The sequence below is a fragment of the Candidatus Omnitrophota bacterium genome, assembly GCA_023227985.1.
GTDB lineage: Bacteria > Omnitrophota > Gorgyraeia > Gygaellales > Profunditerraquicolaceae > JALOCB01.
On sequence record JALOCB010000010.1, the window covers coordinates 1 to 56971 of the forward strand.

Sequence of the window (56971 nt, forward strand, 5' to 3'; positions counted from 1 at the left end):
AAAGGAGTACGGCAATGGCAAAAACTGATTCCCTGAAACAGATCGTAGCCAAGAAAAAAGAGCGCCTGGCACAGGCAAAGCTGGCATTGCCGGAGGAAGAGCTTAAATCCCGGATCGCCGGATTGCCTCCTGCGCGGCCGTTTTTGGAAGCGATAAATAAGAATAAGCAGATATCCTTGATCGCCGAAATAAAGAAACAATCCCCGTCAGCCGGGTTGATCCGGGAGGATTTTTCACCCTCCGCGATAGCCGCGGTATACAAGGATGCCGGATGTCAGGCGATATCGGTCTTGACCGAAGAGGACTTTTTTAGCGGCAATACCGCGTATATAAACGAAGTGAGAACCGCGGTGGATCTGCCGGTGTTGAGAAAGGATTTTATCTTCGAGCCTTATCAGGTTTACGAGTCCAGATCAGCCGGGGCGGACGCCATCCTTTTGATCGCCGATCTGTTATCCAAGGATAGTTTGTCGGAAATGATCGCGTTGGCTGATTCACTGGGCATGGATTGTTTGGTTGAATCCCACGAGGAAAAAGAATTGAAGAAGGTTTTGAGCCTTAAGATAACGCCGGCTGAACCGCAGGGCCAGCCGGACAAAATATTATTGCCGCGTTCCAAGGCAAGAAAAACGGTTTCTTTCGCGGTCGGGTTGAATAACCGAGACCTGCGTACCCTGGAAGTGGATCTCAAGTTAACTGAACGGCTGTATACCCTGATACCTAAAGACCGGGTAGTGGTGGTGGAAAGCGGGCTTAAAAGTTACCAGGATATATTGTTCCTTAAGATTTTAGGGGTCAACGCCGTACTGGTGGGAGAGGCGATTTTGAAATCCGCTGATATGAAATCAGCGATCCAGGATATAATGGGATGGTAAAGGTAAAGATCTGCGGGATAACCGATTTGAAGGATGGGTTGGCCGCGATAGAAGCGGGCTGCGATGCATTGGGTTTCGTCTTTTTTCGCAAAAGCAAACGTTATGTGACGGAGAAAAAGGCCAAGGCTATTATCGCCGGGCTTGGTGCGGATATTATTAAAGTCGGCGTATTCGTCAATGCCCGTGAGGATAGGATAAGGCGCATTGCCAGGTCGTGCCGGCTGGATATGCTCCAATTCCACGGCAATGAGGCCCCGCAGTTTTGCGCAAGGTTTAAGGGGCATAAGGTGATCAAGGCCTTTGGGGTTAAAGGCGAGATGGATTTCGCCGGGATTGAAAAATATAAAACATTCGCCAGGCTTTTTGATTCGATATCCGGTTCGCGTATGGGGGGGGGCGGGAAAAAATTCGATTGGCGCCATTTATCCGGGCAGGGACAGTTGAGCAAGAAGACTGTGTTTTTGTCCGGAGGCCTGGATGAGCGTAATGTCCGTAAGGCGATAAATATTGTCAGGCCGGAATGGGTGGATGTATCCAGCGCGGTGGAGAAAACCCCGGGCAGGAAAGATCCGGCAAAAATGCGCAGATTTATCAGAATGGCCAAAGGTTAAAAACGGAGGTCCGGATGCGTTTAAGCAAAAAAAATGTTTTGGTTTTTGTCCTGTTAAGTTTAGCTGCATATATGCAATCGCCTGTTTATGCCGCTGCCTTGTCCAAGAATTACGTAAGCGCGAGGTATTCGTACAGCATTAAATTTCCCGCGGATTACAAGATCAAAATATCAGGGAACAAGGTTATCTTTGTTTCTCCCGTCGAGGATAAGAAGCTGGCTTTTTCGCCGAGCGTAAATGTGGTGTCGAGCGAATTGGATAAGAATGATACGACCGATCTGGATGCCCTTTGCGAAAAGGCCAAAAATGGCATAATCAAAGGCTGGGGCAATGCCGAGTTCATTGAGCAAAAGAAAGAAAAACTGAACGGGTTCGAAGTCTACAGGTTTGTTTCTACCAGTAAGCAGCAAAAGGCCAACTTTAAATTAATGCAGGTACTTCTGTTAAATAATAAGAAGATCTATGTCTTGACATATACAGCGCTGGAAAGCCAGTATAACGGCCAACTTGGCGTGGCCCGGGCGATCATCGGCTCGTTCAAGATCACCAAATAAACGGCTTTTTTTTTGACACCAAGGGTTTACTTTGTTAAAATGAACATCTTAAAAAGGAGATCGTAACAAATGGCGCTTTCAGGATTGGATATCTACAAATTATTGCCTAAAACGAATTGTAAGGAATGCGGTTTTGCCACCTGCCTCGCTTTCGCCATGCAATTAGCCAAGAAGGCGGTCAGTATCGATAAATGCCCTTATGTGAACGCCCAGGTCAAGCAAAGCCTGGAGGCCGCCAGCTTACCTCCGATCAGGCCGGTTATAATCGGCGCGGGCAGCGGCAAGATAGAGGTGGGCAATGAGACCGTTATGTTCCGCCACGAGGAAAAATTCCGTAACCCCTGCGCGTTAGGCTTCATTATCGATGATGATCTTAAAGATAACGAGATCAAAGCGAAGTTAGCCAGGATCAACGGGTTAAAGTTCGAGCGCGTCGGCCAGGAGCTTTTGGTTAACCTGGTGGCGGTAAAACAGAAAAGCGACGCCAAAAGATTTGTCCAAGCGGTCAAGAATATTTACGCCGATACCGAACTGGCGCTGGTTTTGATGAGCGATGATCCGGCAGCTTTGAAGGATGCGCTGGCAATAGCCAAAGAGCGCCGTCCGCTTATTTACGCCGCGAGCGGTTCGAATTCCGCGGATCTGGGGAAATTAGCCGTTGAATTCAAGGTTCCTCTGGCGGTGAAGGCCAGGGATTTGGATGAGGCTTCAGCCTTGACCCAGGAAATGAATAAGCTGGGTGTCAATGACCTGATCATCGACGTCACATCCCCTGAAATAAAAGATAAGCTTAAGGACCTTACCCAGATCCGCAGGCTTGCGCTTAAGAAATCCAACCGCAGCCTGGGGTATCCTTCTTTGGCTGTTATCGAGGAGAAAGACCCTTACCAGGAGGTCATGGCCGCCGGGACTTTCATACTTAAATACGCTTCCATTGTCCTGATGCGCGGGATCGAGAATTGGCAGGTGCTTTCGCTTTTGACCTTGCGCCAGAATATTTATACCGATCCGCAGAAGCCTTTGCAGATCGAGCCGAAGGTCTATTCCATTGGCCAGGTGGGCCCGAAGTCCCCGGTATTAGTGACCACTAATTTTTCCCTGAGTTATTATACTGTCGTGGGCGAGGTTGAAGCCAGTAAAATACCTTCATATATAATCAGCGTGGACACTGAAGGGATGTCAGTGTTGACTGCCTGGGCCGCGGAGAAATTCACTCCGGAAAAAATAGCGGATTCGATCAATAAGTTCGCTGTGGCTGACCTGGTTGCGCAGAAAAAACTGATTATCCCGGGCTATGTGGCGGTGATGAGCGGCGACCTTGAGGATAAATCCGGCTGGGAGATCATTGTTGGGCCGAAAGAGGCGGCAGGTATCCCAACGTTCCTCAAAAACCTCAGTTCCTAGGCTCGTAGACGTTGTATGCAATTCTCTATGTACCAAAGGATTGTAAATAAATGTTTATTGCGTCAAAAAGCGAAAACATTTATTTGTAACTATATATAAGACAGGAAGTTGGATACAACGTCTACAGGTGGGTATGGAGAGATATAAGGTAACGTTTTACCCGGATAAAAAGAGCGTAGAGGTGGATAAGGACCGTACTATTCTGTCCGCCGCTATATCAGCCGGGATATATATCAATTCCAGCTGCGGCGGGGATGGGGTATGCGGCCGATGCAAGATTATCTTGAAAAGCGGTGATGTCCTTAGCCAGCCTACCGGCAGGATCAGCCAGGACGAAAAGAACGCGAACGTTTACCTGGCCTGTCTTAGCGCCATACAAAGCGATTGCGAGGTTGAGATCCCGCAGCAGTCCAGGCTGGAGATGGATAAATTATCCCAGCAGGACCTGGAATTAAGGCTCAAAGGATTATATCAGAAGGCTGAAGATATCCAGTTCATTGAGCCCGGTTTTATCGACAGCTCCGCGGGCCATTCGCCTTTGGCCACAAAAATATACCTGGAGTTGCCTGCTTCAAATATGGAGGATAACGCCGCGGATCTCGAGCGTATTTACCGCCAGATCCATAAGGCCGGCGGCATAGAGATCAACCGGACCAGCCTGGCGACAATACGGCAGTTAAGCGAATTACTGCGCGCTTCGGATTGGAAGGTCACGGTTACTGTCGCCCAGAGGAATAACGGCTTTGAGATAGTTTTTATCGAGCCCGGCGATACCTCGGGACGGAATTTCGGCCTGGTTTTTGATATCGGCACTACCACTATTTCCGGCCAACTGGTCGATCTGAATAAACGCAGGATCCTGGGGACCAAAGCCACGTATAACAAACAGGCGAGTTTCGGCGCTGACGTGATCACCAGGATTATTTATGCCCAGAAGCAGGAAGGCCTGGAAAAACTGCACCATGTGGTCATTGACTGCATGAACCAGATCATTCAGGGGCTTATTAAAGAGCATAACGTAGATCTTAACGATGTTACCTGCGTTTTCTGCGCCGGCAATACCACAATGATCCATTTGCTTTTAAGGATCGACCCGACTTATATCCGTAAACAGCCTTATGTGCCGGTCCTGAATTTCGTGCCGGTGCTCCGGGCGTCCGAGGCAGGTATAAAGATCAATCCGCACGGGTTACTCGGCTGCGTGCCCGGGATATCCAGTTATGTGGGCGGGGATGTCACTGCCGGGATCCTGGCCTGCGCAATGGATAAAAAGGACGAGTTGAGTATTCTGATCGACATCGGGACCAACGGCGAGATCGCTTTAGGCAATAAAGAATTTATGGCGGTCACCTCGGCCTCTGCCGGCCCGGCATTTGAAGGCTCGGGCGTGGGTTGCGGTATGCGTTCTTCCAGAGGCGCGATACACAAGGTAAAGATCACCAAAGACCTGACTGTGACTTACAGCTGCATAGCGGACTGTAAGCCTCGCGGGATCTGCGGATCGGGATATATCGACCTTATCGCGGAAATGCTCAAAGCCGGCGTCATGGATAAGAACGGAAAAATAAAAGCTATCAGCCATAAACGTATCCGTAAAGGCGAATTCGGCAGGGAATTCATCGTGGCGTTCCAAGAAGAATCGGATTCAGCCAGTGATATAGTGGTCAATGAAGCGGATATAGAGAACCTGAAAAGGGCCAAGGCGGCTATTTATTCCGCTACCAATATAATGCTCAAGCATATGTCGCTGGATTACGGGATGATCAAAAAGATCTATGTGGCCGGAGGCTTCGGCACTTCGCTGGATATAGATAACGCCATAAGCATCGGGCTTTTGCCGGACCTGGATAAGTCGGTTTTTTCCTTTGTGGGGAACAGCTCTTTGGCCGGATGCCGACAAGCGCTTTTGTCGGGGCAGGCAGTGGATAAGGTTAATGAGATCGCCAAAGCCGCGGTTTATTTCGAGTTGTCCGCAGAGCCGGGATATATGGATGAATATATGGCGGCGTTGTTCTTCCCGCATACCGACCTGGCGAAATTCCCTAACGTAAGGTTCAACTAAATGGGCCATACCATTGCAATCGCCGGCAAAGGCGGGACAGGAAAAACCACTATTTCCGGCCTGATTATCCGGCTGATCAAAGATAAAAAACTCGGCTCAGTCCTGGGCGTAGACGCCGACCCCAACAGCAATCTCGGCGAGGCGCTGGGGATGAAGCCGCAAGAGACTATCAGCGGCATACTTGACGCAGTGGCGGCCAGCCCGGATAAGATCCCGGCGGGGATGACCAAGGATAGGTTCATCGAATACCAGGTCCAGACGATCATTGAAGAGGGAGAAGGTTTTGACCTGTTGACCATGGGCAGGCCCGAAGGCCCGGGTTGCTACTGTTTTGTCAATAATGTCCTGAAGAATATTATGGCCAGGCTTCTGGCGGATTATAAATTTGTGGTTATCGACAATGAAGCGGGTCTGGAACATCTTTCGCGCAAGACCCAGGCCAGCCTTGACCGGCTTATAGTGGTTTCCGACCCGTCGTCGGCGGGCTTAAGGGCGGCTAAACGGATAAGCGATCTGACTCGGGAACTCAAGCTTAAGGTGAAGAGCAAATTACTGATCATTAACCGCCAGGACAAAGAGATAGATAAAAACCGGATAAAAGACCTGGGGCTGGAATATATAGGGGATGTCCCTGAAGACAAGGGGATTATGGATCTTAGCATAAAGAACGACCCGGTATTTAAACTGAAAAAGAACAGCCCGGCTTTAAGTGTTCTGACAGGGTTGCTTGATAAAATAATCTAAAAGGAGGAAGTTGAAGAAATGGCTATCGAATTAATGTTGGATAAATGGCAGGGCAAGATCAGCGAGGTGAGCATCGGCGCGACCAGGGCGGAAGGCGGAAGCCGAGGTCATGTCGTTAAAATAGGAGGGGAAGGGGCGTTGCCGTTCCTGGCGGACCAGGCCGGACTGCCGAATAAACCGCAGATCGCTTTTGAGATCTGGGATAGCGCGCCTTCTGACTGGCCGGATGAACTGGCGAAACAATACAGCGACGTATACTCAGACCCTTTGGCCTGGGCGGAAAAATGCGTCAAGGCGTATAAGGCTAAAATACTTTGCGTGAAGCTTCAAGCCGCGCATCCGGATTTCGGGAATAAAACCCCGGAGCAGGAAGCAGAATTCATCTCCGGGCTTTTAAAAAAGGTGGATGTGCCTCTGGTGATCCTGGGATGCGGGGATGACGATAAGGATAATTTGGTCCTGCCCGCGTGTTCCGAGGCGGCCAAGAACGAACGCTGCCTGATCGGCAGCGCTGTCCAGGACAACTATAAGACTTTGACCGCCGCTGCGCTGGCGGACGGGCACAATATCATCGCTGAATCGCCGATCGACATAAACATCGCCAAACAGTTGAATATCCTGATCTCCGATATCGGGCTTTCTCTGGACAGGATCGTGATCAATCCCACGATAGGCGCTTTGGGATACGGCCTGGAATACGCGTATTCAATAATGGAAAGGGCCAGGCTTTCCGGGCTTTCCGCGGACAAGATGATGGCTTTGCCTTTTATCTGCCTTGTCGGCCAGGAAGCCTGGAGGGCGAAAGAAGCCAGGGTAAGTACGCAGGAATTTCCGGCGTTCGGCCCGGAAAAAGAGCGCGGGGTGATCTGGGAGAGCCTTACCGCCACTGCTTTGATCCAGGCAGGCGCGGATCTTCTGGTTATGCGTCATCCTGAGGCGGTCAAAAAAGTGAACGAATACATTGAGCGGCTTTAAGCTGCACTATACCGGAGGATAAAATGTTCATAATCGGCGAACTTATTAACGGGATGTATCTTTCCATCGCCCGGGGGATAAAAGAGAAGGATAGGGCCGCTATCCAGCAATGCGCCTTGGCCCAGATAAAAGCCGGCGCCGATGCCCTGGATATAAACTGCGGGCCCGCTTCCAAGGAGCCGGTAAGCGATATCCAGTGGCTGGTAGAGACTGTTCAGGAAGTCACGGATAAGATGCTGGTGATCGATTCCAGCAAGCCCGCGGTTCTCGAGGCCGGATTAAAAACAGCCAAGAACAAGGCGATGATCAATTCCACTACCGCCGACCCGGAGAAGATGGATATACTTATACCTCTGGCCAAAAAATACAGCGCCAAGCTTATCGGCCTGGCGATGAATTCAAAAGGCATACCGCAGAATAAAGATCAGAGGCTGGAGTTGGCAGCCGGGATCGTGGCCGCTTGTTCGGAAGCGGATTTCCCGATCGAGGATCTTTATCTTGATCCTATTGTTATGCCGGTTAATGTCGGCCAGGCACAGATGCGCGACATACTGGAAGTCATCCGCGATTTCACGATTATATCCGAACCCAGCCCGAAAACAGTGGTGGGCTTAAGCAATGTTTCCCAGGGGACCAGCGTAAGAAGCCTGATCAACCGGACATTCCTGACTATGGCCATAGGATCCGGCCTGGACGCGGCGATACTTGATCCTTTGGACGATGAGCTGATGAATTCATTGATCACCGCTGAATTGATATTGAACAAACAGATATACTGCGAGTCATATCTGGACGCTTACAGGAAAAAATAAAATGCTGCCTGATAAAAGAGGATATTTTGGTGATTTTGGCGGGAAGTTCGCCCCTGAGGCGCTTGTTTTCGCTTTGGACGAACTTACTAAAGAGTATTTAAAGGTAAAGAACGCCCCGGATTTCAAATCCGAGCTTGCCTATTACCTTAAAGAATATGCCGGCCGGCCAACCCCGCTGTACCTGGCTAAAAACCTCAGCGAAGAGCTGGGGATAGCCAAGGTCTACCTGAAACGCGAAGACCTTTTGCATACCGGTGCGCATAAGATCAATAACACGCTGGGCCAGGTATTATTGGCCAAGCGCATGGGTAAGTCCAGGGTCATCGCCGAGACCGGCGCCGGCCAGCATGGCGTGGCCACCGCCACTGTAGCCGCGCTCTTCGGGCTTAAATGCGCCATATACATGGGTCAGGACGATATCAAGCGCCAGGAATTGAATGTTTACCGGATGAAGCTTTTGGGCGCGGAAGTCGTTTCCGTAGGCACCGGGTCGAAAACGCTCAAGGACGCCATTAACGAGGCATTCCGGGACTGGGTTACCAATGTAAAAGACACCTTCTATATATTCGGTACTGTCGCCGGGCCGCATCCGTATCCGATGATCGTCCGGGATTTCCAGTCTGTCCTGGGTAAAGAGGCGCGCAGGCAGGTCCTATCCCGGGGAAAAAGACTGCCTGATTATTTAGTTGCCTGCGTGGGCGGCGGAAGCAATGCCATGGGGCTTTTTTACCCGTTTTATAATGATCGTAAAGTTAAGTTCATCGGTGTGGAAGCGGCTGGCAGGGGATTGAGCAGCGGCCAGCACGCGGCTACTTTAGGCCGCGGAAAGGTCGGGGTATTGCACGGGGCCAAGTCGTATCTTTTGCAGGATAAAGCCGGGCAGATAACAGAAACGCATTCTATCTCCGCCGGCCTGGATTATCCGGGAGTAGGGCCGGAACACTCTTTTTTCAAGGAGACTAAAAGGGCGGAGTATGTTTCTGTGACCGACGATGAGGCCCTGGAAGGGTTTAAGCTCCTTTCCCGCAGCGAAGGCATAATCCCGGCTTTGGAATCTTCGCACGCGGTAGCTTATTTAAAAAATCTGGGCAAAAAGATAAATAAGAATTCCATTGTCATCGTTTCTATCTCAGGCAGGGGCGATAAGGATATGGGCATTGTTATCCCTTGTTTAAAACTATGAACAGGATCGACCTTAAATTCAGGGAATTGAAGAAAAAAGGCAGGAAGGCGTTCATTGCTTTCATTACCGCCGGTTATCCGGACCTGGCGACTACCTCTCGCCTTATATTGGAGATGGAAAAGGCGGGCGTGGATATCATTGAGCTGGGCATACCTTTCTCCGACCCGATGGCCGACGGAGCGGTGATCCAGGAAGCCTCGATGGATGCCTTGAAGAAAAAAACCGATCTGCGCTCCATTTTCAAAATGGTCAAGTCTGTCCGGATGAAAACGGAAATGCCGTTGTGCTTCATGACTTATTACAACCCGGTATTCTCTTTCGGCATCGATAATTTCGCCAGGCAGGCCAAGGTTTGCGGGGTGGACGGGTTGATCATCCCTGACCTGCCTCCGGAAGAAGGCAAGGAAATTATCGCAGCGGCAAGGAGAACCGGATTGGCCACGGTTTTCTTCGTTTCACCGACCACCGCGGATAAAAGGATGCGCAGGATATGCGATAGTTCGCAAGGGTTCATTTATTATGTTTGTTTGACCGGGGTTACCGGCGAGCGCAGGGAATTGCCGCGCGACCTTCGCGGCCATATAAAGAAAATAAAACGGTTTACCAAAAAGCCTGTATGTGTTGGTTTCGGGGTATCTACTTCCGGTCAGGTCAAAGAGGTGCAATCCCAGGCTGACGGGGTGATTGTGGGAAGCGCGATCATTAAGAAGATAAAGGAGAATGCCGGCAAAAAAGACTTGGTTTCAAAAATAGGCGGATTTGTCCGTAATTTAAAAGGATAGGATGAAAGAATATAACAGGGCGGTGTTGACCAACGGTGTCAGGGTAGTAAGCCGGCCTATGCCGGAAAAGAAGTCTGTGGCTTTAGGGATATGGGTGAATGTTGGTTCCAGGTGTGAGACCCCGGTCAATTCCGGGATCAGCCATTTCCTGGAACATATGGTTTTTAAGGGGACAGGCAAATATACCTGTCAGAAGATAAAAGAATCCATAGAAGGGGTGGGCGGATCTTTTAACGGCTTTACCTCGGAAGAGGTTACCTGTTATCTGGTTAAATTGCCCGCTGTTTACCTGGAGTTGGCCCTGGATATCCTGTCGGAGATGGTCGTTGATCCGATCATACCCCGCGATGAGCTTGAGCGCGAACGCACAGTGGTCCTGGAAGAGATAAAAATGTATAAAGACCAGCCGCAAAGCTATGTCCATGAACTGCTGGATAAGCTTTTATGGCCGGGTCATCCGTTAGGTATGAGCATCCTGGGGACTAAGGCGTCGGTCACTTCGCTTAGCCGAAGAGACCTTATTGAATATAAGAAGAGCCGTTATACCGCGGCAAATATCGTGGTCAGCGCCGCGGGCAGCCTGGACCATGATGAACTGGTTGAGAAAGCGGTGAAAAGATTTGCCGGGTTGAAAAGATCCGGGTTGAACGCCTGCGGAAAATTCAAAGGATCACTGAAACATCCGCAGGTCAGCCTGTGTTATAAGGAGACCGAACAAACACACCTCGCGGCGGGGTTCCGCGGCCTGAACAAGGAACATCCTTTAAGGTATGCCTTAAGCTTATTGAACGTGATCCTGGGAGGGAATTCCTCCAGCAGGCTGTTCAGCGAGATCCGGGAAAAAAGAGGCCTGGCTTATGAGATCGGCAGCGGGGCGAAATTCCTCAAGGATACCGGCGCGTTCATTGTGCACGCCGGGGTGGATAATAACAAGGTCAAGGATACGGTAGAGCTTATTTTCAGGGAATTGCGCAGGGCTATCCGGGAGAAGGCCGGGCTTGCGGAGCTTAAACGGGCCAAAGAGTTCCTTACCGGACAAATGCTTTTGTCCCTGGAGGATACTATGGACCAGATGTTCTGGATCGGAGAGCCTACTGTGAGCCTGGATAAGACATATTCCCCGGAGGAAATAATCGCCAAGGTCAGGCAGGTAAGCCTTGAAGATTTGCAGCAGGTTTGCCGCCTGCTTTTCCGGGAAGATAACACTCATATCGCCTTGATCGGTCCGGTCAAGGCAACAGAATCCGCGGTATCCGGATGGGCGAGGTTAAAATGAGCGTCTTGCTGCATTTGCCATTATTGCTCTTGCTTTTGGCCCTGGGGATCTTATCCGCTTTTTTCGCCATAGCCGAGACTTCGTTGATCGGCTTAAGCAAGATCCGCCTGCGCCATATGGTAGCCAAGAAAGTTAAGCGCAGCTTAAGCGTCCAGCGTCTTCTGTCCAATTCCGATAAATTCATAATTTCGATCCTGGTGGGCAATAATATAATCAATATCGCCATGTCCGCCATATTAACGGTGATCGCTGTTCAATTATTCGGGTATAAATGGGGGGCGGTGATCGCTACGCTCTTTACGGCGTTCGTTATCCTGATCTTCTGCGAGATAAGCCCGAAGGTCCTGGCTCTGAAACATACCGAGAGGACCGCTCTTTTAGTCGCCCCGGTAATGGAGTTCTTTGTCTGGCTGTTCGACCCAATCACCCGGGTATTCGTTTTTTTCAGCAATTTATGGTTGAAAATATTCCGGATCGCGCCGGTAAAAAGGTCACCGCTGATCACCGAGGAAGAGATCCGGCTGATGATCGAAGTGGGCAGGGATGAGGGCGTGCTTACCGATGAAGAGAAAAAGATGCTTCACCGCATCTTTGAGTTCGGGGATATTAAGATAAACGATGTGATGATCGCCAAGGATAAAATAGTGGCGATAAACCTTGATTCCAGCCCGGAGCAGGTTTTGGATATATTCGTCGAGGAGGGGCACGCCCGGTTGCCGGTCTATCGCGATTCGATAGATAACGTCGTGGGCATAATTTACGCCCGTGACCTCCTGTATATATTAAGGGATAAAGGCCTGTTCCTGTTGCCGGATGTGGTGCATTCGGCTTATTATGTCCTTGGGTCGGTCCGGATCAATGAATTGCTGCGGAAATTCCAATCCGAGAAGGTCCAGATCGCCATTGTGGTCGATGAGAATAAGAAAACCCTGGGGCTTGTTACCCTGGAAGACCTGATCGAAGAGATCGTCGGCGAGATCGATGAGCAGCATCCGGCTGTCGGGAGCCGATAAGGATCGCCCGGCCTGTTTGGCATTGACAGCCCGGCTTAACTGTGATAGACTTTTGACAATAAGCGCAGGATACCTGTTAACCTGTTTGGTGGCAAAACATGCACAGGTAGACATCAAAGGAGGAGTTGAAATGGCTGAAAAAGGATATTGCGTAAAATGCAAGGCGAGCAAAGAAATGATTAATGAGGAAAAAGTCACCATGAAGAACGGCCGACCGGCGGCAAAAGGCAAATGCCCTGATTGCGGCACAGGGATGTACAAAATATTAGGAAAAAAATAACAGTTTTCATAAAGTAAAGAGAGTTCAGGCCTTGCGCCTGGGAGGGGATTAACATAGATCCGAAATCGTTGGCGTTAAGGATTGCCCGTATTGCGAAGGATAAAAAAGCCCTGGACGTGGTCTGCCTAGATATGCGGAGTGTTTGCGGTTTTTGCGAATATTTCGTTATCGCCAGCGGGACCTCCTTGCGGCAGGCTAAGGCCTTAGCCGATGCTGTCCAGGAAGACCTAGACAAACAAAGAATAAAGACACTCTCGAAGGTCAGCGCGAATGAGGAATCCGGCTGGATAGTTTTGGATTATTCGTCGGTCGTGGCGCATATGTTCTACAAACCGAAGAGAGAGTTTTATTCTTTGGAACATCTCTGGTCGGACGCCAAAAAAGTAAGGATCCCCGGGGCCGCCGGGAAAAAAAATAAAAAGTAATCTCACCGTTTCAACCTGTCCATAAACCCCATGAAAAGCGGCATTCAAAAAGAGCTCATCGAGATAATCAAGAAGGCGCTTGGCGATTTAAAGCTGGATGTGTTTTTATCCGCCGGGCAGGAGCCGGAATTGGTCCTGGCTTCGGCGTTCGGCGACCTGTCCAGCAATATCGCCTTGAGACTGGCTTCCGCGGTCAAGAAGCCGCCTAAGGTTATTGCCGACGATATCGTCCGTGAAGCCCAAAAACACCTGCAGCAGGCTGATTTTAAGGGGTATGTCAGCCAGATCAGGGTGGAAGGCGCGGGTTTCATCAATTTTTACTTAAGCCCCGAATATTTCTATGAAGTGTTGTCGTCGATATCCGGGCAGAAATGGGATTATACGGATATTAAGTCCGGGGGCAATGGATTGCCGGTGATGATAGAATTCGTCAGCGCCAATCCCACCGGCGCCTTGTCTGTGGCGCATGCCAGACAGGCGGCAGTTGGGGACGCCCTGGCCAACATCTTTCTGTTCCTCGGATATAAGGCGCATAAAGAATATTACCTTAACGACGAAGGCAACCAGATAAATATACTGGGTGAATCCATCCGCGCAAGGCTTAAACAGTTGAATGGCGAAAAGGTCGATTTCCCGGAGAATTATTATCAGGGCGACTATATTACGGATATGGCCAGGCGGATCAAGGAAGAAAAACTGGATATCAAGGATTTCTCGGAATACGGGGCTGATGCCATATTGGACGTTATCCGTCAGGAGCTTAAGGATTTCCGCGTGGAATTCGACTGCTGGTACAGCCAGAAGGCCCTGACCAAAAGAGGGGATATCGAGAAGACCTTTGCGTTCCTGCGGGAAAAAGGATTTTTATACAAAAAAGAAGGCGCGGTCTGGTTCAGGTCCACGGATTTCGGCGATGACAAAGACCGGGTGGTCATTAAAAGCGACGGTTCTTATACTTACCTGGCCCCGGATATCGCCTATCACTGGAGCAAGTACCTGAGGGGATTTAAACTGCTGGTCAATCTTCTCGGCCCGGACCATCACGGTTATATCAGCCGATTGAAGGCCTCAGTGAGCGCGTTAGGTTATGAGCCGGACAGTCTTAATGTAGTAATAGTCCAACTGGCTTCGATATTCAGGGACGGCAAACCTGTGGAGATGTCCACTCGTAAAGGCCAGTATATCACTTTAAGGGAAGTCTTGGAGGAAGTGGGCTGCGACGCCTCGAGGTTTTTTTTCCTGATGCGCAAAACTTCCAGCCATCTCGCCTTTGACCTGGAAACAGCCAAGAAACAAACCCCGGAGAACCCGGTTTATTATGTCCAGTACGCGCACGCCCGGATAAGCAGCATACTTCGGCAGGCGGCTAAGGCTGTCCAGCCGGAGGGCGTTGATATGTCTTTCCTGAAAGAGAAAGAGGAACTGGACCTGATCCGCAAGCTTTGGCAGTTCCCTTATGTATTGAAAGTCTGCGCCAAGACATTTGATCCGTATATGCTTACCGTATACCTTCAGGAGGCAGCTGAGGGATTCCACCGTTTTTACGACCGGCACCGGGTTCTGGGGCAGGATGAAGGGTTGACCCGGGCAAGGCTCGCTTTGATCTCAGCGGTAAATGTCACTCTGGCCGCCGGATTGAAACTGGCCGGGGTTTCCGCCCCGGAGCAGATGTAAGCTATGTCCTCCCACAAAATACTTAATATTTCCATTCCCGATCCCAAACTGCAGGATAAACTAAGCAGTTCTCTGGGGATTTCCCGAATAACCAGCCAAATATTGATCAATAGAGGGATTAAAAGCCTGAAAGAAGCGGGGAATTTCCTGGATCCGCGTCTTGATCAGTTGTTAGACCCGTTTTCTTTCTCTGATATGCGGCTGGCGGTCAATTTGATCAAAAAGTCGGCCAGGAATAAGGACCGGGTATTGGTCCACGGCGATTATGATGTTGACGGGGTAACTTCGCTTGTTTTGTTAACGCAAACCCTGCGTAAACTGGGCCTGGAAGCCGAGCATTATATCCCTCACCGCATAAAAGAAGGATATGGCCTGGGCCGGAATATTATAAAGATATTAAAGGAAAAGAAGATAGGGCTTTTTATCACTGCGGATTGCGGGACTAACAGTGTGGAAATAATCGAAGAGATAAAAGGCCAGGGGATCGAGGTTATCATTACTGACCATCATGAGCCTTCGACAACCGCCTCTTACGGCTGGCCGGTGATCAATCCAAAGATCAGCGGGTCGGGATATAAATACCGGGATCTGGCGGGAGTGGGAGTGGCGTTCAAGCTTTGCCAGGCGCTGACCGGCAGTTTTTTGGAGGATGACCTGGACCTGGTTTGTCTGGGAACAATATGCGATTCCGTGCCTTTGACCGGAGAGAACCGGGTTATTTCCAAGCTCGGGCTGGAGAAGATAGCTGAAAGCGAAAGGCCGGGATTAAAAGCCCTTATCCAGGCTGCAGGTATAAATAACAAGAAAATGACCCAGGAATTCGTGGGTTTTATCCTGGGTCCGCGGATAAACGCCAGCGGCAGGATGGATACGGCTGAAACCGCGTTCGATCTGTTGATGTGCGATGACGAAATCAAGGCCGCGCACCTGGCTAAAACCCTGGATACGTATAACCGCCAGCGTCAGAAGGTAGAGAGCGAGATAATGGAAGAGGCGCAGGACCTGATCAATAAAGAAGTTAATTTCAAAGAGCATCAGGTAATGGTGGTGGCTAAAGAAGGATGGCATTTAGGGGTGTTGGGCGTTGTGGCTTCTAAGCTGGCGGACAGATTTTACAGGCCGGCCATACTTATATCGATAAACCAGGGATTATGCCGCGGTTCAGGCCGTTCCATCAAGAATTTCCATTTATTTGAAGGGCTTAACGATTCCAAGGAGTTATTGGATGGTTTCGGCGGGCACGAGCATGCCATAGGAATGGTCATCCAGCAGGATAATATCAGCCAATTCCGGGATAAGATCAATCTTTTTGCCAAAGATAAGCTGGTTTTCCAGGATCTGATCCCCAGCCTGGATGTTGATATGGAATTGGGGCTTGCCGATATTGGCAGGGAATTCATCCTTGAGTTGGGGAAACTGGAGCCGTTTGGAGAGGGCAATGCCCGTCCTTTATTCTATACCCGGGATCTTATGCTCAAAGGACAGCCTCGGTTATTCAATAAGAACACCATGAAATTCTGGGTAACCGACAATGACCTGACTTATTCTGCCATCGGTTTTGGCATGGGGCAGCTTAAGGGGGAATTGCTTAACGCGGGTAGTTTTGGCCTGGTTTACAGCCCGATGATCGATAACTGGCAGGGGCAGGAATCAATGATCCTTGATATAAAGGAAATATTCTTTAAAACACGTTAGGAACAGCGGGTAAAGGTTAAAAAAACCCCCTGGAATTGGATCCAGAGGGTTCTTTTTTTAGCGGGTAAAGATCAGGCTTTGACAATATTGCCTTTTTTAAGGCATTTTGTGCAGATATAGATCTTTTTGACATGTTTGCCCATTACTACTCGGACCTTCTGCAGATTAGGCAAAAACTTGCGTTTGGTGCTGCGGACGATCTTGCTTCCTGTGCCGCCCTTTTTCTTAGCTAACCCTTTTCTGACCACTGTTTTACCGACAAGGGGGCCTTTGCCGCAAATCGCGCATTCTTTGAACATTTTAGACTCCTTAAATTTGATCCGCCTTGGCGGAGAGAAGTTAACCCCGAGCGCCGGAAGCGCGAAGGGCCAATTATGTTATATATTCACGTAAATATCGCCAGCAGGAATTCAAGTATACCCGAAATAGGTCTTTTGTCAAGGCAAATCTGGCAGGCAATTAAAGGCACAAAAATAGTTGCATAATAATAAAATTATGGTATACTCATTAAACTAGCTTGTATCAATAAGGCTGTCAATGGTGCACAGCCCGATGCCTAACCGTATGAAAAGCCCTTTATTATACGCGTCGCCCTGATAAACTTGAAGGGTGGAGTTAGTGAAGAGGGGGCCAAGAAGGAGGAGTAAACTTGCCATCAGAACTAATCAAACAACTTTTGGAAGCAGGGGTTCATTTCGGTCATAAGACTTCCCGCTGGAATCCCAAGATGAAGAAATTCATTTTCGGGGAGCGCAGCGGCATCTACATTATTGACCTGGAAAAGACCGAGGAGTGCCTGAACAAGACGCGGGATTTCCTTTTGGATATCGCCGCCAAAGGAGAATTCGTCCTTTTTGTCGGCACGAAGAAGCAGGCGCAGGAAGTCGTCCTGCGCGAGGCTCAGCGCAGCGGGATGTATTATGTCACCGAACGCTGGCCGGGCGGGATGCTTACTAATTTCGCCACGATCAAAAAGAGCATCAACCGTCTTAAGGAAATAGAGACGATGAAAAAAGACGGCACTTTCGATAATCTCAAGAAAAAAGAAGTCGCTATGCTGGAGAAGGAATTAGCGAAGCTGAACAAGAACTTTTCCGGGATCGTTCCCATGGAGCGCATGCCCAAGGCAATATTCATAGTTGACACCAAGAAAGAGGATACGGCGGTAAGGGAGGCCAGAAGGCTGAATATACCGGTCATCGGGCTTATCGATACCAACGCCGATCCTGACCTGGTGGATTATCCGATCGCCGGCAACGACGACGCGACTAAATCCATACGCATAATCACCACTTTCTTAGCCGACAGCATCGTCGAAGGAAGGAAGAAATTCTTATCCTATCTTTCGCATGAAGGCGTGGCGGTAAAGAATGATGATAGTAAAAAAGAAGGGGCCAATGAAGAGGCCGCGGCCGCCGTTATCCCGGAAGAGGAAGCGAAGATAAAGGGGAGCGGGGAGATAACCGAGGATCCCGGGGTGGTCAAGGATGATGCCCAGGACCCGAAGCGCGTTCATCCGGATGTTGCGCAGGAAAAATCAAAATTAAGAAAGAAGGTATAATCAAAATGGAAATATCGGTAAGTTTGATCAAGGAATTGAGGGAATTGAGCGCCGCCAGCATATCCGACTGTAAAAAGGTCCTGGTTGACGCGAAAGGCGACATAAAGAAGGCAATGGGCCTTTTGCGCAAACGCGGCCTGGAAAAGTCCGCCAGCAAGAAGGACAGGGCTTCCAAGGAAGGCAGGGTTGACGCGTATCTGCATACGGGCAATAAGATCGGAGTGTTGATCGAGGTGGATTCAGAGACCGATTTTGTGGCCAAGAACGAGGCGTTCGCCCAGTTCACCAAGGACCTGGCAATGCAGATCGCCGCCTGTAACCCGGCATACATTAAACGCGAAGATGTCCCGGCGGAGCTGATCGAGCAGGATACGGATAAGGATAAAGAGCTGTTCTACAAAAACAATTGCCTCCTGGACCAGGTTTTCGTGAAAGACCCCAGCATGACCGTTAAGGATTACCTGGGCAGCCTGGTGGTTAAATTCAACGAGAATATTGTTATCCGCAGGTTTATCCGTTATAAGATCGGCGAATAATGGCAAGAGGCCCTATATATAAAAGAATAGTCCTGAAATTGAGCGGTGAAGCCCTGCAGGGAAAAAAATCCCATGGTATAGATCACTCCGTCTTGGTTTCTATCTCCAGACAGATAAAAGAGATAAGGGCAATGGGTGTGGATGTGGCTTTGGTCCTGGGCGGCGGGAATATCTTCCGCGGCCAGGAGAATACCGCGTCTTTAGGGCTGAATATGGACAGGTCGGTGGCGGATTACATGGGGATGCTGGCCACGGTAATAAACGGCCTGGCATTGCAGGATACCCTGGAAAAGATGGGTATGCCGACCAGGGTAATGACCGCCATAGAAATAGAAAAGATTGCCGAGCCTTATATCCGCCGCAAGGCGATACGCCACCTGGAAAAAGGCAGGGTGGTTATATTCGTCGCCGGCACCGGCAATCCGTATTTTACCACCGATACCGCGGCGGCGCTGCGGGCGATGGAGATCAACGCGGATGTGATACTGAAGGCGACTAAGGTCGACGGGGTTTATTCCGCCGACCCGATGAAGGTCAAGGGCGCTAAGAAATACGCGAAACTCAAGTATATAGACGTGCTGAAGAAAAGGCTCAAGGTGATGGATGCGACCGCCGTGAGCCTTTGTATGGATAATAAACTGCCTATCGTGGTTTTTGATTTAACCAGGCCGGGGAACATAAACAGGGTTATAGCCGGGGAAAAGATAGGAACTACTGTAAGCTGATTTTTATCGGGAGGTGTGTCATGACAGTAAAAGAGATCCTTCATGGTACAGAAGAGAAATTAAAGAAGGCGTTGGATTTTGTGATGCGTGAATTTTCCGAGGTAAGGACCGGCAGGGCCAATCCCAGCATCGTGGAAGGCCTGCACATAGATTATTACGGGACCCCGACGATGATCAAGCAGCTTGCCGCGATCTCAGCGGCCGACGCGCATATGCTGATAATCCAGCCATGGGACCCTACGGCTATAGTCGAGATCGAGAAGGCGATACTTAAATCCAATCTGGGATTGTCGCCTTCCAATGACGGCAAGATCATCAGATTATCAGTTCCTGCTTTATCGCAGGAGCGCAGGGCCGAGCTGGTCAAGGTCCTTCACAAGAAAGCGGAAGAAGGCAGGGTGTCTTTTCGGACGATACGCCATGAGGCAAAGGCGGTGGTCGAGAAATCCGAGAAGGATAAATTTATATCCGAGGACGATAAGTTCCGCGGGATCGATGAGCTGCAGAAGCTGGTCGATAAATATATCGCCAAGACAGACGAGATCCTGAAGAATAAAGAAAAAGAAATCCTGGAGTTTTAATGAGGCAATGATTTACGGGGCGCAGTGAACGTAAATCATTAGGCCGAATTAATCCCGGCAGACGGGATGAACAAAATAGATCTGGGCCTCTAGCTCATCTGGTAGAGCACCACCCTTTTAAGGTGGCTGTGCCGCGTTCGAGCCGCGGGAGGCTCATAAATTTACCCGCTCGAATTGTTGTCGGTAAATTAATCCCCGAAGTTTGCGCAGTGCTTTTCGAAGAAAAGGATAAGCGTTCAAGCGAGGGGACAAATCCCGAGCGAAGGCGGAACCTACGGTCGCACCAGGCGCAAGTGGTACCCTGCGTTATTGGAATACTCCGGTATCCGCTTCATGGCGGAGCGTTGTGCAAGTATTGCCACCCAGCGCAATCGGAATATGCGCTGGTGTTGGATATGTATCCAAAGGGTGGATGGCGGAATTGGCATACGCGATAGCCTTAGGAGCTATTGGGGAAACCCATAGATGATCCCCGGCTCCGGTAGATACTGGTTATGCGGACGTGGCGGAATTGGCATACGCGATAGCCTTAGGAGCTATTGGGGGAAACCCTTGGGGGTTCAAATCCCTCCGTCCGCATATAGACGGATTTGAACCGGGGTATTAAGGAGGTTCTCCCGTCCGATTAGTTTAATGCCAAACGGGATTAATCCCGCTTCCTGGAGGAGTATCAGGCGGGGAAATCCTCTTCCGCCCGTTAAATACGCCGCGGAAGAAAAAAGACAAGTTTGTAAGATAACGCGGGAGTAGCTCAGTTGGTAGAGCGCTACCTTGCCAAGGTAGTTGTCGCGGGTTCGACCCCCGTCTCCCGCTTTTACTTTTGCTGGTCGAACCCCAGGGGGGTGCGGGGGAAGGATTTCCACCGCGTATTTGGGGTGACAGCGAAACGAAGTGAAGCGTCAGAGGGGCAAAGCCCCTATGAGGAGCGAGTTTTAGTTAGAGTAGTCTGCGAGCGACGGGTTCGCATCCCCGTCTCCCGCTTATTAAATTTCTGCAGTAAAAAAGGAGACAAGAATGAAGATAATGGATTTTTTATCAAAAAAATCTATTCTGGCTGATCTCAAGTCCACCAAGAAAGAAGACGTGATCAAAGAACTGGTGGACCTGCTGATCAGCTCCGGAGAAATCGATAAATCCTCCCGCGCAAAGATACTGGATTCATTGAGCGAGAGAGAATCTTTAGGCTCGACAGCCATAGGCCAGGGGATCGCTATCCCGCATGCCAAGGTCGATTGTGTCGGCAAACTGATAGGTGCGTTTGCGCTTTCCAAGAAAGGCGTAGATTTCGATTCCCTTGACGGAGAACCGGTGTATATCTTTTTCTTGCTCTTGGCCGCCCAGGATTCCGCCGGGCCGCACCTTAAGGCCCTGGCTCGCATCTCCCGTCTTTTTAAAGATAAATATTTCCGCGATAATCTCCGTTCTTGCGCTGATGAGAACGCGATCATAGACGTAATAAGTCAAGAAGACGAAAAAATATAATCCTTTGATTCAAAGATGATAGCCGAGCTAAAACGCCTTTTTAAGTGGTTATACCCGGGCATAGGCATAAAGCGTTGGATAGGATTAAGCGCCTTTGGCGTGATCCTTCTGGTCATCGGTTCAAGCGGCCTGCGCAGCGAAGAATTCTTCATGCTTCAGACGCTTGACTGGGTAATACTGTCCGCTGGCATAGTCATCCTTATCCTTGGATTCAAGCGTTTGATGGGGTCGTTGATCAACGCGATAATACCGTCATCGCGCGCGAACGAGCTGGTAGATATCCTTTATCAGCGCAGGCAGCTCGCGCGGGGGCCCAGGATCGTAGCCGTAGGCGGTGGCACGGGATTATCCATGCTTTTGACCGGGCTTAAGGAATATAGCTCCAACATTACTGCCATCGTGACGGTTGCTGACGACGGCGGATCTTCCGGGAGATTAAGGCAGCAGTTCGATATACTGCCTCCGGGGGATATCCGCAACTGCCTGGTGGCTTTGGCCGACGCCTCTACCATGATGCGCGATCTTTTTCAGTTTCGTTTCGACTCGGGCTCGGAATTAGCCGGGCATAGCTTTGGCAACCTGTTCATTACCGTAATGACCAGGCTTACCGGAGATTTCGAGAAGGCGATCCGCGAGACAAGCAAGGTGCTGGCCTTGAGGGGGCAGGTTATCCCGTCTTCTTTGAGCAACGTGACCCTGGCCGCGGAATACGCGGATGGCTCGGTGGTTGAAGGCGAGAATAAAATACCCCGGGGGCATAAGCCGATACGGAAGGTTTATCTTAAGCCTGAACATCCGGCACCGGCGCCTGAGGCTATAAAGGCCATTGATGAAGCCGAGATTATTGTTTTAGGGCCGGGCTCGCTTTATACCAGCATAATACCTAACCTCTTGATAAAAGAGATAAGCGACAAGATCGTTGCCTCAAGGGCGATAAAGGTTTACGTGTGTAATGTGATGACCCAGCCCGGAGAGACGGACGGTTACAGCGCTTCACAGCATGTCCGTGCCCTGGTCGAGCACAGCCACCCGGGGATAATAGATTATTGCATAGTGAATACGGGAAAGTTGCCTGTCCAGGTGTTGAAGCGCTATGAGGAAGGCAACGCGTATTCGGTCGTCAGTGACCGCAAGAATATCCAGAACATGGGGTATCGGATCATTGAGGAAGATACGGGTTCGGTTTCAGAGGGTGTTATCAGGCATGACCATTTGAAATTGGCTAATATCATATTAGGCCTTCAGGAAGAGCTATAGGAAAAAATGAGCGTGATCAAGAAAAAGATGACCGTTAAGAATAAGCAGGGGCTTCACGCCCGGCCTGCCGCTATGTTCGTGCAGGTGGCTAATAAATTCGAATCGTCCATTTCGGTGAGCCGCGACCTGGAAAAGGTCAACGGCAAGTCCATTATGGGGATACTTATGCTGGGCGCGGAACAGGGCAGCGAGATAATCGTCGAAGCTGACGGAAAAGACGCGGAACTCGCGGTGGTTGAATTGGAAAAGATTCTGGATAAAGAGGAGCAGAGATGATCACTCTGAAAGGCATAGCTGCGGCTCCGGGTATATGCATCGCCAAGGCGTACCGCCTGGGCAAGGAAGAATTCGAGATCGCCAGGCAGTCGATAAATCCCGAAGAGATACCTTTGCAGCTGCAGTTGTTCGAGGAAGCCCTGATCGCCACGCGCAGGGAGATAATCGAGCTGCAGAAAAGGATCGCCAAGGATATGGGCCAGGAAGAGGCCCAGATATTCGACGCGCATCTTTTGGTGTTGGAAGACCGGATGCTTATCGAAGAGGTCATCCACCGCCTGAAGAAAGAGCAGATAAACGTCGCTTTTATCTTTTCCGAGGTGCTGAAAAAATATATCGAGGTTTTTTCCAAGATCGAGGATGAATACCTCAGGGAGCGTACCGCTGACCTGAACGATGTCGGCAAACGGATATTGCGCAATCTGCTGGGTAAAGAACAGCGGGGGTTGAAGGATCTGAAGGAGAGGGTGGTGGTAATCGCCCATGACCTGTCGCCGTCGGATACTGCGGCTATGCATAAACAGCTGGTCAGCGGTTTTGTCACCGACATCGGCGGTAAGACCTCGCATACGGCGATCATGGCCAAATCCCTGGAGATCCCGGCGGTCGTGGGTACGGTGGACGCCACATCCAGGATCAAAAGCGGTGATATCATCATAGTCGATGGGAGCATGGGCATTATCATCGTGAATCCTGATGAAGACACCATGCATATCTACCAGGAAGAAGAGGTAAAGCTTAAAGGCATTTCCGAGAAATTCCTGGGGGTAAAAGACCTGCCGGCGGTCACCGCGGACGGCAAGAACGTCGAGATCTGCGCGAACATTGAACTGCCGGATGAGATAGTCTCGGTTAAGATCCACGGCGCGCAGGGGATCGGGCTTTACCGCACCGAATTCTTTTACATGAACCGCAAAGACGCCCCCACTGAAGAAGAGCATTTTCAGGCTTATAAATATGTCGCAGAGGCGATGAATCCGCATCCTGTGGTCATTCGCACCCTGGACCTGGGAGGGGATAAATATCTCTCGCAATTCGAGATGCCCAAGGAGATCCAGCCGTTCCTGGGATGGCGGGCTATTCGTTTCTGCCTCGCCAGGCCGGATGTATTTAAGCTGCAGCTGCGGGCGATATTGCGGGCCTCGGCTTTCGGCAAACTTAAACTGATGTATCCGATGATCTCGGGTATAGAGGAGTTGAGGCAGGCCAACGCGATCCTGAATGAATGCAAGGAAGAACTGCGCAAATCCCGGCTGCATTTCGACGAGAATATCGAGGTGGGGGTGATGATCGAGGTGCCTTCGGCCGCCTTGACCGCCGACCTTCTGGCCAAGGAAGCGAATTTCTTCAGCATCGGGACCAACGACCTTATCCAGTACGCCCTGGCTGTTGACCGGGCCAATGAAAAAGTGGCCTATCTGTATGAACCGGCGCATCCCGCTGTTTTGAGGATGATCAAGAATGTCATTGACGCCGCGCACGCCAATAATATCTGGGTGGGGATGTGCGGGGAAATGGCATCGGATGAGCTTTTTGTCCTGATCCTTCTGGGCATGGGGCTTGATGAGTTCAGCATGCCTCCTTCAGCTATCTCGATCGTTAAGTATATAATCCGCTCGGTGAGCGTTGAACAGGCCAGGAAGATCGCCGAAGAGGCGATGTCCTTGTCGACCGCCAAAGCGATAGAAGCGTTAATGCAAACGAAAATCAAAGAGATACTGCGATGAAAGTAGTGATACTGGCAGCCGGTTACGGTACGAGGCTCTATCCTTATACGAAGAATTTCCCCAAGCCTTTGCTTGAGGTGAATAAGAAGCCGATAATCGATTATCTGATGGATAAGCTGGCGCTTATCCCCGGGATATCAAAGATAATCGTTGTAAGCAATGCCCGCTTCTTTGATAATTTCATGGATTGGCGCGAAGGGTTAAAGCGGCGCAGGCTGGTGAAGGTGTTTAACGACCTTACTCTAAGCCCCGAGGAAAAACTCGGCGCTATCGGCGATATGGACCTGGTGTTCAGGACCGAGGGGTTCGACGATGATTTTCTGGTGATCGGCGGCGACAATTTTTTCAGGGAGCCGTTGAATGGTTTTGTCGGCTATGCCCGAAAGAGGAAGAACGCCGTCACTATCGGGGTATGCGACATCAAGGATAAAAAAGAGGCCCGTAATTTCGGCGTGGTCAGTTTAAACCGCCAGGGCCTGGTAAAGCGATTCCAGGAGAAGCCGGCCAGGCCCGCTTCCAGCCTTATCGGGATGTGCCTGTATTATTTCCCTAAAGGCCGGAACGCTTTGATAAGAAAATACCTGCAAGACCCGAAGAATCCGCGGGACGCCGCCGGTTCATATATAAAATGGTTGAGCAGCAACGCCAGGGTGTATGGTTTTGTGTTCAAGGATTCCTGGTTTGATATCGGGCGCATAGATACCTATAATAAGGTAAGGCATATAACAAAAGGAGAAAGGTAAGAATGGAAAAGTTCTTGTTTACTTCAGAGTCGGTCACCGAAGGGCATCCGGATAAAGTATGCGATCAGATCTCAGACGGAGTTCTGGATGAGGTTTTGAAGAATGACCCTAAAGGAAGGGTAGCCTGTGAGACCTATGTGACTATGGGGCTTTTGATCGTAGGGGGAGAGATCACCACGCATTCTTACGTCGATATACATAAATTAGCCAGGCATATAATCAAGGATATAGGTTATACCCATCCTAAATACGGGTTTGATTACCAGACCTGCGCCATTGTCAATACTATTCACAGCCAGTCGCCGGATATCTCGCAGGGCGTTGATACCGGCGGCGCCGGAGACCAGGGGATCATGTTCGGTTATGCCTGCAAAGAGACCAAAGAGCTGATGCCTTTGCCTATCGCACTGGCCCACGGCCTGTCAAAACGCCTGAGCGAAGTACGCAAAAAGGGCATATTAAAATATCTGGGGCCGGACGGAAAAAGCCAGGTAACTGTAGAGTATCATAACGGCAAGCCGGTGCGCGTAGATTCAGTGGTCCTGGCCAGCCAGCATACCGCTGAGATACTGGATAAGAGCGGAATGAATATCACCAACACTGCCCGCAAAGAGATGATCAAGGTGGTGGCCGAAGACGTCCTTAATGGCTGGATCGATAAAGACACCAAATATTACGTGAACCAGACCGGAAAGTTCCTGATCGGCGGGCCGCAGTCCGATACCGGGATGACCGGAAGGAAGATCATCGTGGATACTTATGGCGGGACAGTCCCGCACGGAGGAGGGGCATTCTCCGGAAAAGACCCGACCAAGGTAGACCGGTCAGCGGCTTATATGTGCAGGTATGTAGCCAAGAACCTGGTAGCTGCGGGTATCGCCGATAAATGCCTGATCCAACTGGCTTATGTTATCGGGTATGCCGAGCCTTTGTCGGTTTTCGTCAATACCTACGGTACCGGAAAACTATCCGACAACAATATCGTGAAATTGATCCGCCAGAATTTTGACCTTACCCCCAAAGGAATCATTGAATCATTGAATCTTTTAAGGCCTATATATAGGAAGACGGCGGCATACGGCCATTTCGGCAGGAACGAGCCGGAATTCACCTGGGAGTCTTTGGACAAGGTTGGAACATTGAAGGAAGCCGCGTCAAAATTATAAATAAGGAGTATAAATGAAATATGACATCAAGGATATCAAACTAGCCAAAAAAGGCGCTTTGCGTATCGAATGGGCGCGGAACAACATGCCGGTATTAGCCCTGATCGCCCGGCGCTTTAAGAAAGAGCAGCCGTTAAAAGGCCTGACTATAGCCGCCTGCCTGCATGTCACTACTGAGACAGGCGTGTTGATGGAGGTATTGAAGGCCGGAGGCGCTAATGTGGCTGTTTGCGCGTCCAATCCTTTGTCTACCCAGGATGATGTAGCCGCTTCTTTGGCGCAGAACCTGAAGGTCCCGGTCTTCGCGATCAAAGGCGAAGACACAAAGACTTATTATAATCATATCCGTTCGGCTTTGGCGCTATCGCCTAATGTCACCATGGATGACGGGGCTGACCTTGTTTCGGTGATCCATCAGAACCCGGGGCTGTACTGCCGCAAAGGAATTATCGGCGGCACAGAAGAAACCACTACCGGGGTTATACGTTTGCGCGCGTTGGCCAAGGACGGAAAGCTGCGTTATCCGATCATCGCGGTGAACGACGCCATGACCAAGCATATGTTCGATAACCGTTACGGTACAGGCCAGTCAACGATCGACGGGATAATCCGGGCTACGAATAAACTGGTAGCGGGGTCTAATTTTGTGGTTTGCGGTTATGGCTGGTGCGGAAGAGGGCTGGCCAGCAGGGCTCAGGGAATGGGCGCGAATGTGATCGTGGTAGAGGTTTCTCCGCTTAAGGGTTTGGAAGCGGTCATGGACGGATACAGGGTTATGACCATTAAAGAGGCCAGTAAGATCGGCGATATATTCGTCACGGTCACCGGGGATATCAACGTTATCCGCAAAGAGCATTTTCAGACGATGAAAGACGGGGCGATAGTGGCTAATTCCGGTCATTTTAACGCCGAGATAGAGATCTCCGCTTTGGAAAAGCTGTCTAAAAGCAAAAGGATCATCCGCGATTTCGTGCTTGAATACAACTTGAAAAGCGGCCGCAGGGTATACCTGCTGGGCGAGGGGAGATTGATCAATCTCGCCGCGGCTGAAGGCCACCCCGCACAGGTCATGGATATGTCGTTTTCCAACCAGGCATTGGGCGTGGAATATATGAAGAGGTATTATAAAGAACTGGGAAATGACGTGTATAAAGTCCCGGAGCCTATTGATAACGAGATCGCCAGGCTTAAATTGAAGTCAATGGGCGTGTCAGTGGATAAATTGACTGCTGAGCAGGAAAAATATCTGTCAAGTTGGGAAATGGGTACTTGAAATGTTTGCCCCGGCTCAGAAACTGCTGTGAAAAGCGCAAATCCTTTTCACAGCATTCGCCGGGATAAATTCGCAGACGTTTCACTATAACTTGCGTCGCTAAAAACACTCCGTAAGTTATCTGCTCATTTAGGAAATGGGTACTTGAAATGTTTGCCCCGGCTCAGAAACTGCTGTGAAAAGCGCAAATCCTTTTTACAGCATTCGCCGGGATAAATTCGCACATATAGCTTATGTCGTGGTAATAAGCAATTAACAGCTCCATAAGTTATGTGCTCATTGAGGAACGGATTATGTCTATACGAAGAATAGGGGTATTGACTTCCGGCGGTGATTCTCCGGGGATGAACGCGGCCGTGCGCGCTGTGGTGCGTGCGGGAACGAACAGTAACCTGGAAATGATGGGGATATTCCGCGGTTATTCCGGGTTGATCAATGAGGAGTTAAAGGTCCTTGACCATCGTTCGGTCTCGAATATAATATCGCGCGGCGGGACGATCCTGAAAACAGCGCGCTGCCCGGAATTCTTAAGTGAAGCCGGTCAGCAGAGGGCTGTCCAGACCATAAAGAAATTCAATATTGACGGGTTGGCCTTGATTGGAGGGGACGGGACTTACCACGGGGGCATTGTATTATCCAAAAAATGGAATATCCCTTGTATTGGCATCCCCGGGACGATAGATAACGATATAAACGGCACGGATTCCACAATAGGCGCGGATACCGCGGTAAATACCGCATTGGACGCCATTGATAAGATCCGGGATACCGTTACTTCCATGGAGCGGGTTTTTGTAGTCGAAGTCATGGGCAGGGAATCAGGTTTTATTGCCATGCAAGTCAGTCTGGCCGGAGGCACGGAAGATGTTTTGATCCCTGAACGTAAATTCGACCTGCATAAAATGTGCCATGATATAGTGGAAGGCAATCTTCGGGGCAAGGTAAGTTGGATAGTTGTGGTCGCCGAAGGCGCGGCTAAGGCCGAAGATGTTGCCCGTCAGATCACCGAGATCACTACCCTGGAAACGCGCGTGGCAGTATTAGGGCATGTCCAGCGCGGAGGGGCTCCTACGGCAAAAGACCGGATCCTGGCCAGCAGGCTGGGCGCGGAGGCGGTAAAACTGCTGGCTGAAGGCGTATCCGGGAAATCCGTGGGCGTTATCTCGGATGAGATCAACATAGTTGACCTGGAATTCGCGATCACCAAGAAAGAGGTCAACACGGATAATTTCTATAATTTGATCAGAACTTTAACTTAACGTTGTCCCGACGCCTGAACGCTGCGGTGATTCAAAAGAAATCACCTTGCAGGCGCCGGGATCCCCGCTTACGCGGGATTTCACTGAATAATCGTTTCGGTGTTTAATAATTCGCACTTATAACTTATGTCGTAGCAATAAGCAGTTGACAGCTCCATAAGTTATGTGCTCATTAAGGAGAGTAAGATGGGAAGAAAACCGGTTGATGTCCAGAAATTAGCGAAAGACCTGATAATGACGGATGACCTGGCGGTAAAAAAGGCCCTGGCCAAGAAGATAAGCGACCTGGCCTATAAAAAGGGGATATATCTGTCCAGTATACACGATTTTTACATGGCCCGCGGCAAAGGCGAATTCACCGGATTTACCGTGCCGGCGATCAATCTGCGCTGCATGACCTATGACCTGGCCAGGGCGATATTCAGGGTAGCCAAAAAGAACAACGCCGCGGCTTTTATCTTTGAGATCGCCAAGTCGGAGATGGGTTATACCGCCCAGCCGCCGATCGAATATTCCAGCGTGATACTGGCAGCCGCCATAAAAGAGGGATTCAGCGGACCGGTGTTCATCCAGGGCGACCATTTCCAGGTCAACGCCAAGAAATTCGCAGAGGACCCGGAAAAGGAAATAGAAAGCCTGAAGGCCTTGATCAACGAAGCGGTGGAGAACGGGTTCTACAATATTGATATTGATTCTTCGACCGTGGTTGACCTGACCAAGAGCGACATTAAGAAGCAGCAGTTGAACAATTATAAGGCCTGCGCCAAACTTACCCAGTTCATCCGCAGGATAGAACCGCGCGGTATTGAGGTATCGGTAGGCGGGGAGATCGGAGAAGTGGGGAGCAAGAATTCCACTCCTGAAGACCTGCGGGCGTTTATGACCGGATACAAAGAGGCTTTGCGCAAAGGCCTTACCGGCATAAGCAAGATCAGCATTCAGACCGGGACTTCGCACGGCGGTGTGGTATTGCCTGACGGCAGCGTTGCCAAGGTCAATCTTGATTTTGATACGCTGAAGAATCTCTCTAAGTTAGCCCAGCAGGAATTCGGCCTGGCCGGCGCGGTACAGCACGGCGCGTCCACTCTGCCGGATGACGCGTTTCACCATTTTCCGGAGAACGATACCGCCGAAGTCCATCTGGCTACCAGTTTCCAGAACATGATCTATGACAGCAAGCATTTTCCGGCGGAGCTAAAAACGAAGATCTATGAATGGCTTACGGTGAACTCCGCCTCTGAGAAGAAGGCCGGGGATTCCGATGACCAGTTTTTCTATAAGGCCCGCAAAAAGGCGTTGGGGCCGTTCAAGAAAGAGATAATGAGCCTGCCGGACCAGGTGCGCGACGCGATTGCCGCCGAAATCGAGGATAAATTCGATTTCCTTTTTAAGCAGTTGAACGCGGTGAACAACCGGGAGCTGGTTGATAAATACATAAAGCTGAAGAGGGTGATCATTCGCAAGAGAAAAGAAACCGGGCCGGTGCATCATGACGGAGAAGGCGCTGATTAGTCTATAGTTGATAATCGATAGTCTATAATCAATTATAATGAAAGAGGTGACAATGCGCTCAGATACGATCAAGAAAGGTTTGGAAAGAGTTCCTCACCGCGCGCTTTTGCACGCGACCGGATTGGGCAGAAAAGACCTGGCTCGCCCGTTCATCGGCGTGGCTACGTCCTTCACCGACCTTATCCCCGGGCATATCGGGATGCGCGATCTGGAGCGTTTTATAGAACGCGGCGTCTGTTACGGAGGAGGAGTGCCCTTTTTCTTCGGCATCCCCGGGATCTGCGACGGTATTGCTATGGGGCATTTGGGTATGTGCTATCCTTTGGCGACCAGAGAGTTGATCGCCGATTCCATTGAATCTGTCTGCAACGCGCATCAGTTGGACGGTCTGGTTTGCCTGACTAACTGTGATAAGATAACTCCCGGCATGATCATGGCCGCGACCAGGTTGAATATTCCCACTATAGTAGTTACCGCCGGGCCGATGATGAGCGGCAGGTTTCGTAAGAAGAAACTGGCTTTTGTCCACGATTCATATGAAGCCTTGGCCAGGGCTAAAAAAGGCGATATCTCTCCGGAAGAACTGACTTGCCTGGAGATGGAGGCTTGTCCAGGGGCGGGTTCATGCCAGGGTTTGTACACCGCCAATACTATGGCTTGTTTGACCGAGGCTATGGGAATGTCGCTTCCCGGCTGCGGCACGGCGCTGGCGGTCTCCGCCAAGAAGCGCAGGATCGCCCAGGCCAGCGGCGAAAGGATAGTCCAGTTGGTCAGGAAGGATATCAAGCCGAAGGATATTATCAACAAAAAATCCCTGGAAAACGCCATCCGCGTGGATATGGCTTTAGGCGGTTCGAGCAATACGGTGCTGCATCTGACCGCTATTGCCCATGAGGCTGGTATAAAACTCGATCTGAAGAAATTTGACGATGTATCCAAAGATACTTCGCATATAACCTTATTGGAACCCGCGGGAAGCCATTATATGGAAGACCTGGAGTATGCCGGAGGGATACCCGCGGTGCTTAAGAGATTGAAGGGAAAACTCAACAATACAATGACGGCAAGCGGCAGCAAGGTTTACGCGATCGCTGATAATGCGGAAATAGCCGATGATGAAGTTATCCGGCCGTTTAGCCGCGCCTATCATAAGGAAGGCGGTATCGCGGTGCTTTACGGGAACCTCGCACCTAACGGCGCGGTGGTCAAGCAGTCCGCGGTCAGCCCCAAGATGATGAAATTTACCGGTAAAGCCAGGGTCTTTAACCGGGAAGAAGAAGCTATGCAGGTGATCCTCGCCCAGAATGTCCATCCCGGCGAGGTCCTGGTGATCCGTTATGAAGGGCCTTCGGGAGGCCCGGGTATGCGCGAGATGCTCGCGCCCACCGCCGCTATCGTGGGTATGGGCCTGGCTGAATCCGTTGCCCTGATCACCGACGGAAGATTTTCCGGCGGGACCAGCGGCCCTTGCCTGGGGCATGTCTCTCCGGAAGCCGCCGCAAAAGGACCGATTGCGATTATCAAAAACGGCGATATAATAAACATAGATATACCTAACCGTAAACTTGAGGTTAAATTAACCAAGGCGCAGATCGCCAAAAGATTTAAAAACTGGAAAGCGGTGGAACCGAAGATCAAGACCGGATACCTTGCCAGGTACAGCCGGATGGTTTCATCCGCGGATAAAGGAGCGGTGGTCAGCTAATATGAACGGCGCGCAGATATTAATAGAGTGTCTTAAGAAAGAGGGCGTTGAGGTTATCTTCGGGTATCCCGGGGGACAGGTCCTGCCTTTGTTCGATAAGCTTTACGATGCGCCTGTAAGGTTTATTCTGGTCAGGCATGAACAAGCTGCCGCACACGCGGCTGACGGTTATGCCCGGGCCACCGGAAAGGTCGGGGTTTGCCTGGCTACATCAGGGCCGGGCGCGACTAACCTGGTTACCGGCATAGCCAATGCCTTTATGGATTCCATTCCCATGGTCGCCATTACCGGACAGGTGAAATCTTTCCTGATCGGCAATGATGCCTTTCAGGAAGCGGATATCACCGGCATAACCCGTCCGGTCACCAAACATAACTTTTTAGTCAAAGACGTAAAGGACCTGGCCCGGATCGTGCGCGAGGCTTTTCATATCGCCTCTACCGGCCGCCCCGGCCCGGTGCTTATTGATATCCCGACGGATATTCAGATGCAGGAAATCGAATTTATCTGGCCGGAGACTGTCGAGATGCGCAGTTATAAACCCACATATTTCGGCCATCCCGGACAGATCAAGAAAGCGGTAAAGCTGATCAATGAGTCGAAGAAACCGATAATCTACGCCGGCGGCGGCGTGATCCTTTCCAACGCCTCGGCGGAGCTTCGTGAATTCGCCGATAAGATCAAAGCGCCTGTGACCATGACCCTGATGGGCCTGGGCGCATTCCCGGCTGACAGCCCGTTTTCCCTGGGCATGCTCGGGATGCACGGTACCGCTTACGCTAATCACGCGGTCATGACAGCTGACCTGATAATAGCGGTCGGCAGCCGTTTTGACGACCGGGTTACCGGAAAGCTGGATACCTTTGCCAAGAACGCCAAGATAATACATATAGATATAGATCCGTCATCGATCAGCAAAAACGTCAAGGTGGATATACCGATTGTCGGCGACGTTAAGAACGTCCTGGGGCAGTTGTTGGAAGAGATCAAGAAAGGCCCGGATACAAGGGATTGGCTGAAGACCGTCGAATCTTTGAAGAAGAAGCATCCTTTAAAATATGAGGGTAAAGAAAAGATCAACCCGCAGTATATAATCGAGCAGATCTCGGAGATAACCGGTTCGAACGCGATCATTGCTACCGAGGTGGGGCAGCATCAGATGTGGGCCGCCCAGTGGTATAAACATATGCATCCGCGGTCGTTTATTTCTTCGGGCGGATTAGGGACGATGGGCTTTGGGTTCCCCGCGGCAATGGGCGCTAAAGTCGCCTGCCCGGATAAAACGGTATTCAATATCGCCGGAGACGGCTCGATCCAGATGAATATACAGGAACTGGCCACCTGCGTTTGCAACAAAATAAACGTGAAGGTGGCGATATTGAACAACGGTTACCTGGGTATGGTCAGGCAATGGCAGGAGCTTTTCTATAAACACCGCTACGCTTATACCTGTTTGTATAACCCGGATTTCGTTAAGCTTGCCGAAAGTTACGGCGCAATGGGCATCAGGGTTACCACAAAAGAAGAGGTTAGGCCGGCTATAGAAAAAGCGATCGCCACCGATAATGTGGTTTTCATCGATTTCCACGTCGAGCCTGAAGAGAACGTGTTTCCTATGGTCCCTGCGGGTGAGTCCATCGATAAGATGATCGGAGGCCTGGCATGAGACACACGATCTCGGTCTTAGTTGAGAATAAATTCGGGGTGTTGGCGCGCATCGCCGGGCTTTTCAGCGCCCGGGGTTATAATATCGCTTCTTTAGCGGTCAGCGAGACGCAGGATCCGGCTATATCTTATATGACTATTGTGGTTGACGCCAAGGATGAGAAGATCCTGGAGCAGATCAAGAAGCAGTTGAATAAGCTGATCGATGTGGTCACGGTCACTGATTTCACCAAGAAGGACCATGTCGAGCGCGAGTTGATATTGGCTAAGATCAATCTGGCGGCCAAGGATAAGCCCCGGCTGGAGAAATTGCTGAATAAATACGCCGGGCAAATGATCCAGCATAAATCCGATATCGCCATAATCGCGGTTGTCGGCGAGCAGGCGCAGATCAAGCTTCTGCTTGAGGGCCTGAAAGGGTTCGGGGTCAAGGAGTTAGTAAGGACAGGCAAAATAGCGGTAGGCTGAATTGATCTATAGTCGATAATCTATAATCGATAGTCTCAGACGGATGTATTTCATTAAATCAAGCGGTTTAAAAAACAACCAGGAGGAGAAATGGCTAAGATCTATTATGACAATGACGCTGACCTGAATCTTCTTAAAGGCAAGAAGATCGCGATCATCGGATACGGTATCCAGGGCAGGGGACAGTCTTTATGTCTGAGGGATTCGGGATGCGATGTTGTGGTTTCGGAGATGGAAGGCACGCCGAATTTCGAACAGGCTAAAAAAGACGGGTTCATCCCGGTTTCCGCCGCTGAAGCGGCAAAACAGGCGGATATAATCCAGATCCTCACCCAGGATCATGTCCAGGCTAAAGTTTATAGCGAATCTATAAAGCCCAACCTGAAAAAAGGCAAAGCGCTTTGTTTCTCGCACGGGTTCAATATCCGTTTTAAACAGATAAAACCCGGGAAGAACATTGATGTATTCATGATCGCCCCTAAAGGCCCTGGCGCTCTGGTCAGGCGTATGTATGAGGAAGGAAAAGGCGTTCCTTGTTTGATCGCTGTTTTCCAGGATGCCACAGGCCAGGCCAAGCAATTGGCGTTAGCTTACGCGAAAGGCCTTAAGGCTACCACTGCCGGCGTGATCGAAACCACTTTCGAGGAAGAGACCGAGACCGACCTTTTCGGCGAACAGGCGGTTCTTTGCGGCGGTGTAAGCGAGTTGATCAAAGCCGGGTTTGATACTCTGATCGAAGCCGGATACCAGCCGGAGATAGCGTATTTCGAAGTGCTGCATGAATTAAAGCTGATCACCGATTTGATCCAGGAAAAAGGGATCAGCGGGATGCGCCGGGGCGTTTCCAATACCGCCTGCTATGGCGATCTTTCCCGCGGCCCGAGGATCATTACCGAGAAGACCCGGAAAGAGATGAAGAAAATATTGAAAGAGATACAGAAAGGTAAATTCGCCAAGGAATGGATCAAAGAGAACGAATTAGGCCGGCCGAATTTTAACAAATTGCTCAAGGACGGCGATACGCATAAGATAGAAGAAGTAGGAAAGCAGCTCAGGGAAATGATGCCCTGGATGAAAAAATAATCAATAATCAAGACCCGGTCTTCTAACATACTGCGATTAGATGAGTTATAAGACCGGGTCTTGGAGACATATGGAAAAAATAATCATATTTGACACGACTCTGCGGGATGGAGAGCAGGCCCCTGGTGCTTCTTTGAACCATAAAGAAAAGCTGGAGGTGGCTTCCGGCCTGGCGGATCTGGGAGTGGATATAATCGAGGCAGGGTTCCCTGTTTCTTCGCCAGGTGATTTCGAATCAGTCAAGGCTATTGCCAAGTCCATCAAAGGCCCGGTAATTTGCGGCCTGGCCCGGGCGGTTAAAGCGGATATCGATGCAGTGCGGGACGCGGTAAAGCCGGCGCGTCGATCGCGGATCCACGTTTTTCTGGCTACTTCCAAGGTCCACATGCAGTATAAATTGAAGAAAGCTGAAGGCGAGATACTCAGGCTTGCGGTTGAGTCGGTCAAATACGCCAGGAACCTCTGCGGGGATATCGAGTTCTCCCCGGAAGACGCCTCGCGCACGGAAAGGGAATTCCTTTTTAAGGTCGTTGAGGCTGTGATCGCCGCCGGCGCTTCCACGGTTAATATCCCGGATACTGTCGGTTATACCGATCCCGGCGAATACGGGGACCTGATCAAGTCGATAAAATCGAATGTCTCGAATATCAATAAGGCGGTCATCTCGGTGCATTGTCATAATGACCTTGGCCTGGCCGTGGCTAATTCGCTTTCCGCGATCAAGAACGGGGCGAGGCAGGTTGAATGCACGGTGAATGGTATAGGCGAGAGGGCAGGCAACGCCTCGGTTGAAGAGATCGTTATGGCCTTGAAGACCCGCAAGGATATTTACTCCGGCCTGGAAACCCATATCAATACCAGCCAGATCTACAAGGTCTCCAGGTTGGTCAGCAAGCTTACCGGTTTCGCGGTCGCTCCCAATAAGGCTATTGTCGGCGGCAACGCCTTCAGGCATGAATCCGGGATACATCAGGACGGGGTGTTGAAAGAACGCTCGACCTATGAGATAATCCGGCCGGAAGATGTCGGCTTTACCGGCTCGGGGATCGTTCTGGGAAAGCATTCGGGCCGCCACGCACTTAACGAAAGACTGAAAGAGCTGGGTTTTATTAACCTAAGTCAGGCGGAGCTGGATAAAGTCAATGCCAGGTTCAAAGAGCTGGCGGATAAGAAGAAAACGGTTTTTGACGACGACCTCATCTCCCTTGTCGAGGATGAGATAAAGACCAGCAAGCCGGTGTGGAGCCTGGATAGTTTTGTCACTACTTCCGGGACCAGGATCGTCCCGTCCGCCGAGGTTGCCCTTAAATATAAGAGCCAGCTGGTTCGCGCTAAATCAACCGGCGACGGGCCGGTCGATGCCTGCTTTAAGGCCATAGACAAGCTCACCGGAATTAAATGCGAATTGCAGGATTACCGCATCGAGGCGGTCACCAAAGGCAAGGACGCTCTCGGAGAGGTCAGCCTTAAGCTGAAGGCAAAAGGCAAGGTCGCCTCCAGCCGCGGTTCAAGCACGGATATTATCGAGTCTTCAATCCGGGCGTATCTCAACGCAGTGAATAAGATCGAAAGCCTTTGACACAACTTACTTAATGATTAAAGAATCCGCCAAGCAGATTTACGGAATTCTGGGGTATCCCGCCAAACACAGCCTTTCCCCGTTAATGCACAACGCCGCTTTCAAAGCCCTGAATATCGACGCCGAATACCGCATATTTGAAATAGAACGCAATGCATTAGACGCGTTTTTCGCGGATATATTCAAGCAGGATATCAAGGGTTTCAACATAACCGTTCCCTATAAAGAAGAGGCGATCAGGTATTTGGATTACATACATCCGGACGCCCGGATGATCGCCGCGGTGAATACCGTAAAGGTCTCCGGACATAAACTGGAAGGTTTTAATACCGACGGCGCAGGGTTTATTAAAAGCCTCCATGAAGATCTGGGCTTCGACCCGAAAGGAATGAAGATCGCGGTTTTGGGGGCCGGTGGCGCAAGCAAGGCTATAACTTTTGCTCTGTGCGGGTTAAAACCCCGGAAGATCGCTATTTATAACCGTGACCTGGAAAAAGCCCGGCATTTGATTTTGCGGCTGGCTGAGAATTTCAAGGATATTGAATTAAAATTAGCCGCGAGGACCGAAGATCTGGACATCGAAGATGCCGACCTGCTGGTGAATACCACGTCCGTGGGAATGGCCCCGGGAGATAAATTGCTAATGGAGCCTAAATATTTGCGTAAAGGGCTTTTGGTTTATGACCTGGTTTATAATCCGGCCTGCACCAAACTTTTGGAAACAGCCCGGCAAAAAGGATGCCGGACGGCGAACGGGCTGGGCATGCTTTTGTACCAGGGTATGGGTTCATTACAGATATGGACCGGCAAAAAAGCGCCTAAATCCATAATGGAGGAAGCCATAAAGGAGGGGAAATGTTTATGAGAGCGAGAAGCTATTTTCTGATCCCGGTTTTTATCCTTATTGTTTTATCTTTGTTTGCCGCGGATACCTTTGCCGGGCTTGTTGATGATCAGGCTATGGCAAAAGGGGATGATTATTATAAGAAAATGAAGTATGACCAGGCCATATTGGAGTTCGGCAAGGTTATCGCGCTCGCTCCCCGGGATTCCTCCGGTTATGTCAATCGCGGGCTTGCCTACCGGGCCAAAGGGGATTTTGACAAGGCGATCGCTGATTTTGACAAAGCCCTGGAGATCGATCCCTCGGATCATACGGTATATAATGACCGCGGCAAGGCTTATGAATACAAAGGATACCTGATCAAGGCCCTGAGCGATTTCAGCAAGGCGATAAAGATCAATACCCGTTACGCGCAAGCGTATTATAACCGCGGGTTGGTCTATCAGAAGAAGTCGCATTATGAGCAGGCTATCGCTGATTACAACAAGGCTATCGCCATAAATCCACGGGAATACATCTTTTATTTGAGCCGGGGCGTGGCTTATTATTATCAAGGAAACCTGGAAAAGGCGATCGAGGATTGGAGCCGGCTTAACCGCAAAGATGTCCAGAGCCCGGTCAGGATAAAGATCCCTTTTGTGGCCGGGGATAAATAAATGCGAAAGATCTCACTTGCGTTATGGGCTATATTCGGACTCTGCGTTGCGTTTTTTATCTATACAAGGATCGCGTATTTTATCGAGGCCAGAACGGTCCTGCCGCAGGCCCGGGGGTTCGTCGGTAAATTCTACGCAAGGTATAACGCCAGGGATTTCGGTTACATATATGACAAGCTTTCTGCCGCGAAATTCAAGAAGAATATAAGCCGCCCGGATTTCGATAAACTAATGGGCATTGTGTACGCCAATCTGGGCAAGGCTAAAAGCGCCAAGTTGACCGGCTGGAATATCCGGCATTCCAAGGGCGCGCTTTATTGCGATATGCGCTATCGGATAACGCATGACAACGCTGAGGCTAAAGAGAATTTTACCCTGATTCGTTACCAGGGGGCGTGGCTTTTGTCAGGCTACCATATTAATTCGAAGAACCTGATCCTAAAAAAATAAGGTCATTTTAAAAAGGCAACAGTTTATGCTCGTCAGGGATCTTAAGCAGTGCCCGGAATTCGTCGCCGGTGACGGCTCGGTTTTGAGGGAATTGCTCCATCCGGATAAGGCGGATCTGCGCATCGGGTACAGCCTGGCGCGCGCCGCGGTAAAGCCCGGGCAGGTCACCATCCCACACCGGCTTAAAACATCCGAGGTGTATTATATACTCAACGGCAAAGGCGTTATGTATATCAACGGGAGGTCACGCAAGGTGCTGCCTGGCTGCGCGGTTTATATCCCTCCGGGAGCGCGGCAATATATAAAGAATACAGGACGGCAAAGCCTGCTTTTTTTGTGCATAGTAGATCCTGCCTGGCGCAAGGAAGATGAGAAAGTCTTTGTCTGATAAATCCACAATTTAAAGATTTATGAAGATCCTGATCGCCGTATTTATTATACTGGCTGCAATATCAATATGCGATATCGCCGTATCAGCGGCTCCGGTTGCCGGGAAGTAGATCTCTGCCGAGGACGCCCCGGCCGGGGTCAGGGCTTTGGATAAAAAGAAGATACCCGGGATAAGAACATCGCCGGGCAGGTAAAAACGGTCTGGGCAAAACTGCGGGAAGGATTTGAATAACATTGCAATCTGGTGTAATTGGCACCCCGCGCAATCGGAATATGCGTTGGTGTTGAGCCGTTATGATAATTACACCTGACGCAATCGGAATATGCGTCAGTGTTGAGCCTTTATGATAATTACACCTGACGCAATCGGAATATGCGTTGGTGTTGAGCCGTTATGATAATTACACCTGACGCAATCGGAATATGCGTTGGTGTTGAGCCGTTATGATAATTACACCTGACGCAATCGGAATATGCGTCAGTGTTGCCTAACTGGCAAGGAGGTTTTAATGCTGGAAAATATTTTTGTGTTTCTGTTCGGCGCGATCATCGGAAGTTTTCTGAATGTCTGTATATACCGGATGCCGTTGAATGAATCCGTGGTCAGCCCGGGTTCGCATTGCCCGAATTGCAAAAAAGCCATCCCCTGGTACGATAATATTCCATTTGTGAGCTATTGCCTGTTGCTGGGGCGGTGCCGTTACTGCAAAAAGATAATATCGCCGAGGTATTTGCTGGTGGAGCTCTTGACCGGGCTGGTTTTTTTAGCCATGTTCGTCCGTTTTGGATTGAGTTTTGAGTTTTTTCTTTACAGCCTGTTCATCTGCGGCTTGATCATTTCCACTTTTATAGACATCGGTTACCGGATCATCCCGGATGAGATATCACTGGGAGGGATAGTCGTCGGGTTGCTGTTAAGTTTGGTAAAAAGCCTTTTTATCGCCCATCCCGGAGCGAAATTCGCTCCGCTTTTGAATTCCTGCCTGGGGGTTATTGTCGGTGGAGGGATTATTTATCTGACCGGGTTTATTTTTGATCTGATATATTTTAAGCTGCTCAAGAAGCCTCCGATACAGGGAGAGACCGAATCTATGGGCGGAGGGGACGTGAAGCTCCTGGCGATGATCGGAGCGTTTTTGGGCTGGAAGATCGCTTTGTTCACTTTTTTTATCGCTCCGTTTTTTGGCGCAGCGGTTGGTTTGATGAACATAGCTGTTAAAAAAGATCATACCATCCCTTACGGACCGTTCTTGTCGCTGGCCGCGCTTATCGGGATATTCTGGATGGACACAGTGCTTAAGTTGTTGTTGCTGCGATAATTACAAGACCGGGTCTTGAAGGGGATGAGATGGCAGTTTTGCAGGGATTGGAGTATTATATTTCCAAAAGGATCGGCCGGGCGATCATTGATTACGGGATGATCAAGGCCGGCGATAAGATCGCTGTCGCGGTATCCGGCGGCAAAGACAGCATGACGCTGTTGCGGATACTTAATGCGCGCAGGCGTTTTGTCCCGGTCAAATACGATCTTATGGCAATTCATGTGGACCAGGGCTATCCGCGCTCTTATTCGGCGGCGCTGATCAAATATTTCCGCAAACTTAAGGTTGATTATCATATCGAGAAAACAGACGCCCTTAAGAAAACCAAGAAAAAGGATATTAATTGTTTCTGGTGCTCCTGGAACCGAAGGAAGTCGCTTTTTCAGGCCGCGGCTAAGCTGGGTTTTTCCAAAGTGGCGCTGGGCCATCACCAGGACGATATAGTCGAGACCGTGCTGTTGAACATGTTCTTTCAGGGTGAGATCTCCGGGATGCGTCCGAACCAGGAGTTGTTCAAAGGCAGGATAACCCTTATCCGCCCGATGGCCTATGTGGAGGAGGAGATGATCGCCAGGTTCGTCAAACAGGAGAAGATCCCCCATGACAGCTGCACCTGCCCTAATTCGGTAATATCACACCGCGCTAAAATGGGCAAGATCATCAGCGGCCTGCGTAAGACCTGTCCGGAAGTGAAAACCAATATTTTTCGCAGCCTTCAACGCATAAAAAAGGATTATCTGCTTTAACAAAACACGCCTAAGTGGTATAATAAGAAACGGTCAGACGCAGTATTTTAAGAATAAAACTACAACGAACGGGGCTATAAATGGTGTGGTTATTCGGGGCGTTATTCCTTGTCCTGGCGGGGATCATAATCGGCATTGTGCTGAAGATCTCATCCCAGGTTAACGAGCGGCTGAACCAGATGAATCATTCGCTGCAGGACGCCAACAAGGTGATCGGCCAGAGCCTGGGAAGCGCCACGAGCATATTCGGCAGCGTCAGCGAATCGCTGGGCCGGTTGGAGCAGAGCAACCGCCATATCTTCGAGATCAGCAAGGATATCGCCAGCCTGCAGGATCTTTTGCGCGCCCCGAAATTAAGGGGGCAGATCGGCGAGACCCTGCTGGAAGATTTGATGTCCCAGGTCCTGCCGGTTAAACATTTCCAAACGCAATACCGCTTCAGGACCTCCGATACAGTGGACGCGGTGATCAAGCTGGGCGAGCGGCTGGTCCCGGTGGACGCGAAATTCAGCCTGGAAAATTTTCAAAAAATGGCCGCCACCGACAACGAACAGGAGAAGAATTCCCTGCGCAAGAAGTTCATCCAGGATATAAAGAACCGGATCGACGAAATTGCCTCCAAATATATCCTCCCCCAGGAAAACACCTACGATTTTGCCCTGATGTATATCCCTGCGGAGAACGTCTATTACGAGGTCACCATCCAGCAGGAGCTTTTCGCGTATTCAATCTCCAAGAAAGTTATTCCGGTCTCGCCGAACACATTTTACGCCTATCTTCAGGTCATCTGCCTGGGGCTTAAAGGCCTTAAGGTCGAGGAGAACGCCAAGGAAATATTGAAACACCTGGGGATGCTTTCCGTGGAGATCTCCAAGTTCAAAGAGGATTTTGAGCTTTTAGGCAAGCATCTGTCCAACGCCCACCGCGCTTTTGACGACGGCGCTAAAAGGCTGGAGCGGCTTTCCGACCGTATGGCGGACATACAGGACAGTAAGCAGGTTGTTCAGGAATAAGGATATGAGGCTGGATATAAAAGTCGTTCCCGGTTCAAGCCGCAGCGCGGTCAAAAAGGAGAACGGCGTTTTGAAGGTTTATTTGACCAAGCCCGCCCATGACGGTGAGGCCAATGTCCAGTTGATCCGCGTATTGGCCGAATATCTGGGCATAAAAAAATACCAGTTGGAGATAATAAAAGGCCATACCAGCAGGAACAAGGTTGTTCAAATAGATGACGACGCCAACCCCGGTATTAAAAAATGATCAAGCCCGGCCTTTTTTGGGTTTATTCGATAAAGCCCTCGTTGTAGGGGTCAGCGGCCGCGGGCACGGGAATATGTCTTTGAATTACGGGGATACCCGGGATTCGCTGGATAACCGGAAGGATTTCTTAGGGGATTTAGGGATCGATCTATCCCGGCTGGTTTGCGCCAAACAAGTCCACGGATGCGCGGTGGCCCTGATCGAAGAGGCGGATGCGGGTAAAGGGGCTTGTTCTTACGTGGAAGCTATAGACAATACCGACGCGCTTATTACCAGGCAGCCCGGCCTGGCTTTGGCGATATTTACCGCTGATTGTTTGCCGGTATTTTTATATGACCCGTTGACCAATAGTATAGGTTTGGTCCACGCAGGATGGAAAGGGACAAAATCCGGTATCGCGGCTGAAACCGCAGGGCAGATGAAAAAGCGGTTTGGCGCCCGTTCCGGTGATCTGTGCGCCTGGATGGGACCGGCGATAGGCGGATGTTGTTATCAGGTCGGCCCGGAATTCGCGGATTTGTTCGTTTCCGGTTTGAGCGAAAAGGAAAACAGCCTTTATCTGGATTTGGCCGCGGTAAATAAAGAGCAGCTTTTATCATACGGTCTTAAGGATAAGAATATCTCGGCCGCAGGTCAGTGCACTATGTGTGATGGCGGGCAGTTGTTTTCGTATCGAAAGGAAGGCAAAGCCGCGGGCAGGATGATGTCAGTGATGATGCTCAGGGATTGCCGGATGGATAATCGCGCCAAGGAGCGCAGTAAAAGATGCGTATAATAGTTCTGATCACCGCGAAAGATAAAAAACAGGCCCGTCGGATAGCCGATGAGTTGGTAAGGTTCAAGTTGGCTGCCTGCGTGAACATTGTCGGGGATGTCCGCTCCATATTTATTTGGCAGGGTAAGACCGAACGTCAGGCAGAGGTGATCCTTATCGTCAAGTCCACTAAAGCCAGGTTCAAGGCGATAGTCAAGATGGTGAAATCTTTGCATAGCTATGAGGTCCCGGAGGTCATTGCCGTGCCTATTATTGACGGCAGCGGCGACTATTTAAGGTGGATCGATGAATCTGTCGGTTAGTCCCTGGGATTATCTTTTTTCCTTCTGGGGCGGGGTTTTGGTAAGTTTTACTCCCTGTATTTACCCGTTGATCCCGGTGAGCGTCGGGGTGATCGGGATAAAGGCCGCAGGCTCGCGTTTACGCGGATTCTTCCTAAGCCTGGTCTATGTGTCCGGCATAGCGGTAACGTATTCTATCCTTGGGCTTTTTGCTTCTTTGACCGGGCGTCTTTTTGGCGAGATCGCCTCGCATCCCTGGACTTATATCCTGGTCGGAGGGCTTATATCGCTCTTCGGGCTGAATATGCTCGGTTTATTTAATTTGCCTTTGCCGCAGGTAATAAAAATAAAGACCGGGGAGCGCAAGACCAAAGGTTTCCCGGCGGTTTTTTTGCTGGGTTTAAGTTCCGGGTTAGTGGCGTCACCGTGCGTGACCCCGGCGCTGGTCTCGATTTTAAGCCATATAGCCACTACCCGCAAGGTGGTTTACGGAATGACTCTTTTGATGACTTTCGCTTACGGCATGGGGTTCAGCCTTATACTGGCAGGGACGTTCTCCGGGCTATTGGTAAATATTCCCAGGTCGGGTAAATGGATGGTTTACATCAAGAGAATAGCCGGGGCGCTATTGTTGATCATGGCCGGGTATTTTATTTACAACGGGATCGAAAGGTTTTAAAAATGCAAAGAACCGTCTTAGTCATCTTGATGTTTATGATTATCGGTTTGTTTTTATCAACGCCGCAGGCTTGGGCCGCGGGATCCCTGCCTGCAACGGATATATCCGGCCCGGTAAATTTTACGCTCAATGATCTTGATTCTAAGGCGGTATCCATTGCGGCATACCGGGGTAAAAAACCGGTTCTTTTGATCTTTTGGACGTCCTGGTGCCCGTATTGCCTTATCGGCCTGCGCGATCTTAACCAGAAATATCCGGGCCTGCAAAGATCCGGGTTTGATGTCCTGGCTATTAACGCCGGTGAATCGCGGGATAAGGCTGCGAGGGTCGCTAAGGATTATGAGCTGAAATTCAAGGTCCTCCTGGACATTGATCAGGAAACAGTCGGTTATTTCCGTGTTGTGGGTATTCCTTTGTACGTTTTGTTGAATAAGCAGGGAGAGGTGGTCTTCCGGGATAACCGTTATCCGGCGGATGAAATAGCCAAGAGATCAGCCCGATAAATGCAAAAAGATATCGCGAAGCTCCTGGACAATTGGAATAAACGGAATATCAAAGGGATATATCTGCCTAAGCCCTCGGATGTTTATACGAAGCTGTCCAGTATCATTCCTGTTACTGCGACAGTGGGTTTTTCCGGTTCGCGGACCCTGGAAGAGATAGGTTTGATCAAATTATTGGAGGCTCGCGGCAACAAGGTTTTTAATCCTTATAAACCCGGGTTGACCAATAACGAGAACATGAAGCTGCGCAAGCTGGGAGCGCAAGCCGATTATTATCTATCCAGCGCGAACGCCATAGCCCGTACTGGGGAGTTGGTTTTCTTTAGCGCGTTCGGCCAGAGGATCGCCGGATTGGCCAATGCCAGGCATGTGATCATTATCGCCGGGAGGAATAAGGTCACCGATGATCTGCCTTCGGCGTTGGAAAGGGCCAGGCAATATGTCGCCCCGCTTAACTGTAAACGCCTGGATTGGCCGGCTCCTTGCCATGCGGACGGTAAATGCCACAAGGAGATCTGTTTTTACCCGGAATATAAAAGAATGTGCTGCCAGACATTGATCATAGAAGCTGAACCCGCGCGCGACAGGTTAAGAGTTATTCTTGTGGGAACGCCGCTGGGATTCTAAAGGAACGTTATGCTGACCGAGATCATAAATGAATCGTTGAAGAACCGGGAATTCATCAATGTGGCTACCTGCGATCTGCAAGGCCGGCCTAATTCCGTGCCTAAGCTGTTGTTGAAGATCGAGGGTGAGTCCATTTATCTGGTGGATTATACCATCGGCAGGACCTATGAGAATCTGAAGGTCAATCCCCGGGTTTGCCTGTCGTTTGTGAACACCGAAACGCTTAAAGGTTATCAGATAAACGGAGGCGTGGAGGTCATCACTCAGGGGAAGTCTTATGAGGAGATAATCGGCCAGGTTTCCCAGAAGCAGATCAATCTTTCCATTGAACGGGTGCTTAAAGGCGTGAGCACAGGCAAGAGCCATGATAATTTTGAGCTTTTGGCGGCGGCCAAGAAATTCGCGGTCTTTAAAATAAAGATGGAAGAAGTGGTGCAAGTGGATTACAGCGGAACGGTGACCCGCGAAAAAACAGGGCAATATAAAGAAAGGTAAACGATGTTCGATAAGATCAAGGGTTTGATGGATATGCAGAAAAAAATGCAGGAGATAAAGCGTGAGCTGGATAACGCCAGCTTCGAGATCCAAAGCTCGGACGGAGCGGTTAAGATAACCATGAATGGCTCCCAGGAAGTTAAGGATGTGCGGATAAACTCGGATATCACCGAAGACCAGAAAGAAAAACTTTCCAAGGCGTTCAAGGACGCGTTTAACCGCTCGGTAAAACATTCACAGGAACTCGCCGCTCAGAAAATGAAAGACATTACCGGGTTGAAACTCCCGGGGATGTGAGCATAAAGCCATGGCTGATAAGGTTGATCTTCACAGCGTAGTCGAAAGTATCTGTTGGCAGGACAGGCGTTATAAGCCCGACGCTTATGAGTTCGTCCTGGAGGCGCTTTATTTTACCCAGAAAGAGCTTAAAAAGAGCGGGCATATAAGCGGTAAAGAGCTCTTGGAGGGAGTGCGGGAATTCGCCCTTCAGCAATACGGCCCGATGGCCAGGACGGTTTTTACTCACTGGGGGATAAGCAAAACCGATGACTTCGGCAACATAGTATTCAATATGATAGATAAAAAACTGCTTTCCAAGACCGAAATGGATACGATCGAGGATTTCAGGGATGTCTATGAATTTGACACGGCATTGAAGCCCGCGCTGGGCGATATCAAGCTATAGGTGAGCGATATGAAAAGAATAAGGGGTTTTGCTACAGGTATAGGAAGTCTTCCGCACAAGGACCCGAGCGCGGCGGTCGATCTGGTGTTAAAGTGCCTTCCGGAGATCCCGTTCTGGCCACAGTTGCCAAAACGCAGCGTGAAAGAAGGGATGGTCGCGCAGTTCAGCGAGAATATGCCCTGCCTCAAAGTCACCCCGGATGGTTTGATGTTCGATCCGCGCCAGTATGATAAAGAGATGGAAAGCTTCTATGAGCGGATCATTGCCAATGACGTGGATCATTTTAAGATCAGCGAGGATTTTGCCCCGGGTTTTTACGAATTATGCCGCAGGCTGAAGAATAGCGATCTGGGGAGGGTAGAATTAATTAAATGCCAGATCACCGGCCCGTTCACTTTCGCCGGGAGCGTTAATTCTCCCGACGGTAAAGCCATGATCTCCGATCCTGTCTATATGCAGGCGGTTATCAAGGGGCTGATGATGAAAGGCCTATGGCAGATCGATAAATTAAAGGGATTCGGAAAAAAGATAATTATCTTTCTGGATGAGCCTTACCTGGCTTGTTTCGGTTCGGCCTTCAGCCCTTTGAGCAGAGAGGGCGTGGTCAGGGACCTGTCGGAATTGACCCGGGCATTTCAGTCCGCAGGGGCGTTGGCCGGGGTACATTGCTGCGGCAACACCGATTGGTCTATATTTACCGACGATGCGGGAATGGATTTGATCAATTTCGATGCCTATGGCTTCTGGGATAAACTGGAGATCTATAGCGCTAATCTTAAGGCGTACCTTAGTAAAGGCGGGTTGCTTTGCTGTGGTATAGTCCCGACCCGGGAATTCGGACCGGATATCAGCCTTGAACTGCTTTTGGGGAAGATTGAAGCCGGGATCAGCGGTTTGATCAAGAAAGGCTTGGACCGTGACCTTATCCTGGATAATCTTCTGGTCAGCCCGAGCTGCGGCCTGGGGACCCTGGATGTTGAAAAAGCCGAACAGATCCTAAGCCTCTTAAAACTGCTTTCTTCGCGTTTGCGAAAATACTGATAAACCGTTCTTAAGTTGTCCGATGAAGAAAACATCCAATAGCCTCGGATCGCGATCCCTCCCCAAAGGCGGTATCCTGGCTGGTATTGCCATTCTTTCCCTGCTGATCAGGCTTATATATATATGGCAACTGAAGGCCACGCCTCTTTTTAATTTTTTTGCCGGCGACTCGAGATTTTACGATCTCTTTGCCATGAAGATAGTCGAAGGAAACTTCCTATATAAAGATTCGGTTTGTCTTAATCCCCTATACCCGTTATTCTTATCCGCGGTTTATTTTATTTTCGGCCACAGCATTGTTGCGGCGGTTTTTCTTCAGGCCATACTGGATTCTTTGACATGTTTATTGTTGTATTTCCTGAGCGTCAGGGTATTCAAGAACGAAATCCTGGGCCTGGCGACAGCGTTCATCTACGCCGGTTACGCGATGGCGGTATTCTATACGGGGTTCCTCCTGGATGTCACGCTCGTTGTTTTTCTGAACGTTTTATTCGTTCTGCTCGTCCTGCGGGCGCAGGATAAAAAAAAGCCGTTGGCCTGGGTATTTGCCGGCGTTGTCCTGGGCCTGGCCGCGGTATTAAAAGCAAGCATTTTATTATTCGTGCCTCTGCTTATGTTTTGGCTTTTGTATATTAACGGGACCAGGGCCATTATCCGGGATATTGCTCTGCCGCTCGGGCTTATTATTATATGCGTATCCGCGGTGCTATTCCCTTTTGCAGTGAAGAACTATTTGATCGAAAAGAATTTTTCGCCGTTCCCCGCGCAAGGGGGGCTGAATTTTTTTATCGGGAATAATCCTTTTGCCCGCGGGACATATACCCCTTTTTACGGAATACCGGACTCTCCGGTAGACCAGGTAAAAGCTTATGCCCGTATTGCCGAAGCGGACAAGGATGGTGGCCCGCAAAAGGAAATTCCCCAAGGTAACTCCGTGATCGCTAAAAATGCTTCCCGGTGCGGGTTCAACAAATGGCTGCATTTCGCGGTGAACAAAAAGTCCCGGTATTGGCTTAAGAAAGGGCTGTATTTCGCGGTGAACAATAAATCCCGGTATTGGCTTAAGAAAGGGCTGTTTTTCGCGGTGAACAATAAATCTCGGTATTTTCGCTTATGCCTTAAAAAACTGGCTCTTTTTTTTAACGAGGAAGAAATTCACCTGAACGTCAATTATTATTTTTGTAAAAGATTCATCCCGGCGTTGAACTATCCTTTATTCTCATTCGGCATCCTGGCGCCGTTCGCCGTGGCCGGGTCTGTTCTTGCCGTGCGTAAAAAAGTGCGCAATGCCTACGCGGTAATTTTGTTTGTTTGCGGCCACGTGGTTTTTCTGTGCCTTTACTATATGGCGGCGCGATACCGGATGCCTGCTGTTCCTTTTATGATCGTATTAGGCGCTTATGGCGCCTTCGGTTATGCGAGGCTTTTCAAGCGCGAACGATTGAAGGAGTTGTTTTTATTCTCTTTATTGCTGGGTGGATTGTTCCTGTTGGCCTATAAACCGACATTCCCCGTAAACTCCAGGAATGATTTCGCGGTTTCCTATAATAATCTGGGCAACGCGTATATCCGGGAAAATAAAAACGATCAGGCGTCCAGGGAATACCTTAATGCTATCCGGGCAAATCCGGGGTATGCCCAGGCGCATTATAACCTCGGCAATGTTTATTACCTGAAAGATATGTTCCAAGAGGCCGCGGCTGAATACCGGGAGACCATAAAGCTGGATCCGGCAAACGGACAGGCGCATAATAACCTGGCGGTATATTACTTTTATGTCGAGAAAGACGTAAAGCAAGCCCGGGACCACGCCAATGAAGCGCTTAAGTATTACGCTACGGTCAACCCTGAGTTTTTGCAGGAGTTGTTCAATGCCCGGGGCAATAAAAATGAGGGGGGAGGGCCCTGAGCGCGTATCCCGGTTTCCCGGGATAATGACAAGAAACTATTTGACAAAATAACCTGAAAGTAATATTATAAAGCCTGTTTTCGGACCCCCTCGCAATTCGCCGGGGTTAAATCCTCTCCGCTTAAGGCGGATCAAATCTAAGGAGCTTAACCGATGAAAGAAATACGAATCCATGCCCGCGCCGGACAAGGGGCGATCACCACGGCGTCTATATTGGGCAATGCATATTTTCTTAAAGGGATGTATCCTTACGCCTTTCCGCATTTCGGGGCGGCCAGGATGGGCGCGCCGATGAACGCCTTTGTCCGCGTGGACGATAAGCCCGTGCGGCTGAGAAGCCAGATCTATGAGCCGAATTATCTAATTATAGTCGATGCCACGCTGATGCGCGGTTTCAACTGTTTCTCCGGCCTGAAAGAGGACGGCATAGCTATTGTCAGCGCCAGGGAAGGGATAGAGGTCCCCAAGGTAAAAACCAAGCAAAAAGCGTATGTTATCCCGGCCAACGATATAGCGATGAAGACCATCGGCCGGCCTTTGGGAAACACCGCGTTGCTCGGCGGGTTCTGCGCCGCTACCGGTGAATTGGAGCTGGATTCGTTATTCGCGGCCATAAAGAAGAGATTCTCCGGAAAAGCTGTTGACGCCAATGTCGAAGCGATCAAACAGGGGTATGATTTCGTTAAGAATCTGATGAAATAAGTCTTAATTTAACCCCTCGCAATTCGCTCGGGGTCAAATTCTCTCCGCCTAAGGCGGATCAAATTTGAGGAGCTCAATATGTTCGGTCCATTAAATTGTAAGCCAGGCACCAGCAGGAATAATAAAACAGGTTCATGGCGCGTGGAATCCCGGCCTAATTTTTTGCACAAGAATTGCATCGGCTGTAAGATGTGCTTAGTCATTTGTCCCGAAGGTTGTATCGAGGGGACGGAGAAGAATGCCTATACCTTTGATCCGGCTTATTGCAAGGGATGCGGCGGCTGCGCGCTGATCTGCCCGAAAAAAGATATTGAGATGGTTAAGGAAGAATCCCTTTAAAATATAAGAAAAGAGAAAGAGGGTTAAAATATGAAAGAGTTTCTTGAAGGTTCGATGGCAGTAGCAAGGGCTATACAGCTTTGTAAACCCGGAGTAATATCCGCTTATCCCATAACTCCCCAGACCCATATCGTCGAAGAGCTGGCGCAGATGGTCGCCGACGGGCATATAGACGCGCAGTTTGTCAACGTCGAATCGGAGCATTCAGCCGCTTCTGTGGTGTTGGGATCTGAGGCCGCCGGCGTGCGCTCTTACACTGCGACCAGTTCGCAGGGGCTTTTCCTGATGGCTGAGGTGGTCTTTAATATCGCGGGTATGCGCCTTCCTTTGGTAATGACCGACGCTAACCGGGCTATATCGGCGCCGATCAATATCTGGAACGATCAGCAGGACAGCATTTCACTGCGCGACGCCGGATGGATCCAGCTCTACGCCGAGGATATCCAGGAAGCGGTGGATTTGCATTTCCTGGCCTACAGATTAGCCGAGGATAAATCCATGATGCTGCCGGTAATGGTCTGTATGGACGGTTTCATCCTGACCCACGGCATTGAAACAGTGGATATGCCCAGCCAGGAGCAGGTGGATAAATTTCTCCCTCCTTACCAGGCTTTATACAAGTTGGATGTGGATAACCCCATCACCCTGGGGCCGCTGGCTGATCCGGATTATTACACGGAAACCCGTTATGCGATCCATGAAACCCAGAAAAAGGCGTTGGACCTTATCCCGAAATTAACCGCGGAATTTTCCAGGGTCTTCGGCCGTAATTATAACGGCCTGGTGGAGGGGTATCATTTGAAAGGCGCCGAAAGGGTCATCGTGGCCATGGGTTCGGTCTGCGGCACGATCAAGGATGTGGTTGATGAACTCAGGGCAAAAGGCAAGAAAGTCGGGCTGCTGAAAGTTTCATCTTTCCGCCCGTTTCCGGTCCAGGCGATCTATGAGGCGTTAAAGGGCGTTCCCAAAGTTGGTATCCTGGATAAATCAGTATCCCTGGGGTCTTACGCGCCGTTGGCCGTGGAGACCAGGGCGGTATTTTTCGGCAAAAAGAATAAACCGGAGGTTATCAGCAGCTTTGTCGCCGGGCTTGGCGGCAGGGATATCACCCCGGATTCGATAAAAGAGATCTTCCGCATGCTTACCCAGAAAGAAAAGTCCTGTGAGTTTATCGATTTGAAACCTGAACTTTTAAAGGAGAATTATGAGTAAAAATATCTTTAATTCCGGACATACTGCCTGTTCGGGCTGCGGCCAGTCAATGGCGGTAAAATTAGTTTTTGAGGCTGCGGGCCGCAATACTATGGTGGCCAACAGCACCGGATGCCTCGAGGTTTTTTCCACCAAATACCCTGAGTCGTCCTGGGATATCCCGTTCGTCCATTCCCTGTTCGAGAATTCAGCCGCGGTCGCTTCAGGCGTTGAAGCCGCGCTTAAGTATTTGGGGAAGAAGGACGGAATAAACGTTATCGCCGAGGGCGGCGACGGCGGTACCGCGGACATCGGTTTGCAGGCTTTATCCGGGATGTTGGAGCGGGGCCACGACATACTGTATGTGTGTTATGATAACGAGGCGTACATGAATACCGGCATCCAGCGAAGCGGGCTTACTCCTTTTGACGCGAATACCACCACCAGCCCCAAAGGCGCTAAATCTTTCGGCAACCTGCGTTTCAAAAAACCTATGCCGGAAATAACAATGGCCCATGGTATCCCGTACGTGGCTACCGCTTCGGTGGCATATCCCCAGGACATACAAAGAAAGGTAAAGAAAGCGCTTTTGATAAAAGGGCCTAAATACATTCAGATCCATGTTCCCTGTCCTTTAGGATGGCAGCATGGTTCGCAGCTTACTTCCGATGTGGCAAAGCTGGCGGTGGATACGGGATTATACCCCTTGATCGAATACGAGAATGGTAAGCTTGCCGCTGTGCGCAAGATCACCCCTAAACCGGTTAGCGAATACCTGAAAGTCCAGGGCAGGTTTAAGCATTTATTGGCGGCTCCGGATGAGATAAAGAAAGTCCAGGATATCGCGGATGCGAATATCGCGAAATACGGTTTAAAAATAGAAAACACCCAGAGCTGATAAGGCTCAAATTTGAGGAGGGCAACAAGATGGTAAAAGTTACAATTGATAATTCGGCCTGCGTGGGTTGCGGTTTATGCGAACAGGCCTGTCCTGAAGTATTCAAGGTCGAAGGCGATGGTATCGCCCATGTTAAGGCCAGCTTTTGCGACCAGCACAATCTCAAGGAAGTGGCTGATCAGTGCCCGGTCACCGCGATCAAAGTCAGCTGATCTGTAGACGTTGTATCTAACTCGCCGGAATGCATTGAGTTACAAATAAATGTTTTGGCGGTTAAAATGGAATAAATAAAAACCCCTGGTTCAAAATGACCAGGGTTTTTTATTTGGAAACGAATATAATTTCGCTTAAAACATTTATTTGTAACCCTATATCCTTAAATGCGTTAGCTACAACGTCTGCTGGTTGGTGGCGATTTTGGTAAGTTCTAAAAGAAACGTGCTGAAGGCATCGTCCTTTTTCTGCTGAACAGCTTTTTGACTGAACACTGCTTTTTCCTCGCTATATTTCTTTTCGTCGATACCGATCTTTTCTTTTAGTTTTATTATATATATCCCTGAGTTTGTCTCGATCGGCCCTGCAGGCTGTTCGGTTTTAAGATCATAAGCCGCTTTGAAAAAATCATCCGATGCCCCGATAGTGTTGATATAACTGTTATCCTTGAACAAGTCTGTGGAGTTGATGGTCAATTGAAGTTCTTTGCTGATCTTTTCGAAATCCGCGGTTTTAGGGTTAGCCTGATAAGCGGCCTGCAGCTTTTCCATGCAGACTTTAGCTTTTTCCCGGGCGATATCCTTGCTTTTTGTTTTGATCACCGCTGTCTTGACTTTCTCTTTGATCGCCTCGAATTCCGGGATATAAGGATCTTTTCTTTCTTTCAGCCGCATCAGATAATAGCGTTTATCCAGCTCTACCGCCGGAATAGTCTGCCCGATCTTCAGGGATGGCAATTGCTCCGATACCTCTTGCAGCCAGCCGATCCCGGGTATAGGGTCGGTTTGGCCGAACAGGCCGGTTTCCTTTATAACCAGGGCGCAATCCCGGGATATTTTTTCCAGGGATTCTTTCCTGGCCAAGCGGAAGGCCACGTCATCCATTTTTGTCTTGGAATCTGTTTCCAGGTATTCCAGATTGAAGGAGAGGGGGAGCTTGAATTCCAGGGAATTCTTGTCGAAATAGCCTTTTATTTCTTCTTCTGACGGGGTTATGTCTTTTTCGAAATCCGCCGGGATGGCGGCGATATAATTAAGGCTGATCTGCTCGTTTTCTTTCTTGTATGCCTTTTTGATCTCGTCATTCGTCAAGGTTATGTCTTTGGTTACAGCTTCATATACCTTCTGGATCATCAGGTTCTGCCGGGTCTGCTCTTCGAATACACGGGGCTGCAGGTGTAGGCCGTATTTAACGCTGTTCTCATAAAGTTTTTTGTCGAATTGCCCATTTCTCTGAAAGGCGGGGGTGTTCTGCAGCTCCCGGACAAGCTCGGCATCCGAGATGCGGATCTTGCGTTTTGCGGCTTCGTGCAGAAGGATGAGGCGCTGAATGGCCAGGCCCTTGAGATTGAGCATTTTCTGAAGGGTGTAATAATCCTCCCCGAAACGCATCATCGCCTGGACCTCCGAGGCCTTCAGGGCGTCGAGGTAATCCTGCTGCTGAATGGTCTTGCCGAAAAGCTTGCCATAGACAGCTTCCTGTTTTTTCTGGTTAGTCGCGCTGTTAGTCCCCCATAAGAAGAAGGCAGGCAGGACCAGGACGATAAGCGCCAGCCATATTTTTTTCTGGACTTTCTTGTTATTCAACATTTTTAACATTTTGTTCCTCCTTGGATACGGATACAATGCGCACACCGGACATTTCTATGTGGCCGGGTGCACCAACCTTTCCAATTAGGTTGGGTGTAAATGCATTGCGCAATAAACCGTTTGGCTATATAAAATCCTATTATAACCAAAATTCCAAATAATACAATTTTTTCTTTACAAGCCATTCCGCTAAATGTATAATAAAACACCGTGTTAGGAATAAATACATTTTTAGACAAGGAAGGATGATCAAATGAAAAATAACGTTTTGAAACTCGGATTGCCTAAGGGAAGCCTGCAAGAGGCCACTTTCAGGATGTTCAAGAAGGCCGGTTTCAGCGTTTCTTTGCCTTCGGAACGTTCATATTTTCCTTATATCGACGATCCCCAGATAGATCTGGTATTGTTGCGGGCGCAGGAAATGTCCAGGTACGTGCAGGACGGGGCTTTGGATTGCGGGATCACCGGAAATGACTGGATACTGGAGAACCGCTCAGACGTGGTCAGGGTCACGGATCTGGTTTACGCCAAGCAGAGCATGAGCAAGGTCCGTTGGGTCCTGGCTGTGCCGGAATGCACCGGGATAAGGTCTCTGAAGGATTTGAACAACAAGCGCGTTGCCACGGAACTGGTCAATGTAACCAAGGATTTCTTTAAGAAGAATAAAGTTAAAGTGGACGTGGAATTCAGCTGGGGCGCCACCGAGGTCAAGGTGAGCTCCGGGCTGGTGGACGCCATCGTGGAATTGACCGAGACCGGCCGCAGCCTTAAGGCCAATAAGCTGGCGATAATGGATACCCTGTGCGAATCCACGACCCAGTTCATCGCCAATAAAGATTCCTATAAGAACGCTTGGAAAAAGGCCAAGATCGCCCAGATCGCGCTTCTTTTAAAAGGGGCCATCGCAGCTGAAGGTAAGGTCGGCCTGAAAATGAACGTCAAAAAGTCCGATGTCGCGAAAGTGTCCGGGCTTTTGCCCGCGCTCAAGGAGCCCACGATCTCCGGGCTTTCCGCCCAGGGATGGGTCGCCATAGAGACTATAATCGACGAGAAAGTGGTCCGGACGCTGATCCCCGCTTTAAAAGCGGCGGGGGCGGAGGGGATCATCGAATATCCTTTAAACAAGATAATTTATTAACGAAGTATTACGGAGGAATACAATGCCTTGCGGTAAAAAAAGAAAAAGAAGAAAGATAGCGACCCATAAGAGAAAAAAGATGCGTCGCCGTCTTCGCCATATCAAGAAAAGAGCCTGGGCATAAACGCCTCAGGCTTATCGGCACATATAATGGTTTTTAGGTCTTATCTGAGGATGGGGGCGGTTGTTTTATGCCTGAGCGCGGTTCTTTGCGCCTGCCGCAATGCCTTTGCCTTTGACCGCAGGATGTCCGCAGCGCTGAGCCATTATATCATGGCCGGGTTGAGCGAAAAAGCCGGAGATCTGGATCAGGCTGTCGAAGAATATAAAAAGGCGTTAAGCGCCGATTACAAGAACGCGGCGATCCATCTGAACCTGGCCGCGGTCTACCTGAAGAAAAAGGACACCCCCGGCGCGATCGCGGAACTGAGCCTCGCCGCGAAGTTCGATCCGGAATCCGTTGAGCCGCACGCGATATTGGCCCTCTTGTATTTTTCCCAGGAAAAATTAGACGCTGCCGGAAATGAATATGAAAAGGCGCTGAAGAACGCTTCGCGCCTTGAGCCCAAGAACTCAGGGGTCTTGAAGAAACTGGGCCTTTTGTATCTGGAGAAAAAAGATTACAAAGCGGCCGAGGGCATCTACAAGAAAGTGCTGGAGTTGTCCCCTGAGGACGCCGAAAGCCGATTTCTTTTAAGCAGCGTTTATGACGAGCAGAAAGACCGGGACAGGGCTGTCCTTGAGCTGAAAAAGGTCCTGGAGATGGCCCCTGATTTTCACCAGGCCTTGAATTACCTGGGGTATCTTTATGTCGAGGAAAACCGCAACCTTGCCGAGGCGGAGAAGTTGATAAAAAAAGCGGTGGAGCTTTCTCCGGATAACGGCGCGTATATCGACAGCCTGGGCTGGCTTTATTTTAAAAAGGGCGATCCTAAAGAGGCTCAGGTCCAGCTGGAAAAGGCGGCCGGCCTGCTGGAGGACCCGGTGATCTACGACCATTTGGGCGATGTCTATTACTCTATGAACGACCGGGAAAGATCCAGGCTGAATTGGGAAAAATCCTTAGAACTTAAATCCGATCAGGATAAGGTCAAAGAAAAAATAAAGGGGCTGAAGAGATAATGGAATATTCGGACGATAAAATAAAGGGGTTGGAACTCCAGGCTAAGGATATCCGCAGGCTTATTGTGCGGATGCTGGGCAAGGCCTGCTCCGGGCATCCCGGAGGAAGCCTTTCTTCCACTGACCTGGTCACCGCGTTGTTCTTTGAGGCCC

Annotated in this window: 63 protein-coding genes and 3 tRNA genes (1 of these 66 cut by a window edge); 63 read left to right on the forward strand and 3 right to left on the reverse strand. The window is 49.9% G+C overall.

Annotated elements, in window-relative coordinates:
- Window positions 1-14: 14 nt before the first annotated feature.
- From M0R35_03425 to recJ, 16 genes are all read left to right on the forward strand, one after another.
- Window positions 15-875, forward strand: coding sequence for an indole-3-glycerol phosphate synthase TrpC (locus M0R35_03425; protein MCK9594709.1), 861 nt, complete (start codon window positions 15-17; stop codon window positions 873-875).
- Window positions 869-1486 carry a phosphoribosylanthranilate isomerase gene (locus M0R35_03430; protein MCK9594710.1) on the forward strand — a complete coding sequence of 206 codons (618 nt, stop codon included), beginning with the start codon at window positions 869-871 and terminating at the stop codon, window positions 1484-1486. Before M0R35_03425 ends, M0R35_03430 begins: the two co-directional genes overlap by 7 nt.
- Window positions 1487-1500: 14 nt before the next feature.
- Complete coding sequence (locus tag M0R35_03435) at window positions 1501-2040, forward strand: hypothetical protein (GenBank protein ID MCK9594711.1); 540 nt, start codon at window positions 1501-1503, stop codon at window positions 2038-2040.
- A 69-nt stretch (window positions 2041-2109) separates the two neighbouring features.
- Window positions 2110-3444 (forward strand): acetyl-CoA decarbonylase/synthase complex subunit gamma, encoded by a 1335-nt coding sequence (acsC, locus tag M0R35_03440; protein MCK9594712.1) that lies wholly within the window; start codon window positions 2110-2112, stop codon window positions 3442-3444.
- Between the two features lie 133 nt (window positions 3445-3577).
- On the forward strand, window positions 3578-5506 hold the full coding sequence (locus M0R35_03445; protein ID MCK9594713.1) for an ASKHA domain-containing protein: 1929 nt from the start codon (window positions 3578-3580) through the stop codon (window positions 5504-5506).
- A complete protein-coding gene (locus tag M0R35_03450; GenBank protein ID MCK9594714.1) occupies window positions 5507-6250 on the forward strand; it encodes an AAA family ATPase in 744 nt (247 codons plus the stop codon).
- Between the two features lie 18 nt (window positions 6251-6268).
- Window positions 6269-7225 carry an acetyl-CoA decarbonylase/synthase complex subunit delta gene (locus M0R35_03455; protein MCK9594715.1) on the forward strand — a complete coding sequence of 319 codons (957 nt, stop codon included), beginning with the start codon at window positions 6269-6271 and terminating at the stop codon, window positions 7223-7225.
- A 23-nt stretch (window positions 7226-7248) separates the two neighbouring features.
- Window positions 7249-8037, forward strand: a complete 789-nt coding sequence (locus tag M0R35_03460; protein MCK9594716.1) for a dihydropteroate synthase — start codon at window positions 7249-7251, stop codon at window positions 8035-8037.
- Between the two features lies 1 nt (window position 8038).
- A complete protein-coding gene (gene trpB / locus M0R35_03465) occupies window positions 8039-9220 on the forward strand; it encodes a tryptophan synthase subunit beta (protein ID MCK9594717.1) in 1182 nt (393 codons plus the stop codon).
- Entirely contained in the window at window positions 9217-10002 is a 786-nt protein-coding gene (gene trpA / locus M0R35_03470; protein ID MCK9594718.1) for a tryptophan synthase subunit alpha, read from the forward strand. Before trpB ends, trpA begins: the two co-directional genes overlap by 4 nt.
- 1 nt (window position 10003) lies before the next feature.
- On the forward strand, window positions 10004-11278 hold the full coding sequence (locus M0R35_03475; protein MCK9594719.1) for an insulinase family protein: 1275 nt from the start codon (window positions 10004-10006) through the stop codon (window positions 11276-11278).
- Window positions 11260-12291, forward strand: coding sequence for a hemolysin family protein (locus M0R35_03480; protein ID MCK9594720.1), 1032 nt, complete (start codon window positions 11260-11262; stop codon window positions 12289-12291). Before M0R35_03475 ends, M0R35_03480 begins: the two co-directional genes overlap by 19 nt.
- A 130-nt stretch (window positions 12292-12421) precedes the next feature.
- A complete protein-coding gene (locus M0R35_03485) occupies window positions 12422-12571 on the forward strand; it encodes a DUF5679 domain-containing protein (protein ID MCK9594721.1) in 150 nt (49 codons plus the stop codon).
- Window positions 12572-12639: 68 nt separating this feature from the next.
- Window positions 12640-12996: a ribosome silencing factor gene (gene rsfS / locus M0R35_03490; protein MCK9594722.1), complete on the forward strand. Its 357-nt coding sequence runs from the start codon at window positions 12640-12642 to the stop codon at window positions 12994-12996.
- 30 nt (window positions 12997-13026) lie between these two features.
- Window positions 13027-14670: an arginine--tRNA ligase gene (gene argS / locus M0R35_03495; protein ID MCK9594723.1), complete on the forward strand. Its 1644-nt coding sequence runs from the start codon at window positions 13027-13029 to the stop codon at window positions 14668-14670.
- 3 nt (window positions 14671-14673) lie between these two features.
- Window positions 14674-16365, forward strand: a complete 1692-nt coding sequence (gene recJ / locus M0R35_03500) for a single-stranded-DNA-specific exonuclease RecJ (protein ID MCK9594724.1) — start codon at window positions 14674-14676, stop codon at window positions 16363-16365.
- Window positions 16366-16436: 71 nt separating this feature from the next.
- Here the strand turns inward: recJ and rpmB are convergent, their stop codons facing one another.
- Window positions 16437-16664: a 50S ribosomal protein L28 gene (gene rpmB / locus M0R35_03505; GenBank protein ID MCK9594725.1), complete on the reverse strand. Its 228-nt coding sequence runs from the start codon at window positions 16662-16664 to the stop codon at window positions 16437-16439.
- A gap of 350 nt (window positions 16665-17014) precedes the next feature.
- Between rpmB and rpsB the strand changes: the two genes are divergently transcribed.
- The 25 genes from rpsB to M0R35_03630 all read left to right on the forward strand — a co-directional run bounded on the left by rpsB (window position 17015) and on the right by M0R35_03630 (window position 39301).
- The gene (gene rpsB / locus M0R35_03510; GenBank protein MCK9594726.1) at window positions 17015-17926 is read left to right on the forward strand and encodes a 30S ribosomal protein S2; all 912 of its coding nucleotides are present in this window, start codon (window positions 17015-17017) and stop codon (window positions 17924-17926) included.
- A gap of 5 nt (window positions 17927-17931) precedes the next feature.
- Window positions 17932-18462, forward strand: coding sequence for an elongation factor Ts (tsf, locus tag M0R35_03515; protein ID MCK9594727.1), 531 nt, complete (start codon window positions 17932-17934; stop codon window positions 18460-18462).
- Complete coding sequence (gene pyrH, locus M0R35_03520) at window positions 18462-19187, forward strand: UMP kinase (GenBank protein ID MCK9594728.1); 726 nt, start codon at window positions 18462-18464, stop codon at window positions 19185-19187. The genes tsf and pyrH overlap by 1 nt, the downstream gene beginning before the upstream one ends.
- Before the next feature lie 20 nt (window positions 19188-19207).
- Window positions 19208-19768 carry a ribosome recycling factor gene (gene frr, locus M0R35_03525; GenBank protein MCK9594729.1) on the forward strand — a complete coding sequence of 187 codons (561 nt, stop codon included), beginning with the start codon at window positions 19208-19210 and terminating at the stop codon, window positions 19766-19768.
- Window positions 19769-19851: 83 nt separating this feature from the next.
- Window positions 19852-19924, forward strand: a tRNA-Lys gene (locus M0R35_03530).
- Between the two features lie 340 nt (window positions 19925-20264).
- Window positions 20265-20347 (forward strand) — tRNA-Leu (locus M0R35_03535).
- Window positions 20348-20508: 161 nt separating this feature from the next.
- Window positions 20509-20581 (forward strand) — tRNA-Gly (locus M0R35_03540).
- Window positions 20582-20782: 201 nt separating this feature from the next.
- The gene (locus tag M0R35_03545; protein MCK9594730.1) at window positions 20783-21250 is read left to right on the forward strand and encodes a PTS sugar transporter subunit IIA; all 468 of its coding nucleotides are present in this window, start codon (window positions 20783-20785) and stop codon (window positions 21248-21250) included.
- 15 nt (window positions 21251-21265) lie between these two features.
- A complete protein-coding gene (gene yvcK / locus M0R35_03550; GenBank protein MCK9594731.1) occupies window positions 21266-22507 on the forward strand; it encodes a uridine diphosphate-N-acetylglucosamine-binding protein YvcK in 1242 nt (413 codons plus the stop codon).
- 12 nt (window positions 22508-22519) lie between these two features.
- Complete coding sequence (locus M0R35_03555; protein MCK9594732.1) at window positions 22520-22783, forward strand: HPr family phosphocarrier protein; 264 nt, start codon at window positions 22520-22522, stop codon at window positions 22781-22783.
- Window positions 22780-24510, forward strand: a complete 1731-nt coding sequence (ptsP, locus tag M0R35_03560) for a phosphoenolpyruvate--protein phosphotransferase (protein MCK9594733.1) — start codon at window positions 22780-22782, stop codon at window positions 24508-24510. The genes M0R35_03555 and ptsP overlap by 4 nt, the downstream gene beginning before the upstream one ends.
- Window positions 24507-25253 carry a nucleotidyltransferase family protein gene (locus M0R35_03565; protein ID MCK9594734.1) on the forward strand — a complete coding sequence of 249 codons (747 nt, stop codon included), beginning with the start codon at window positions 24507-24509 and terminating at the stop codon, window positions 25251-25253. The genes ptsP and M0R35_03565 overlap by 4 nt, the downstream gene beginning before the upstream one ends.
- Before the next feature lie 2 nt (window positions 25254-25255).
- A complete protein-coding gene (metK, locus tag M0R35_03570) occupies window positions 25256-26419 on the forward strand; it encodes a methionine adenosyltransferase (GenBank protein ID MCK9594735.1) in 1164 nt (387 codons plus the stop codon).
- A 13-nt stretch (window positions 26420-26432) separates the two neighbouring features.
- On the forward strand, window positions 26433-27692 hold the full coding sequence (ahcY, locus tag M0R35_03575; GenBank protein ID MCK9594736.1) for an adenosylhomocysteinase: 1260 nt from the start codon (window positions 26433-26435) through the stop codon (window positions 27690-27692).
- A gap of 293 nt (window positions 27693-27985) precedes the next feature.
- Window positions 27986-28951, forward strand: coding sequence for a 6-phosphofructokinase (gene pfkA, locus M0R35_03580; protein ID MCK9594737.1), 966 nt, complete (start codon window positions 27986-27988; stop codon window positions 28949-28951).
- Between the two features lie 186 nt (window positions 28952-29137).
- Window positions 29138-30463, forward strand: coding sequence for a class II fructose-bisphosphate aldolase (locus tag M0R35_03585; protein ID MCK9594738.1), 1326 nt, complete (start codon window positions 29138-29140; stop codon window positions 30461-30463).
- Window positions 30464-30515: 52 nt separating this feature from the next.
- Window positions 30516-32168, forward strand: a complete 1653-nt coding sequence (ilvD, locus tag M0R35_03590; protein MCK9594739.1) for a dihydroxy-acid dehydratase — start codon at window positions 30516-30518, stop codon at window positions 32166-32168.
- A gap of 1 nt (window position 32169) precedes the next feature.
- Window positions 32170-33834 (forward strand): biosynthetic-type acetolactate synthase large subunit, encoded by a 1665-nt coding sequence (gene ilvB / locus M0R35_03595; protein MCK9594740.1) that lies wholly within the window; start codon window positions 32170-32172, stop codon window positions 33832-33834.
- Window positions 33831-34301, forward strand: coding sequence for an acetolactate synthase small subunit (ilvN, locus tag M0R35_03600; GenBank protein ID MCK9594741.1), 471 nt, complete (start codon window positions 33831-33833; stop codon window positions 34299-34301). Before ilvB ends, ilvN begins: the two co-directional genes overlap by 4 nt.
- Before the next feature lie 90 nt (window positions 34302-34391).
- Complete coding sequence (gene ilvC / locus M0R35_03605) at window positions 34392-35384, forward strand: ketol-acid reductoisomerase (GenBank protein MCK9594742.1); 993 nt, start codon at window positions 34392-34394, stop codon at window positions 35382-35384.
- Between the two features lie 70 nt (window positions 35385-35454).
- Window positions 35455-36963 (forward strand): 2-isopropylmalate synthase, encoded by a 1509-nt coding sequence (locus tag M0R35_03610; protein ID MCK9594743.1) that lies wholly within the window; start codon window positions 35455-35457, stop codon window positions 36961-36963.
- A gap of 13 nt (window positions 36964-36976) precedes the next feature.
- Window positions 36977-37828, forward strand: a complete 852-nt coding sequence (locus M0R35_03615; GenBank protein MCK9594744.1) for a shikimate dehydrogenase — start codon at window positions 36977-36979, stop codon at window positions 37826-37828.
- Window positions 37825-38463 (forward strand): tetratricopeptide repeat protein, encoded by a 639-nt coding sequence (locus tag M0R35_03620; GenBank protein ID MCK9594745.1) that lies wholly within the window; start codon window positions 37825-37827, stop codon window positions 38461-38463. The genes M0R35_03615 and M0R35_03620 overlap by 4 nt, the downstream gene beginning before the upstream one ends.
- Window positions 38464-38913 (forward strand): DUF4019 domain-containing protein, encoded by a 450-nt coding sequence (locus M0R35_03625; protein MCK9594746.1) that lies wholly within the window; start codon window positions 38464-38466, stop codon window positions 38911-38913.
- A gap of 25 nt (window positions 38914-38938) precedes the next feature.
- A complete protein-coding gene (locus M0R35_03630) occupies window positions 38939-39301 on the forward strand; it encodes a cupin domain-containing protein (GenBank protein MCK9594747.1) in 363 nt (120 codons plus the stop codon).
- 12 nt (window positions 39302-39313) lie between these two features.
- Here the strand turns inward: M0R35_03630 and M0R35_03635 are convergent, their stop codons facing one another.
- Window positions 39314-39538, reverse strand: coding sequence for a hypothetical protein (locus tag M0R35_03635; protein MCK9594748.1), 225 nt, complete (start codon window positions 39536-39538; stop codon window positions 39314-39316).
- Between the two features lie 274 nt (window positions 39539-39812).
- Between M0R35_03635 and M0R35_03640 the strand changes: the two genes are divergently transcribed.
- The 19 genes from M0R35_03640 (at window position 39813) to M0R35_03730 (ending at window position 52968) form a co-directional block, all read left to right on the forward strand.
- Window positions 39813-40622, forward strand: a complete 810-nt coding sequence (locus M0R35_03640; protein ID MCK9594749.1) for a prepilin peptidase — start codon at window positions 39813-39815, stop codon at window positions 40620-40622.
- Window positions 40623-40651: 29 nt separating this feature from the next.
- Window positions 40652-41371, forward strand: coding sequence for a tRNA 2-thiocytidine(32) synthetase TtcA (locus tag M0R35_03645; GenBank protein ID MCK9594750.1), 720 nt, complete (start codon window positions 40652-40654; stop codon window positions 41369-41371).
- A gap of 80 nt (window positions 41372-41451) precedes the next feature.
- A complete protein-coding gene (locus M0R35_03650; GenBank protein MCK9594751.1) occupies window positions 41452-42384 on the forward strand; it encodes a DNA recombination protein RmuC in 933 nt (310 codons plus the stop codon).
- Between the two features lie 4 nt (window positions 42385-42388).
- Window positions 42389-42631: a DUF167 domain-containing protein gene (locus M0R35_03655; protein ID MCK9594752.1), complete on the forward strand. Its 243-nt coding sequence runs from the start codon at window positions 42389-42391 to the stop codon at window positions 42629-42631.
- The gene (gene pgeF / locus M0R35_03660) at window positions 42600-43406 is read left to right on the forward strand and encodes a peptidoglycan editing factor PgeF (GenBank protein ID MCK9594753.1); all 807 of its coding nucleotides are present in this window, start codon (window positions 42600-42602) and stop codon (window positions 43404-43406) included. Before M0R35_03655 ends, pgeF begins: the two co-directional genes overlap by 32 nt.
- Entirely contained in the window at window positions 43397-43708 is a 312-nt protein-coding gene (locus M0R35_03665) for a divalent-cation tolerance protein CutA (protein ID MCK9594754.1), read from the forward strand. Before pgeF ends, M0R35_03665 begins: the two co-directional genes overlap by 10 nt.
- On the forward strand, window positions 43692-44366 hold the full coding sequence (locus M0R35_03670) for a sulfite exporter TauE/SafE family protein (protein MCK9594755.1): 675 nt from the start codon (window positions 43692-43694) through the stop codon (window positions 44364-44366). The genes M0R35_03665 and M0R35_03670 overlap by 17 nt, the downstream gene beginning before the upstream one ends.
- 35 nt (window positions 44367-44401) lie before the next feature.
- Window positions 44402-44869 (forward strand): TlpA family protein disulfide reductase, encoded by a 468-nt coding sequence (locus M0R35_03675; protein MCK9594756.1) that lies wholly within the window; start codon window positions 44402-44404, stop codon window positions 44867-44869.
- Entirely contained in the window at window positions 44870-45496 is a 627-nt protein-coding gene (locus M0R35_03680) for a lactate utilization protein (GenBank protein MCK9594757.1), read from the forward strand. It abuts the gene before it with no gap.
- Between the two features lie 9 nt (window positions 45497-45505).
- Window positions 45506-45991, forward strand: coding sequence for a pyridoxamine 5'-phosphate oxidase family protein (locus M0R35_03685; GenBank protein MCK9594758.1), 486 nt, complete (start codon window positions 45506-45508; stop codon window positions 45989-45991).
- 3 nt (window positions 45992-45994) lie between these two features.
- On the forward strand, window positions 45995-46288 hold the full coding sequence (locus tag M0R35_03690) for a YbaB/EbfC family nucleoid-associated protein (protein ID MCK9594759.1): 294 nt from the start codon (window positions 45995-45997) through the stop codon (window positions 46286-46288).
- 10 nt (window positions 46289-46298) lie between these two features.
- Complete coding sequence (locus M0R35_03695; protein ID MCK9594760.1) at window positions 46299-46676, forward strand: hypothetical protein; 378 nt, start codon at window positions 46299-46301, stop codon at window positions 46674-46676.
- Between the two features lie 9 nt (window positions 46677-46685).
- On the forward strand, window positions 46686-47717 hold the full coding sequence (locus tag M0R35_03700) for a methionine synthase (GenBank protein ID MCK9594761.1): 1032 nt from the start codon (window positions 46686-46688) through the stop codon (window positions 47715-47717).
- Between the two features lie 22 nt (window positions 47718-47739).
- On the forward strand, window positions 47740-49626 hold the full coding sequence (locus tag M0R35_03705) for a glycosyltransferase family 39 protein (protein MCK9594762.1): 1887 nt from the start codon (window positions 47740-47742) through the stop codon (window positions 49624-49626).
- Window positions 49627-49779: 153 nt separating this feature from the next.
- Entirely contained in the window at window positions 49780-50328 is a 549-nt protein-coding gene (locus M0R35_03710; GenBank protein MCK9594763.1) for a 2-oxoacid:acceptor oxidoreductase family protein, read from the forward strand.
- 78 nt (window positions 50329-50406) lie between these two features.
- Complete coding sequence (locus M0R35_03715; GenBank protein ID MCK9594764.1) at window positions 50407-50667, forward strand: 4Fe-4S binding protein; 261 nt, start codon at window positions 50407-50409, stop codon at window positions 50665-50667.
- Between the two features lie 30 nt (window positions 50668-50697).
- Window positions 50698-51879, forward strand: coding sequence for a pyruvate ferredoxin oxidoreductase (porA, locus tag M0R35_03720; GenBank protein MCK9594765.1), 1182 nt, complete (start codon window positions 50698-50700; stop codon window positions 51877-51879).
- Entirely contained in the window at window positions 51872-52756 is an 885-nt protein-coding gene (locus tag M0R35_03725) for a thiamine pyrophosphate-dependent enzyme (protein ID MCK9594766.1), read from the forward strand. Before porA ends, M0R35_03725 begins: the two co-directional genes overlap by 8 nt.
- A complete protein-coding gene (locus M0R35_03730) occupies window positions 52756-52968 on the forward strand; it encodes a ferredoxin (protein ID MCK9594767.1) in 213 nt (70 codons plus the stop codon). The genes M0R35_03725 and M0R35_03730 overlap by 1 nt, the downstream gene beginning before the upstream one ends.
- A 177-nt stretch (window positions 52969-53145) precedes the next feature.
- Here M0R35_03730 and M0R35_03735 read toward each other — a convergent pair whose 3' ends face one another.
- On the reverse strand, window positions 53146-54567 hold the full coding sequence (locus M0R35_03735) for a peptidyl-prolyl cis-trans isomerase (GenBank protein MCK9594768.1): 1422 nt from the start codon (window positions 54565-54567) through the stop codon (window positions 53146-53148).
- A 244-nt stretch (window positions 54568-54811) separates the two neighbouring features.
- Between M0R35_03735 and hisG the strand changes: the two genes are divergently transcribed.
- The 3 genes from hisG to M0R35_03750 form a co-directional block, all read left to right on the forward strand.
- Window positions 54812-55696 (forward strand): ATP phosphoribosyltransferase, encoded by an 885-nt coding sequence (gene hisG, locus M0R35_03740; protein MCK9594769.1) that lies wholly within the window; start codon window positions 54812-54814, stop codon window positions 55694-55696.
- A 150-nt stretch (window positions 55697-55846) separates the two neighbouring features.
- Window positions 55847-56818 carry a tetratricopeptide repeat protein gene (locus tag M0R35_03745; GenBank protein MCK9594770.1) on the forward strand — a complete coding sequence of 324 codons (972 nt, stop codon included), beginning with the start codon at window positions 55847-55849 and terminating at the stop codon, window positions 56816-56818.
- Window positions 56818-56971: the 5' portion of a transketolase gene (locus tag M0R35_03750; protein ID MCK9594771.1), read on the forward strand. 668 nt of this gene lie beyond the right edge of the window; 154 of the gene's 822 nt are visible here — the first part of the coding sequence; the start codon lies at window positions 56818-56820; its stop codon lies beyond the right edge, outside the window. Before M0R35_03745 ends, M0R35_03750 begins: the two co-directional genes overlap by 1 nt.

Coding starts and splice junctions, on each gene's coding strand:
- M0R35_03425 (MCK9594709.1), top strand. CDS start 15: ATGGCAAAAACTGATTCCCTGAAACAGATCGTAGCCAAGAAAAAAGAG.
- M0R35_03430 (MCK9594710.1), top strand. CDS start 869: ATGGTAAAGGTAAAGATCTGCGGGATAACCGATTTGAAGGATGGGTTG.
- M0R35_03435 (MCK9594711.1), top strand. CDS start 1,501: ATGCGTTTAAGCAAAAAAAATGTTTTGGTTTTTGTCCTGTTAAGTTTA.
- acsC (MCK9594712.1), top strand. CDS start 2,110: ATGGCGCTTTCAGGATTGGATATCTACAAATTATTGCCTAAAACGAAT.
- M0R35_03445 (MCK9594713.1), top strand. CDS start 3,578: ATGGAGAGATATAAGGTAACGTTTTACCCGGATAAAAAGAGCGTAGAG.
- M0R35_03450 (MCK9594714.1), top strand. CDS start 5,507: ATGGGCCATACCATTGCAATCGCCGGCAAAGGCGGGACAGGAAAAACC.
- M0R35_03455 (MCK9594715.1), top strand. CDS start 6,269: ATGGCTATCGAATTAATGTTGGATAAATGGCAGGGCAAGATCAGCGAG.
- M0R35_03460 (MCK9594716.1), top strand. CDS start 7,249: ATGTTCATAATCGGCGAACTTATTAACGGGATGTATCTTTCCATCGCC.
- trpB (MCK9594717.1), top strand. CDS start 8,039: ATGCTGCCTGATAAAAGAGGATATTTTGGTGATTTTGGCGGGAAGTTC.
- trpA (MCK9594718.1), top strand. CDS start 9,217: ATGAACAGGATCGACCTTAAATTCAGGGAATTGAAGAAAAAAGGCAGG.
- M0R35_03475 (MCK9594719.1), top strand. CDS start 10,004: ATGAAAGAATATAACAGGGCGGTGTTGACCAACGGTGTCAGGGTAGTA.
- M0R35_03480 (MCK9594720.1), top strand. CDS start 11,260: ATGGGCGAGGTTAAAATGAGCGTCTTGCTGCATTTGCCATTATTGCTC.
- M0R35_03485 (MCK9594721.1), top strand. CDS start 12,422: ATGGCTGAAAAAGGATATTGCGTAAAATGCAAGGCGAGCAAAGAAATG.
- argS (MCK9594723.1), top strand. CDS start 13,027: ATGAAAAGCGGCATTCAAAAAGAGCTCATCGAGATAATCAAGAAGGCG.
- recJ (MCK9594724.1), top strand. CDS start 14,674: ATGTCCTCCCACAAAATACTTAATATTTCCATTCCCGATCCCAAACTG.
- rpmB (MCK9594725.1), bottom strand. CDS start 16,664: ATGTTCAAAGAATGCGCGATTTGCGGCAAAGGCCCCCTTGTCGGTAAA.
- tsf (MCK9594727.1), top strand. CDS start 17,932: ATGGAAATATCGGTAAGTTTGATCAAGGAATTGAGGGAATTGAGCGCC.
- pyrH (MCK9594728.1), top strand. CDS start 18,462: ATGGCAAGAGGCCCTATATATAAAAGAATAGTCCTGAAATTGAGCGGT.
- frr (MCK9594729.1), top strand. CDS start 19,208: ATGACAGTAAAAGAGATCCTTCATGGTACAGAAGAGAAATTAAAGAAG.
- M0R35_03545 (MCK9594730.1), top strand. CDS start 20,783: ATGAAGATAATGGATTTTTTATCAAAAAAATCTATTCTGGCTGATCTC.
- yvcK (MCK9594731.1), top strand. CDS start 21,266: ATGATAGCCGAGCTAAAACGCCTTTTTAAGTGGTTATACCCGGGCATA.
- ptsP (MCK9594733.1), top strand. CDS start 22,780: ATGATCACTCTGAAAGGCATAGCTGCGGCTCCGGGTATATGCATCGCC.
- M0R35_03565 (MCK9594734.1), top strand. CDS start 24,507: ATGAAAGTAGTGATACTGGCAGCCGGTTACGGTACGAGGCTCTATCCT.
- metK (MCK9594735.1), top strand. CDS start 25,256: ATGGAAAAGTTCTTGTTTACTTCAGAGTCGGTCACCGAAGGGCATCCG.
- ahcY (MCK9594736.1), top strand. CDS start 26,433: ATGAAATATGACATCAAGGATATCAAACTAGCCAAAAAAGGCGCTTTG.
- pfkA (MCK9594737.1), top strand. CDS start 27,986: ATGTCTATACGAAGAATAGGGGTATTGACTTCCGGCGGTGATTCTCCG.
- M0R35_03585 (MCK9594738.1), top strand. CDS start 29,138: ATGGGAAGAAAACCGGTTGATGTCCAGAAATTAGCGAAAGACCTGATA.
- ilvD (MCK9594739.1), top strand. CDS start 30,516: ATGCGCTCAGATACGATCAAGAAAGGTTTGGAAAGAGTTCCTCACCGC.
- ilvB (MCK9594740.1), top strand. CDS start 32,170: ATGAACGGCGCGCAGATATTAATAGAGTGTCTTAAGAAAGAGGGCGTT.
- ilvN (MCK9594741.1), top strand. CDS start 33,831: ATGAGACACACGATCTCGGTCTTAGTTGAGAATAAATTCGGGGTGTTG.
- ilvC (MCK9594742.1), top strand. CDS start 34,392: ATGGCTAAGATCTATTATGACAATGACGCTGACCTGAATCTTCTTAAA.
- M0R35_03610 (MCK9594743.1), top strand. CDS start 35,455: ATGGAAAAAATAATCATATTTGACACGACTCTGCGGGATGGAGAGCAG.
- M0R35_03615 (MCK9594744.1), top strand. CDS start 36,977: ATGATTAAAGAATCCGCCAAGCAGATTTACGGAATTCTGGGGTATCCC.
- M0R35_03620 (MCK9594745.1), top strand. CDS start 37,825: ATGAGAGCGAGAAGCTATTTTCTGATCCCGGTTTTTATCCTTATTGTT.
- M0R35_03625 (MCK9594746.1), top strand. CDS start 38,464: ATGCGAAAGATCTCACTTGCGTTATGGGCTATATTCGGACTCTGCGTT.
- M0R35_03630 (MCK9594747.1), top strand. CDS start 38,939: ATGCTCGTCAGGGATCTTAAGCAGTGCCCGGAATTCGTCGCCGGTGAC.
- M0R35_03635 (MCK9594748.1), bottom strand. CDS start 39,538: ATGTTATTCAAATCCTTCCCGCAGTTTTGCCCAGACCGTTTTTACCTG.
- M0R35_03640 (MCK9594749.1), top strand. CDS start 39,813: ATGCTGGAAAATATTTTTGTGTTTCTGTTCGGCGCGATCATCGGAAGT.
- M0R35_03645 (MCK9594750.1), top strand. CDS start 40,652: ATGGCAGTTTTGCAGGGATTGGAGTATTATATTTCCAAAAGGATCGGC.
- M0R35_03650 (MCK9594751.1), top strand. CDS start 41,452: ATGGTGTGGTTATTCGGGGCGTTATTCCTTGTCCTGGCGGGGATCATA.
- M0R35_03655 (MCK9594752.1), top strand. CDS start 42,389: ATGAGGCTGGATATAAAAGTCGTTCCCGGTTCAAGCCGCAGCGCGGTC.
- pgeF (MCK9594753.1), top strand. CDS start 42,600: ATGACGACGCCAACCCCGGTATTAAAAAATGATCAAGCCCGGCCTTTT.
- M0R35_03665 (MCK9594754.1), top strand. CDS start 43,397: ATGCGTATAATAGTTCTGATCACCGCGAAAGATAAAAAACAGGCCCGT.
- M0R35_03670 (MCK9594755.1), top strand. CDS start 43,692: ATGAATCTGTCGGTTAGTCCCTGGGATTATCTTTTTTCCTTCTGGGGC.
- M0R35_03675 (MCK9594756.1), top strand. CDS start 44,402: ATGATTATCGGTTTGTTTTTATCAACGCCGCAGGCTTGGGCCGCGGGA.
- M0R35_03680 (MCK9594757.1), top strand. CDS start 44,870: ATGCAAAAAGATATCGCGAAGCTCCTGGACAATTGGAATAAACGGAAT.
- M0R35_03685 (MCK9594758.1), top strand. CDS start 45,506: ATGCTGACCGAGATCATAAATGAATCGTTGAAGAACCGGGAATTCATC.
- M0R35_03690 (MCK9594759.1), top strand. CDS start 45,995: ATGTTCGATAAGATCAAGGGTTTGATGGATATGCAGAAAAAAATGCAG.
- M0R35_03695 (MCK9594760.1), top strand. CDS start 46,299: ATGGCTGATAAGGTTGATCTTCACAGCGTAGTCGAAAGTATCTGTTGG.
- M0R35_03700 (MCK9594761.1), top strand. CDS start 46,686: ATGAAAAGAATAAGGGGTTTTGCTACAGGTATAGGAAGTCTTCCGCAC.
- M0R35_03705 (MCK9594762.1), top strand. CDS start 47,740: ATGAAGAAAACATCCAATAGCCTCGGATCGCGATCCCTCCCCAAAGGC.
- M0R35_03710 (MCK9594763.1), top strand. CDS start 49,780: ATGAAAGAAATACGAATCCATGCCCGCGCCGGACAAGGGGCGATCACC.
- M0R35_03715 (MCK9594764.1), top strand. CDS start 50,407: ATGTTCGGTCCATTAAATTGTAAGCCAGGCACCAGCAGGAATAATAAA.
- porA (MCK9594765.1), top strand. CDS start 50,698: ATGAAAGAGTTTCTTGAAGGTTCGATGGCAGTAGCAAGGGCTATACAG.
- M0R35_03725 (MCK9594766.1), top strand. CDS start 51,872: ATGAGTAAAAATATCTTTAATTCCGGACATACTGCCTGTTCGGGCTGC.
- M0R35_03735 (MCK9594768.1), bottom strand. CDS start 54,567: ATGTTAAAAATGTTGAATAACAAGAAAGTCCAGAAAAAAATATGGCTG.
- hisG (MCK9594769.1), top strand. CDS start 54,812: ATGAAAAATAACGTTTTGAAACTCGGATTGCCTAAGGGAAGCCTGCAA.
- M0R35_03745 (MCK9594770.1), top strand. CDS start 55,847: ATGGTTTTTAGGTCTTATCTGAGGATGGGGGCGGTTGTTTTATGCCTG.